The sequence below is a fragment of the Paracoccus sp. (in: a-proteobacteria) genome (assembly GCF_030538655.1).
In the GTDB taxonomy this organism is placed as follows: domain Bacteria; phylum Pseudomonadota; class Alphaproteobacteria; order Rhodobacterales; family Rhodobacteraceae; genus Paracoccus.
On record NZ_JAUNTO010000005.1, the window covers coordinates 53,012 to 109,781 of the forward strand.

52 protein-coding genes (2 of these 52 cut by a window edge) are annotated in these 56,770 nt (G+C 65.2%); 26 read left to right on the forward strand and 26 right to left on the reverse strand.

What is annotated here, in order from left to right:
• Positions 1-1,774, reverse strand: the 5' portion of a protein-coding gene (gene mutL, locus Q4G22_RS04985) for a DNA mismatch repair endonuclease MutL (RefSeq protein WP_303384799.1). 38 nt of this gene lie to the left of the window's left edge; 1,774 of the gene's 1,812 nt are visible here — the first part of the coding sequence; it begins with the start codon at positions 1,772-1,774; its stop codon lies beyond the left edge, outside the window.
• A 148-nt stretch (positions 1,775-1,922) separates the two neighbouring features.
• On the opposite strand from mutL, the gene Q4G22_RS04990 reads away from it, so the two are divergent.
• Positions 1,923-2,108, forward strand: a complete 186-nt coding sequence (locus Q4G22_RS04990) for a hypothetical protein (RefSeq protein ID WP_303384800.1) — start codon at positions 1,923-1,925, stop codon at positions 2,106-2,108.
• Between the two features lie 75 nt (positions 2,109-2,183).
• On the opposite strand, the gene Q4G22_RS04995 is transcribed toward Q4G22_RS04990, so the two are convergent.
• The 8 genes from Q4G22_RS04995 to Q4G22_RS05030 form a co-directional block, all read right to left on the reverse strand.
• A complete protein-coding gene (locus Q4G22_RS04995) occupies positions 2,184-3,524 on the reverse strand; it encodes a pitrilysin family protein (RefSeq protein WP_303384801.1) in 1,341 nt (446 codons plus the stop codon).
• A complete protein-coding gene (locus tag Q4G22_RS05000; protein ID WP_303384802.1) occupies positions 3,521-4,867 on the reverse strand; it encodes a pitrilysin family protein in 1,347 nt (448 codons plus the stop codon). Before Q4G22_RS05000 ends, Q4G22_RS04995 begins: the two co-directional genes overlap by 4 nt.
• Positions 4,868-5,018: 151 nt before the next feature.
• Positions 5,019-5,783, reverse strand: coding sequence for an NAD(P)-binding domain-containing protein (locus Q4G22_RS05005; protein WP_303384803.1), 765 nt, complete (start codon positions 5,781-5,783; stop codon positions 5,019-5,021).
• Between the two features lie 23 nt (positions 5,784-5,806).
• Positions 5,807-7,018 carry a cytochrome P450 gene (locus Q4G22_RS05010; RefSeq protein WP_303384804.1) on the reverse strand — a complete coding sequence of 404 codons (1,212 nt, stop codon included), beginning with the start codon at positions 7,016-7,018 and terminating at the stop codon, positions 5,807-5,809.
• Complete coding sequence (locus tag Q4G22_RS05015; protein WP_303384805.1) at positions 7,015-7,530, reverse strand: DUF3035 domain-containing protein; 516 nt, start codon at positions 7,528-7,530, stop codon at positions 7,015-7,017. Before Q4G22_RS05015 ends, Q4G22_RS05010 begins: the two co-directional genes overlap by 4 nt.
• A gap of 29 nt (positions 7,531-7,559) precedes the next feature.
• Complete coding sequence (gene lspA / locus Q4G22_RS05020) at positions 7,560-8,201, reverse strand: signal peptidase II (RefSeq protein WP_368661458.1); 642 nt, start codon at positions 8,199-8,201, stop codon at positions 7,560-7,562.
• 2 nt (positions 8,202-8,203) lie between these two features.
• Complete coding sequence (purH, locus tag Q4G22_RS05025) at positions 8,204-9,793, reverse strand: bifunctional phosphoribosylaminoimidazolecarboxamide formyltransferase/IMP cyclohydrolase (protein ID WP_303384806.1); 1,590 nt, start codon at positions 9,791-9,793, stop codon at positions 8,204-8,206.
• 139 nt (positions 9,794-9,932) lie between these two features.
• Positions 9,933-11,174 (reverse strand): RsmB/NOP family class I SAM-dependent RNA methyltransferase, encoded by a 1,242-nt coding sequence (locus Q4G22_RS05030; RefSeq protein ID WP_303384807.1) that lies wholly within the window; start codon positions 11,172-11,174, stop codon positions 9,933-9,935.
• A gap of 58 nt (positions 11,175-11,232) precedes the next feature.
• Here Q4G22_RS05030 and Q4G22_RS05035 point away from each other — a divergent pair, with 58 nt between their 5' ends.
• The 8 genes from Q4G22_RS05035 to Q4G22_RS05070 all read left to right on the forward strand — a co-directional run bounded on the left by Q4G22_RS05035 (position 11,233) and on the right by Q4G22_RS05070 (position 21,019).
• On the forward strand, positions 11,233-11,409 hold the full coding sequence (locus tag Q4G22_RS05035; protein ID WP_303384808.1) for a DUF1674 domain-containing protein: 177 nt from the start codon (positions 11,233-11,235) through the stop codon (positions 11,407-11,409).
• On the forward strand, positions 11,409-12,734 hold the full coding sequence (locus Q4G22_RS05040) for an amidase (protein WP_303384809.1): 1,326 nt from the start codon (positions 11,409-11,411) through the stop codon (positions 12,732-12,734). Before Q4G22_RS05035 ends, Q4G22_RS05040 begins: the two co-directional genes overlap by 1 nt.
• Positions 12,735-12,915: 181 nt before the next feature.
• Positions 12,916-14,100 carry an aminotransferase class I/II-fold pyridoxal phosphate-dependent enzyme gene (locus Q4G22_RS05045; protein ID WP_303384810.1) on the forward strand — a complete coding sequence of 395 codons (1,185 nt, stop codon included), beginning with the start codon at positions 12,916-12,918 and terminating at the stop codon, positions 14,098-14,100.
• 2 nt (positions 14,101-14,102) lie between these two features.
• Complete coding sequence (locus tag Q4G22_RS05050) at positions 14,103-16,739, forward strand: DNA translocase FtsK (protein ID WP_303384811.1); 2,637 nt, start codon at positions 14,103-14,105, stop codon at positions 16,737-16,739.
• A gap of 65 nt (positions 16,740-16,804) precedes the next feature.
• A complete protein-coding gene (locus tag Q4G22_RS05055; protein WP_303384812.1) occupies positions 16,805-18,430 on the forward strand; it encodes a DUF262 domain-containing protein in 1,626 nt (541 codons plus the stop codon).
• A 41-nt stretch (positions 18,431-18,471) separates the two neighbouring features.
• Complete coding sequence (locus tag Q4G22_RS05060) at positions 18,472-19,149, forward strand: DUF2268 domain-containing putative Zn-dependent protease (RefSeq protein ID WP_303384813.1); 678 nt, start codon at positions 18,472-18,474, stop codon at positions 19,147-19,149.
• 55 nt (positions 19,150-19,204) lie between these two features.
• On the forward strand, positions 19,205-20,173 hold the full coding sequence (locus Q4G22_RS05065; protein ID WP_303384814.1) for a glycosyltransferase family 2 protein: 969 nt from the start codon (positions 19,205-19,207) through the stop codon (positions 20,171-20,173).
• A gap of 225 nt (positions 20,174-20,398) precedes the next feature.
• Positions 20,399-21,019, forward strand: coding sequence for a hypothetical protein (locus tag Q4G22_RS05070; protein ID WP_303384815.1), 621 nt, complete (start codon positions 20,399-20,401; stop codon positions 21,017-21,019).
• Here Q4G22_RS05070 and Q4G22_RS05075 read toward each other — a convergent pair.
• Positions 21,016-21,645 (reverse strand): rhomboid family intramembrane serine protease, encoded by a 630-nt coding sequence (locus Q4G22_RS05075; protein ID WP_303384816.1) that lies wholly within the window; start codon positions 21,643-21,645, stop codon positions 21,016-21,018. The two genes, Q4G22_RS05070 and Q4G22_RS05075, sit on opposite strands and share 4 nt — an antisense overlap.
• A gap of 419 nt (positions 21,646-22,064) precedes the next feature.
• Here Q4G22_RS05075 and Q4G22_RS05080 point away from each other — a divergent pair, with 419 nt between their 5' ends.
• A complete protein-coding gene (locus Q4G22_RS05080) occupies positions 22,065-22,478 on the forward strand; it encodes a VOC family protein (protein ID WP_303384817.1) in 414 nt (137 codons plus the stop codon).
• Between the two features lie 289 nt (positions 22,479-22,767).
• Here Q4G22_RS05080 and Q4G22_RS05085 read toward each other — a convergent pair whose 3' ends face one another.
• The 5 genes from Q4G22_RS05085 to Q4G22_RS05105 all read right to left on the reverse strand — a co-directional run bounded on the left by Q4G22_RS05085 (position 22,768) and on the right by Q4G22_RS05105 (position 26,360).
• The gene (locus Q4G22_RS05085) at positions 22,768-23,346 is read right to left on the reverse strand and encodes a lytic transglycosylase (RefSeq protein WP_303384818.1); all 579 of its coding nucleotides are present in this window, start codon (positions 23,344-23,346) and stop codon (positions 22,768-22,770) included.
• Between the two features lie 73 nt (positions 23,347-23,419).
• Positions 23,420-24,487: a molybdenum ABC transporter ATP-binding protein gene (modC, locus tag Q4G22_RS05090; RefSeq protein ID WP_303384819.1), complete on the reverse strand. Its 1,068-nt coding sequence runs from the start codon at positions 24,485-24,487 to the stop codon at positions 23,420-23,422.
• Complete coding sequence (modB, locus tag Q4G22_RS05095) at positions 24,484-25,173, reverse strand: molybdate ABC transporter permease subunit (RefSeq protein ID WP_303384820.1); 690 nt, start codon at positions 25,171-25,173, stop codon at positions 24,484-24,486. The genes modC and modB overlap by 4 nt, the downstream gene beginning before the upstream one ends.
• Entirely contained in the window at positions 25,170-25,910 is a 741-nt protein-coding gene (gene modA / locus Q4G22_RS05100; RefSeq protein WP_303384821.1) for a molybdate ABC transporter substrate-binding protein, read from the reverse strand. Before modA ends, modB begins: the two co-directional genes overlap by 4 nt.
• Positions 25,911-25,970: 60 nt before the next feature.
• On the reverse strand, positions 25,971-26,360 hold the full coding sequence (locus tag Q4G22_RS05105) for a winged helix-turn-helix domain-containing protein (RefSeq protein ID WP_303384822.1): 390 nt from the start codon (positions 26,358-26,360) through the stop codon (positions 25,971-25,973).
• 101 nt (positions 26,361-26,461) lie between these two features.
• On the opposite strand from Q4G22_RS05105, the gene Q4G22_RS05110 reads away from it, so the two are divergent.
• Together Q4G22_RS05110 and Q4G22_RS05115 are read left to right on the forward strand one after the other, a co-directional pair.
• A complete protein-coding gene (locus tag Q4G22_RS05110; RefSeq protein WP_303384823.1) occupies positions 26,462-27,637 on the forward strand; it encodes an acetyl-CoA C-acyltransferase family protein in 1,176 nt (391 codons plus the stop codon).
• Positions 27,637-27,873 carry a hypothetical protein gene (locus Q4G22_RS05115; protein WP_303384824.1) on the forward strand — a complete coding sequence of 79 codons (237 nt, stop codon included), beginning with the start codon at positions 27,637-27,639 and terminating at the stop codon, positions 27,871-27,873. The genes Q4G22_RS05110 and Q4G22_RS05115 overlap by 1 nt, the downstream gene beginning before the upstream one ends.
• 755 nt (positions 27,874-28,628) lie before the next feature.
• Here the strand turns inward: Q4G22_RS05115 and Q4G22_RS05120 are convergent.
• From Q4G22_RS05120 to choX, 3 genes are all read right to left on the reverse strand, one after another.
• Positions 28,629-28,805 carry a hypothetical protein gene (locus Q4G22_RS05120; RefSeq protein ID WP_303384825.1) on the reverse strand — a complete coding sequence of 59 codons (177 nt, stop codon included), beginning with the start codon at positions 28,803-28,805 and terminating at the stop codon, positions 28,629-28,631.
• 139 nt (positions 28,806-28,944) lie between these two features.
• Positions 28,945-30,438: a choline-sulfatase gene (betC, locus tag Q4G22_RS05125; protein ID WP_303384905.1), complete on the reverse strand. Its 1,494-nt coding sequence runs from the start codon at positions 30,436-30,438 to the stop codon at positions 28,945-28,947.
• Positions 30,432-31,361: a choline ABC transporter substrate-binding protein gene (choX, locus tag Q4G22_RS05130; protein ID WP_303384826.1), complete on the reverse strand. Its 930-nt coding sequence runs from the start codon at positions 31,359-31,361 to the stop codon at positions 30,432-30,434. Before choX ends, betC begins: the two co-directional genes overlap by 7 nt.
• A gap of 226 nt (positions 31,362-31,587) precedes the next feature.
• Between choX and Q4G22_RS05135 the strand changes: the two genes are divergently transcribed.
• From Q4G22_RS05135 to Q4G22_RS05170, 8 genes are all read left to right on the forward strand, one after another.
• Positions 31,588-32,592 carry a TAXI family TRAP transporter solute-binding subunit gene (locus Q4G22_RS05135; protein WP_303384827.1) on the forward strand — a complete coding sequence of 335 codons (1,005 nt, stop codon included), beginning with the start codon at positions 31,588-31,590 and terminating at the stop codon, positions 32,590-32,592.
• A 70-nt stretch (positions 32,593-32,662) separates the two neighbouring features.
• The gene (locus Q4G22_RS05140) at positions 32,663-34,768 is read left to right on the forward strand and encodes a TRAP transporter permease (protein ID WP_303384828.1); all 2,106 of its coding nucleotides are present in this window, start codon (positions 32,663-32,665) and stop codon (positions 34,766-34,768) included.
• 350 nt (positions 34,769-35,118) lie between these two features.
• The gene (locus Q4G22_RS05145; RefSeq protein ID WP_303384829.1) at positions 35,119-36,525 is read left to right on the forward strand and encodes a bifunctional enoyl-CoA hydratase/phosphate acetyltransferase; all 1,407 of its coding nucleotides are present in this window, start codon (positions 35,119-35,121) and stop codon (positions 36,523-36,525) included.
• Positions 36,522-37,715, forward strand: a complete 1,194-nt coding sequence (locus Q4G22_RS05150) for an acetate/propionate family kinase (RefSeq protein ID WP_303384830.1) — start codon at positions 36,522-36,524, stop codon at positions 37,713-37,715. Before Q4G22_RS05145 ends, Q4G22_RS05150 begins: the two co-directional genes overlap by 4 nt.
• A gap of 124 nt (positions 37,716-37,839) precedes the next feature.
• Positions 37,840-38,019, forward strand: coding sequence for a hypothetical protein (locus Q4G22_RS05155; RefSeq protein WP_303384831.1), 180 nt, complete (start codon positions 37,840-37,842; stop codon positions 38,017-38,019).
• A 111-nt stretch (positions 38,020-38,130) separates the two neighbouring features.
• Complete coding sequence (locus Q4G22_RS05160; protein ID WP_303384832.1) at positions 38,131-39,000, forward strand: alpha/beta fold hydrolase; 870 nt, start codon at positions 38,131-38,133, stop codon at positions 38,998-39,000.
• A 142-nt stretch (positions 39,001-39,142) separates the two neighbouring features.
• Entirely contained in the window at positions 39,143-40,159 is a 1,017-nt protein-coding gene (locus Q4G22_RS05165) for a sulfotransferase (protein ID WP_303384833.1), read from the forward strand.
• 148 nt (positions 40,160-40,307) lie between these two features.
• Positions 40,308-40,697 carry a DoxX family protein gene (locus tag Q4G22_RS05170; protein ID WP_303384834.1) on the forward strand — a complete coding sequence of 130 codons (390 nt, stop codon included), beginning with the start codon at positions 40,308-40,310 and terminating at the stop codon, positions 40,695-40,697.
• A gap of 35 nt (positions 40,698-40,732) precedes the next feature.
• Here Q4G22_RS05170 and phnE (Q4G22_RS05175) read toward each other — a convergent pair whose 3' ends face one another.
• From phnE (Q4G22_RS05175) to ptsP, 7 genes are all read right to left on the reverse strand, one after another.
• Complete coding sequence (gene phnE, locus Q4G22_RS05175; RefSeq protein ID WP_303384835.1) at positions 40,733-41,527, reverse strand: phosphonate ABC transporter, permease protein PhnE; 795 nt, start codon at positions 41,525-41,527, stop codon at positions 40,733-40,735.
• On the reverse strand, positions 41,527-42,324 hold the full coding sequence (phnE, locus tag Q4G22_RS05180; RefSeq protein WP_303384836.1) for a phosphonate ABC transporter, permease protein PhnE: 798 nt from the start codon (positions 42,322-42,324) through the stop codon (positions 41,527-41,529). Before phnE (Q4G22_RS05180) ends, phnE (Q4G22_RS05175) begins: the two co-directional genes overlap by 1 nt.
• Positions 42,321-43,148 carry a phosphonate ABC transporter ATP-binding protein gene (gene phnC / locus Q4G22_RS05185; RefSeq protein ID WP_303384837.1) on the reverse strand — a complete coding sequence of 276 codons (828 nt, stop codon included), beginning with the start codon at positions 43,146-43,148 and terminating at the stop codon, positions 42,321-42,323. The genes phnE (Q4G22_RS05180) and phnC overlap by 4 nt, the downstream gene beginning before the upstream one ends.
• A gap of 64 nt (positions 43,149-43,212) precedes the next feature.
• Entirely contained in the window at positions 43,213-44,166 is a 954-nt protein-coding gene (gene phnD, locus Q4G22_RS05190; RefSeq protein WP_303384838.1) for a phosphate/phosphite/phosphonate ABC transporter substrate-binding protein, read from the reverse strand.
• A 347-nt stretch (positions 44,167-44,513) separates the two neighbouring features.
• The gene (locus Q4G22_RS05195) at positions 44,514-46,262 is read right to left on the reverse strand and encodes a PTS fructose transporter subunit IIC (RefSeq protein ID WP_303384839.1); all 1,749 of its coding nucleotides are present in this window, start codon (positions 46,260-46,262) and stop codon (positions 44,514-44,516) included.
• Between the two features lie 25 nt (positions 46,263-46,287).
• Entirely contained in the window at positions 46,288-47,238 is a 951-nt protein-coding gene (locus Q4G22_RS05200) for a 1-phosphofructokinase family hexose kinase (RefSeq protein ID WP_303384840.1), read from the reverse strand.
• Entirely contained in the window at positions 47,235-49,748 is a 2,514-nt protein-coding gene (ptsP, locus tag Q4G22_RS05205) for a phosphoenolpyruvate--protein phosphotransferase (protein ID WP_303384841.1), read from the reverse strand. Before ptsP ends, Q4G22_RS05200 begins: the two co-directional genes overlap by 4 nt.
• Positions 49,749-49,864: 116 nt before the next feature.
• On the opposite strand from ptsP, the gene Q4G22_RS05210 reads away from it, so the two are divergent.
• From Q4G22_RS05210 to Q4G22_RS05235, 6 genes are all read left to right on the forward strand, one after another.
• Positions 49,865-50,812: a LysR family transcriptional regulator gene (locus Q4G22_RS05210; RefSeq protein ID WP_303384842.1), complete on the forward strand. Its 948-nt coding sequence runs from the start codon at positions 49,865-49,867 to the stop codon at positions 50,810-50,812.
• A 105-nt stretch (positions 50,813-50,917) separates the two neighbouring features.
• On the forward strand, positions 50,918-51,913 hold the full coding sequence (locus Q4G22_RS05215) for a tripartite tricarboxylate transporter substrate binding protein (RefSeq protein ID WP_303384843.1): 996 nt from the start codon (positions 50,918-50,920) through the stop codon (positions 51,911-51,913).
• 61 nt (positions 51,914-51,974) lie between these two features.
• Positions 51,975-52,478: a tripartite tricarboxylate transporter TctB family protein gene (locus tag Q4G22_RS05220; protein ID WP_303384844.1), complete on the forward strand. Its 504-nt coding sequence runs from the start codon at positions 51,975-51,977 to the stop codon at positions 52,476-52,478.
• Complete coding sequence (locus Q4G22_RS05225) at positions 52,478-54,010, forward strand: tripartite tricarboxylate transporter permease (RefSeq protein ID WP_303384845.1); 1,533 nt, start codon at positions 52,478-52,480, stop codon at positions 54,008-54,010. The genes Q4G22_RS05220 and Q4G22_RS05225 overlap by 1 nt, the downstream gene beginning before the upstream one ends.
• Before the next feature lie 3 nt (positions 54,011-54,013).
• Positions 54,014-55,900 (forward strand): bifunctional sugar phosphate isomerase/epimerase/4-hydroxyphenylpyruvate dioxygenase family protein, encoded by a 1,887-nt coding sequence (locus tag Q4G22_RS05230; RefSeq protein ID WP_303384846.1) that lies wholly within the window; start codon positions 54,014-54,016, stop codon positions 55,898-55,900.
• Positions 55,901-55,907: 7 nt separating this feature from the next.
• Complete coding sequence (locus Q4G22_RS05235) at positions 55,908-56,738, forward strand: shikimate dehydrogenase (RefSeq protein ID WP_303384847.1); 831 nt, start codon at positions 55,908-55,910, stop codon at positions 56,736-56,738.
• Here Q4G22_RS05235 and pcaQ read toward each other — a convergent pair.
• Positions 56,735-56,770: the end of a pca operon transcription factor PcaQ gene (gene pcaQ / locus Q4G22_RS05240; protein ID WP_303384848.1), read on the reverse strand. The gene runs 879 nt beyond the window's last position; the window shows 36 of its 915 coding nt (coding positions 880-915); its start codon lies off the right edge, out of view; its stop codon occupies positions 56,735-56,737. The two genes, Q4G22_RS05235 and pcaQ, sit on opposite strands and share 4 nt — an antisense overlap.

Sequence of the window (56,770 nt, forward strand, 5' to 3'; positions counted from 1 at the left end):
CCAGCCGCACCCATGTGGGTCGCCCATGGTTGCACTGGCCGGAATTGGGCGTGCGCTCCATTTCGCGCAGCAGGGCGTTCATTTCGTCGCCGCTCATCCGCCGCCCCGACCGGACCGATCCGTGGCAGGCCATCGAGGACAGCACCGCGTCGATCCGCCCGCGCAGCCGGTCGGACGCGCCAAGGTCGGACAGGTCGTCCAGAATATCGCGGATCAGTGCGGCGGCGTTCAGGCGTGGCAGGATTGCAGGCACCTCGCGCACGGCGATGGCGCCGCCGCCAAAGGCTTCGATCACCAGCCCCAGCTCGGCCAGTTCCGGGGCGTGCTCCAGTATCCGCGCCGCATCCGTGGGGGACAGATCCACGATATCCGGCACCAGCAAGGCCTGCGTGGGGATGGCGCGGGCGGCGGCCTGTGATTTCAGGCGCTCATAGACCAGCCGTTCATGGGCGGCGTGCTGATCGACGATCACCAGCCCGTCGGCTGTCTGGGCGATGATCCAGTTTTCATGGATCTGCGCCCGCGCGGCGCCCAGCGGCGCATCGGCAGGGGCAGGCTGTTCGGGCGGCGGCTCGACGCGGGCGGCGGGTGCCTCGGCAAAGCCGGGGTGCAAGGGGGCCTGTGCGGCATATCCGCTGGCCAGCGCGGCAAGGCCGGGGCGCGGCGGCGCGGTCGATGGCCGCAGCGGGGCCGCAGGTTCGGGGCGGAAGGCGGCCATGGTCGCATCGGCCAGTGTGGTGGCCGCGCGCGGGGCCGCCATGGCCAGCGCATGGCGCAGCGCCGATACCACCAGCCCGCGCGCCAGCGAGGGGTCGCGAAACCGCACCTCGGCCTTGGCGGGGTGGACGTTCACATCGACCAGATGCGGATCGCAGGCCACAAACAGCGCCGCCGCCGGGTGCCGCCCGGCCGCCAGCACATCCATGTAACCGGCGCGCAAGGCCCCGGTCAGCAGCTTGTCGCGCACCGGACGGCCATTGACGAACAGATATTGCGCCACTGCCGCGCCGCGCGAATAGGTCGGCAGGGCGGCGAATCCGGTCAGGGTGATACCATCGCGGGTGGCATCAATGGGCAGGGCGTTGTCGATGAAATCACGCCCCATGATCCGCGCCAGCCGCAATTGCAGCGCGCCGAACAGATCGCCCTGTTCGGCGTCGAGGCGCAGCAGCCCGCGCCCCTGATCGGTCAGGGTAAAGGCGACATGCGGTTCGGCCATGGCCAGACGGCGCACCACATCGGCGATGGCCTGCGTCTCGGCGCGTTCGCTGCGCAGGAACTTCAGCCGCGCGGGGGTGGCAAAGAACAGATCGCGCAGTTCCACGACCGTGCCACGATTGCCCGCCGTCGGGCGTACCGGGCCGATGGGTCCGCCCGCGACGGTGATCTGCGCGGCATCATGGCCCGCCGCGCGCGAGGTGATCTGTAGCCGCGCCACCGCGCCAAGGCTGGGCAGCGCCTCGCCACGAAAGCCAAAGCTGCGAATGTCCAGCAGATCGGTGCCGTCGATCTTGGATGTGGCATGGCGGGCCAGGGCCAGTGGCAGATCATCCGCCGTCATGCCACAGCCGTCATCGCTGACCCGGATCAGATCGCGCCCGCCGCCCGCGATGTCGATGCTGATGCGCGTCGCCCCGGCGTCCAGCGCGTTTTCCACCAGTTCCTTGACGGCGGATGCCGGACGTTCCACCACTTCGCCCGCCGCGATGCGGTTGGCGGCGGCTTCGTCAAGCTGGCGGATCACCGGGCGGATGTTGGGGTCGAGGCTGTTCATGCCCCCAGATCTAGCAGGTCGCGCGACCAAGGCCAATGATTCCCCCAAGCCTGCGGCCGGTCAGACCGCAAAATTATCATTGGTTAACGGAACTGCAATCGCAGGCTGACGGTTTCCGCTCCATAGCCTTTGCAAAAGGAGAGATCCGATGACCAAAGTAATCACCGCTGCCCTGCTGGGCGGATTCGCCCTGACCCTTGCCGCATGCGGCCCCGATACCGCCACCCGCGCCACCACCGGGGCCGCGACGGGTGCCGTCATTGCCGGGCCTGTGGGCGCAGTTGCCGGGGCCGGTCTGGGTGCGACCGGCGCGGTGCGCGTCAACACGCCCTGACCGGGCCGGACCAGCCGCAGATCAGGGCCGTGCCGTCGGGCGCGGCCCTTGTTTTTGTGTGGTCGGCGGCGCGGCTCAGTTTGCCGCCTGATCCTGTGCGGGCTGAACGCTGCCATCCTCGCCGATGCCCTCGGGCTTGCCGACCAGGACAAAGCGCAGCCCGTCCGCATCCAGAAGCCGCTGCGCCACACGCTGCACATCGGCGACGGTCACGGCCTCGACCTTGGCGTTGCGGGTGTTGGGGTAATCAATCGGAAAGCCGACCATCTGCATTCCGGTCAGGATACCGGCGATCTTGCCATTGCCGTCAAAGCGCAGCGGATATTCGCCGGTCAGATAGGTTTTCGCATCGGCCAGTTCCTGATCCGTCACGCCCTCGGCCAGCCGGTCCCACTCGGCCCGGATCAGACCGACCGCCTGACCGACATTGGCATTGGCGATTGCTGATCCGCCGCCCCATGTCTGGCCATAGATCCCGGTCGAAAGGCTGGTGCCGATGCCATAGGTCAACCCGCGCTTTTCGCGGATTTCATCCATCAGTCGGCTGGAAAACCCGCCGCCGCCCAGAATGTGATTGGCGACGAAGGCGGCGAAATAATCGGGGTCGTCGATGGGCAGACCCGGCCCGGCAAAGGACACCACCGTCTGCGGGCTGTCCCAGTCAATTACCGTCACCCCGCCGGTCAGGTCCAGCGTGGCCGGGTCGGGCAGCGGCGCGGTGCCCTGTTCGGGCAGACCGCCCAGAATGCTGTCCAGCATCTTGCCCAGTTCATCGGGCGTGATGTCGCCCGCCGCGCCGATCACCATCCGGTCGCGGGCCAGAACACGGTTCTTGGCCTCGATCAGATCGGCCTGCCGCAGTGCGGCCAGCGAATCCGCCGTGCCATTGACCGAGGTGGCATAGGGGTGATCGCCCCAAGCCTGTCGGGCCATTTCCTTGGCGGCCAGTGCGTTCGGGTTGGTATCCTCGGACCGGATCACCGCCTGCACCTGCGCCCGAACCCGGTCCACCGCATCGGCGTCAAAACGAGGCTGCGTCAACGCCTGCGCCAGCAGGGCGGCGGTTTCATCGCGGTTTTCGGTCAGCGCCCGCAGATCGACCGACAGGGCATCGTCGCCCGCCGCAAAGCTGAACTGCGCCCCCAGCGATTCCACCGCCTGCGCAAAGGCGGTTGCGTCCAGTTCGCCCGCGCCTTCCTCAAGCGTGGCGGCCATCAGGTTCACCGCGCCGCGCTTGTCGGGGGCATCAAGGCTGGCCCCGCCCATAAAGGCCAGCGAGACGGCGACAAAGGGGATCGAGTGATCCTCGACCAGCCACGCCTGAATACCGCCGGGCGAGATGACGGGCTGAATCTCGATCGCATAGGCGGGGCTGACGATCAGGGCGGCGCAAAGCGCGAATGTGGCGCGGATCATGGCTGCACCTCCTCGGGTTGGGTGGCGGGCAGCAGCCAGCCGGTCACGGTTGCATCCGATGACAGCAGATCGCGCGCGGCGGTCATGACGTCATTAGCGGTGACGGCGGCCAGAATATCGGGCCAGTCGTTTACGTCCTGAATGGTCAGCCCGGTGGACAGGCCCTGACCGTAATCATAGGCGCGGCCATGGGCGCTGTCCTGTGCATAGATGCGGGCGGCGCGGATCTGGGTTTTCACCCGCTCCAGCGCCTCGGCGTCCGGCCCGGTTTCGACAAAGCGGGCCAGCACGCGGTTCAGTTCCGCCTCGGCCTCATCACGGTCCATGCCGTCGGCGGGCACCATGGAAATAGCAAAAGTCGTCGGATCGACCGACAGCCCGTCATAGCCGGTGCCGACCCACAGCGCCTTGCCGGTCATCGCCAGTTCGCGTCCCAGAACCGACGTCTGCATGTTCCCGCCCAAGAGTTCCGACAGCACCGTCAGCGCGGCTGCGCGAGTCTGATCGCCAGCGTTGCGTTCGGGGGCGATGATGGTGCGGGTCATCACCGGCTGCGGCACGCGGGGATCGGTCATTTCCATCCGGCGCGGGGACCGCTGTTGCGGTTCCTGCGGGCGGATACGTGGCGCGGCCTCGCCCTTGGGGGGGATCGGGCCGTAATATTGCTCGGCCAGTTCGCGCGCCTGTTCGGGGGTGACATCCCCCGCCAGAATCAGGATCGCTTCGTTCGGGGAATAATGGTCGTCATACCATGCGATGGCGTCGTCGCGGGTCAGCCCCTCCATTTCCTGACGCCAGCCGATGACCGGGCGGCCATAGGGGTGGTTATAGAACTGCACCGCACTGGATTCCTCGGCGAACAGGGCGCGGGGGTTGCTGTCGGTGCGCTGCGCCCGTTCTTCCAGCACGACCTGCCGTTCGGCCTGCCAGTCATCCTCGCCGATGCGCAGATTGGCCATACGGTCGGATTCCATTTCCATCACCAGGGGCAGGCGGTCGGCGGCGATGCGCTGAAAATAAGCCGTGTAGTCATAGCTGGTAAAGGCGTTGTCCATGCCGCCATTGCGCGTCACCGTGCGGCTGAATTCGCCGGGCGCCAGCGTGTCGGTGCCCTTGAACATCAGATGTTCAAGATAATGCGCGATGCCGGATTTGCCGGGCGGTTCATCGGCGGACCCGATTTTATACCAGAGCATCTGCACCACCACCGGCGCGCGGTGATCCTGAATGACCACGGTTTCAAGGCCGTTGGGCAGGGTGAAATGGCTGATCCCTTCGGGCATTTCGGCCAGCGCGGGGCTGGTCAGGGCAAGGGTGGTCAGAACGGCAAGCGGGGCGCGCATGGGCATCCTTTCGATTGGTGCGGCGAAGGTGCCGGTTGCGGGCGCGGGGTTCAAGCACCCTCGCGGCATTGTGTGGGCCGGGGGCCAAGGTTATGCGCGTTGATCTCCGTGTTCCCGGATGCGTATTTGGGTAAATAAAAAGCCGGGGCCTTTACGCTTTGGGCGGCAGGTTCAGCCCGCTGCGCAGGCTGTCCAGCCCGTCGCACAGTGTTTGCGGCGCGCCGCAATCGGCCAGTTTGCGGGCAAGGGTCTGGTTCAGCCCGCCCTCGGTGTTCAGCCCGGCGCGCAGGCGCGGCAGGTCGGGCGCCTGGTCCAGCATCCGGCAATAGCCGCCGATCAGCCCGGCCAGGTATTGCGTGGCCCCATTGCGATCGCCGGTGAACCCGGCCAGCCATCCGGCGGCGCTGTCGATCTGGTCCAGCAGCGGCAGCAGGATGCCGGTGGCGGCGAAATGTGCCGCCAGATCGGTTTCCGAGGCGCAGGCATGGATCGCGGCATGTCCCCCAAGGATCTGTCTTGGGACGGCATTGTCGGGATAAATCGCCAGCGGGGTTCCGCCAAGGCGGATCGGCGGCAGCGGGATGGCGGCGCAGATGTCGGTTGTGGGGGCGCAAAGCCTGTGCAGCTCGGCGATGCTGACGCGGGCCATCACCGAAATCACCGTCAGATCAGGGCGAAAGCGCAGGTCGGGCAGCACCTGCCGTGCGGTGTCGGCCAGCAGACAGATGAACACGATGTCGCTGTTGTCCAGCACCTGTTGATTTTCGGCCCGGCTGACCCTGGCAAAGCGGTTCACCAGTTCCTGCGAGACCGTTTCAGAGCGGTGCGACAGGGTGATCTGATGGCCATCGCCCGCCAGCGTTTCCACCAACGCCGCCGCGATTTCGCCTGTGCCCAGAAAACCGATACGCGCCATGGTGAACCTTTGCTGTGCGGGGCCTATGCCAATGTGATCGGCAGGCTGGTCGGGCCATGCGCCTGAAGGCCGGATTTCCAGATCACCGGCCCATCCAGCGTGATCCGGCTGGTCTGCGCCAGCAAGGCGGTAAAGATCGCCTCCATATTCATGCGTGACAGGTTGTTGCCCAGGCAGACATGCGGGCCGCCGCCAAAGGCGATGTGGCGGTTCGGGCTGCGTGCCACGTCGAAGCGGTCAGGTTCGGGGAAGGCCGCCGGATCGCGGTTGGCGCTGGCATAGAGCAGCGCGAATTTCGTGCCCTGCGGCCAGTCGCGCCCCGCCACGGTCAGATCGACCGAGGCATAGCGGTGAAAGAACGGCAGCGGCGCGGCCCAGCGGAACATTTCCTGCACGGCCAGCGGCATCAGTGCCGGATCGTCGCGCAGGCGCTGCATCTGGTCGGGATGGGTCAGCAGCGCATGCAGGCCCGATCCCAGCACGTCGATGGTCGAGCCGTGGCCCGCGTGCAGGATCTGCATGACGGCGGCGATCAATTCGTCACCGCGCAGATCGCCACGCGATTCGGCCCCGATCAGCGCGGTCATCAGATCGTCGCGGGGGCGGGTGATACGCTCGTCTCGCAGGCACACCAGATAATCGTGAAACAGCACGGTCGCCTGTTCGGCGCGGGCCTTTTTCTCGGCGGTGCGGTCGATGTCGAAATAGCTGACGACATCCTCGCTCCACCCGGTCATCTGACGGCTGTCCTCGTCGGGGACGCCGATCAGGCGGCCGATGATCCGCCCCGGCAGGTCCGAGGCCAGATCGGCGATAAAGTCGATCCGGCCCCGCGGCAGCAGATCGCGGATCAGCGCATCGGCGGTGGCGGCGATGGCCGGGCGCAGGCTTTCCAGCCGGGTGCGGGTGAAAAACGGAAATACGGCGCGGCGCAGGCGGTCATGGTCGGGACCGTCGATTTCCAGCATCGAGGTCTGCACAAAGCGTTCGTGGAACGGCATGTCGTGGAAATTCGCCTGCCGCTGCATCTGGCGGACTTGATCGGGCGGCAGGAACACGGCGGCGCTGCGCACCATGCGCCGGTCGGTGGCGATGGCCTGCACATCGGCAAAGCGCGCGGCCAGCCAGCCGCCAAAGGGGTCATGCCAATACAGCCCCGGCTGATCGCGCAGAGCGGCATAGGCGGGCCACGGATTTTCCCCGAAATCCGGCGCTGCCGGGTCGAACAGGGTCATGGGCCGGGCGGGGCTGTGGGCACACGGGCACCGGCGCGGCGCCAGCGATCCTGTTCGGCGTTCGAATCCAGCATCATCGGGCGATAGGCACGCATATAGACATTGGTGCGGGCGATGGTTTCCAGCAGCCGACGCGAGTTGGCCGAACGCCATGCCACGTCCTCTTGCGCCAGTTGCTGGCGGATACCGGGGCTGGTGCCGGTGCGGTTGGCATAGGCCACCAATGCGGCATCGCCCGCGCCGATGCCCTGTGCGGCCAGTTGCGCCGGGTTGCCGCCCAGTGCCGCCACCGCATCGCCCATCGGGGCCGGGTCGGTGATATTGCTGCCGCCCGGTGTCGGCGGGGGCAGCACGTTCAGGTCAGTGGGCAAGGTCAGCTGCCGGGTGGGCAGGATGGCGAATTCATCCGGCCCGTCCTGACCGGCGCTGATGTTCATCAGATGCGGGTCGCGGCTGCATCCCGACAGGCCCGCCATGGCCACAATTCCCAAAGTCAGCAAGAAGGCCCGCATGATCCGTCCCTTTGTCCGTTCGGCCCGTTCTAACGCGCTTTGCCGCGCGCGTCACGGGTGTTGTCGTTATCGCCCGCAGGCAGCAGCACCAGACCGATGGCCCCGGCAAAGATCGCAATGTCGGCGATGTTAAAGCTGTAGGGGTTTTGCCAGCCCGGCAGCGACATGTTCAGGAAATCGGCCACCGCGCCATAGATCAGCCGGTCGATCACATTGCCGATCGCCCCGCCGATCAGCAGCCCGCCCGAGATCTGCGCCAGCAGCCCGGCGCGCGACCGCGCCAGCCAGATCCAGACCCATGCGCAGACCGCCAAGGCCACCGCGATCAGCAGCCAGCGGGTCAGATTGGCGTCGCTGGCCAGCAGGCCAAAATTCATCCCCTGATTCCACGCCATGCGCAGGTTCAGCCATGGGGGAATCACGTCGATCATCCGCACCCGGTCCAGATCCAGCAGATGCACCACGATATATTTCAGGGCCTGATCCAGCACCAGCGTGCCTGCCGCGACCTTGGCCGTCAGCGCCATACCCGCGCCTGCGGGGACGGGACGTGCGGGAACCTTGGGTGCGCGGGGCTTGCGCGGGGCTTTGGGCTTTGGCCCCGGCGCAACAGGTCCGGTGCGTTCCGCCGGGGCCGATGCCTTGCGCGGGGCTTTGGGTTCGCTGGTCATGGTCAGTGGCGGAAATGGCGTTGGCCGGTGAAGACCATGGCAAGGCCAAGGCGGTCGGCGGCCTCGATCACCTCGGCGTCGCGCATCGAGCCGCCGGGCTGGATCACGGCGCGCGCGCCCGCCTCGGCCAGCGCCTCGATCCCGTCGGCAAAGGGGAAGAAGGCGTCGGATGCCACCGCCGCGCCTTCGGTCAGCGGCGCGGACAAGCCCAGAGCCTGGGCCATATCCTCGGATTTGCGGCGACCGATGCGGGTGCTGTCGACGCGGCTCATCTGGCCGGCGCCGATGCCGACGGTGGCCAGATCGCGCGCATAGACGATGGCGTTCGATTTGACGTGTTTGGCGACCGTCCAGGCGAACAGCAAATCATCCAGTTCCGCATCCGTCGGGGTGCGTTTGGTGACGACCTTGAGATTGCCGCGCGTGATCAAGCCGCTGTCGCGGTCCTGCACCAGAAACCCGCCCGCGACCTGACGGAAGGTCAGCCCGCCCGCCACCGGATCGGGCAAGCCGTCTGTGGTCAGCAGGCGCAGGTTTTTCTTGGCGGCAAAGATCGCCTTGGCCTCGTCGCTGGCATCGGGGGCGATGACGACTTCGGTGAAAATTTCCGTAATGGCGCGGGCCGTGTCGGCGTCCAGCGGCTGGTTCAGCGCGATGATGCCGCCGAATGCGCTGGTGCGGTCGCAGTCAAAGGCGCGGCGATAGGCCTCGGCTGGGGTGTCAGCGCGGGCGACACCGCAGGGGTTGGCGTGTTTGATGATGGCGCAGGCGGGGCCTTGGCTGGGATCAAACTCGGCCACCAGTTCAAAGGCGGCGTCGGTGTCGTTGATGTTGTTATAGGACAGTTCCTTGCCCTGCCATTGCCGCGCGGTGGCGACGCCGGGGCGCGGCTCGCCGGTGGTGTAGAAAGCCGCCGACTGGTGCGGGTTTTCGCCATAGCGCAGCCCCTGTGCCAGCGTCCCGGCAAAGGCGCGGCGGCGCGGGGTTTCCTGGCCAATGGCACGGGCCATCCATGTGGACACCGCCGCGTCATAGGCGGCGGTCCGCGCATAAGCCGTCTGCGCCAGCCGCTGACGAAAGCCCATGCTGATCCGGTCGTCATTGGCGTTCATTTCTTCCAGCAGGGCATCGTAATCCTGCACATCGACGATCACGCCAACATGGGCATGGTTCTTTGCCGCAGCCCGGATCATCGCCGGGCCGCCGATGTCGATGTTTTCCACGCAGGCCGCGTAATCGCCGCCCTTTGCCACGGTTTCCTCGAACGGGTAGAGGTTGACGATCAGCAGGTCGATGGGCGCAATGCCATGCGCCTCCATCGCGGCAAGGTGTACGTCATTGTCGCGCAGCGCCAGCAGGCCGCCATGCACCGCCGGATGCAGCGTTTTCACCCGCCCGTCCATCATCTCGGGGAAACCCGTCACATCGGCCACATCCACCACCGTCAGCCCGGCCTCGCGCAGCGATTTCGCGGTGCCGCCGGTGGACAGGATTTCGATCCCGCGCGCGGCCAGCTTGCGGGCGAATTCGATCAGGCCGGTTTTGTCGGAAACCGAGATAAGCGCGCGTTGGATGTGGATCAGGTCGGACATGGCAGCCTCGGGCGGTTAAGGGTTGCCGGTCAGTTAGCCGAGCGGGGGGCCAAGGTCCAGCACTGCCCGCTGGTCAGTCGCAGCGACGTTGCCCCCAAAGCTGCGTATTTGGGCAAACAGCGGGACGGCCTGAATACGCTCAGGCAGGTTTTCGCAGTCTTGCGATAAAGAACCCGTCCATACCGCCCTGATCCGGCCAGTAATCGGGGCGCAGGCGCAGGCCGGTTTTGGTCAGCCATGTCGGATCGGTGCCGGAGATCGCGGGCGTGTCGGCGGTCAGGCCGGGGTAGCGGGCCAGGGCGGCGGTGATCTGATCCTCGCCCTCGGCGGGCAGTAGCGAGCAGACGGCGTAGGTCAGACGACCGCCGGGCGGCAGCAGGCTCAGCGCGTGGTCGATCAGGCGGGCTTGCAGCGCGGTCAGATCGGCGATGCCGCTGCCGTCGCGCAGGAAGGGCAGGTCGGGGTGGCGGCGGATGGTGCCGGTGGCGGAACAGGGCGCGTCCAGCAGGATGGCGTCGGGCGGGCTGTCGGGGCGGTAGTCCAGCGCGTCGGCTGTCACCAGCCGGGCCGTCAGACCGCAGCGGGTCAGGTTTTCCTGCACGCGCGCCATGCGGGGGGCCGAGATGTCCACCGCCGTCACCTCCGCCCCCGCAGCGGCCAGTTGCAGCGTCTTGCCGCCCGGCGCGGCGCAGAGGTCGAGGATCTTTTCGCTGGGGCGCGGGTCCAGCGCGCGCACGGCCAAGGCGGCGGCAGCGTCCTGCACCCACCAGGTGCCGTCCGCGTATCCGGGCAGGGCTGACACCTGCGACCCGGCGGGCAGGCGATATGATCCGGTCGGCAGAGCCTCGCCCGGCGCATCCGCCGTTTTCGGGGTCAGGTCCAGCGGCGCCCCGGCCTGATGGGCGGCCTCGATGGCGCGCGCGGTCTCATCGCCCCAAGCCGCCACCACCGGCGCGCGCAGCCAATCGGGCATTCGCTGCGGGGGCAGGGCGTCCCACCCCTCTGCCTGCGCCGCCTTTCGCAGCACCGCATTGGCCATGCCCGCCGCCGCCCGCCCGCGCGGGCCAAGGCCGCGCACCAGCGCCACGGCGGCATTGACGACACCGTGCGGGGCTTCGCCCAACTCCAGCATTTCCACGACCGCCATGCGCAGGATTTCCCCGACATCGGGCCGGGGCCGCCGGTCCATCAGCGCGGCCAGCACCGCATCAGCCCGCCCCGCATGGCGCAGGGTTTCCGCCGCCAGCCGTCCGGCCCGCGCGCGGCCCGGCCCGTCCAGCCCGGCCAGCCGCCCGGCCTGATCGGACAGCGACACCCCCTCGCGCACACCACGCAGCAGCGACAGCGCGGCGTGCCGGACCGGATCGTGAACCTTTGCCAAAACTGTTTCCTTCGCTTAACCTGACGCCATTCGTTAGGCCAAAATAGGGCGCAATGCCATGACCGACCGCACAGACCTGCCCCCCGCCGCGCAGCGCGCGCTGGCCGAGGCCGAAGAACGCCGCAAGGCCGCCGCCGCGAAACAGCCCTTGCCCAAGGAATACGGCGGGCGTGACGGGCCGGAACCCGTGCGCTTTGGCGATTACGAAAAGAACGGCATCGCGGTGGATTTCTGATGGATTGGCAGCGCGCATCGGCCACGGCGCAGGGCCGGGCAATCATGGCGGGCCTGCTGGACCCGGTTGACCTGACCGAAGCCTATCTGGATGCCGCGCGCCGTCATCCCTATGGTCGCCGCATCTATGCCAGGCTGACCCCGGAACGCGCCCGGTCCGAGGCGATTTCCGCCCATGATCGCGCCAAGGATGGCCTGCGCCGCAGCCTGCTGGATGGCGTGACCCTGTCGTGGAAGGATAACATCGACAGCGCCCGCACCCCGACCGAGGCCGGATCGCGCCTGCTGGAAGGGCGCACCCCCGATGCGGATGCGGCGGTGCTGGCGAATGCGACGGCGGCCGGGGCGATTTGCCTGGGCAAGACGCATATGACCGAACTGGCCTTTTCCGGGCTGGGGCTGAACCCGCGCACAGCGACGCCGCCGAACGCGCTGGACCCGGCCCTTGCGCCGGGGGGGTCGTCATCGGGCGCGGCGGTGTCGGTGGCGCTTGGGCTGGCGGCGGCGGCGATTGGCTCGGATACAGGTGGTTCCATCCGGGTGCCCGCGGCGTGGAACGGGCTGTGCGGGTTCAAGCCGACGCATGGTGCGGTGCCGGATGTCGGCGTCGTGCCGCTGTGCCGCCGCTTTGACGTGACCGGACCCATCGCCCGCAATGTCGAGGATTGCGCCGAGTTGTTCGCTCTCATCACCGCCAGCCGCGCGCCCGATCTGCGCGGCGCGGTGCCATCGGGGCTGAATCTGCTGGTGCTGGAAGGGGCGCCCTTCGATCAGATCGAACAAGGCCCCGCCACCGCCTTTGAAGCCGCCGTGGACCGGCTGGCGCAGTCCGGCGCGCGTATCAGCCGCGCCGCACCTGACATCATCCCTCGCATGCTGGACCTGTCGCCAACGCTGTTCGCCCCCGAAGCCTATGCCCTCTGGCGCGACCAGATCGAGGCGGCGCCGGAACTGATGCACAAGCCGATCCTGGAACGGTTCCGGGGCGGCAAGGCGGTCTCGGCCCCCGATTATATCGCCGGATGGGAAACGCTGCACCGTTGCCGCACGGAATGGGCGGTCACGGTGGCTGGCTTTGATGCGGTGATCCTGCCCACCGTGCCGATCCTGCCGCCCGACGCCGAACGCTTGACCCGTGACGAAGATTATTTCGTCCACGCCAACCTGCTGACCCTGCGCAACACCCGCATCGGCAACCTGCTGGGCCTGCCTGCCATCACCCTGCCCACGGCCAGCCCCGGTTGCGGCATCATGGCCATGGGCGGGGCGGGTGGCGATCTGGCGCTGCTGCGCACAGCCGCCGCGATGGAACAGGCACTGGCCTGACAGGCATCTTTGGTCTGCAAATATCCCACGGGATCGCCGGGCCGCCGCCACTGGTTCAAGGCGGCACGGCGATGGGGGTGTGAAACCCCCGGCCTTTGGGCGCGAGATTCCCTTTACCCGACAGTCACTTTGCCGTAATCTGACAGGAAAACGGGGCAAAAGACCCCAAAAGCGAGGCAGTATGGCATTCCCCGAGCGGTTTTCGAACCTGCCGGAATACGCGTTTCCGCGTCTGCGGACGCTGTTGTCCGGTATCAGTCCCGGCGGCGATCCGGTGGTTCTGACCATCGGCGAACCGCGCCATCCCATGCCCGATTTCGTCGGGCAGGTCATGGCCGACAGCCTGAATGGATTAGCCAAATACCCGCCCAACGAAGGCTCGCCCGATCTGCTGGCGGCGATTTCCGGCTGGCTGGACCGGCGCTATGGGCTTGCGGTGGAGCCGTCGCGGATCATGGCGCTGAACGGCACGCGCGAGGGGCTGTTCAATGCCGCCATCGCGCTGTGCCCCGAACAGAAAAACGGGCAGACTCCGGCGATCCTGATCCCGAACCCGTTCTATCAGGTCTATGCCGTGGCTGCTGCCACCGTTGGGGCTGAGCCGGTTTTTGTGCCCGCTACCGCTGCCACCGGCCACCTGCCCGATTATGCTGCGTTGCCCGTTGATCTGCTGGATCGCGTCGCGTTGGCTTATCTGTGCTCGCCCGCCAATCCGCAGGGCGCGGTCGCGGATGAAGCTTATCTGGAAACTCTGATCGAACTGGCCGAGAAACACGATTTCACCATCCTCGCCGATGAATGCTATTCCGAAATCTGGCGCGACACGCCGCCGCCCGGCGCGCTGGCGGTGGCGACGCGGATGGGGCTGGCGGACCGGGTGGTGATGTTCAACTCGCTGTCGAAACGCTCGAACCTGCCGGGGTTGCGGTCGGGCTTTGCCGCCGGAGGCAAAGCGCAGATCGCCCGGATGCGCCAGCTTCGCGCTTATGCCGGTGCGCCGCTGTCGCTGCCCGCGCAAGCCGTCAGCGCCGCTGCATGGAGTGACGAGGCGCATGTCAATACCAGCCGCGCGATGTATCAGGCAAAATACGCCATCGCCGACAGGATTTTCGGTAACATCCCTGGCTATCTGCCGCCTGAGGGCGGGTTTTTCCTGTGGCTGCCGGTTGATGATGGGGAAACCGCCGCGAAAACCCTGTGGGAACAGGCCGGTATTCAGGTGCTGCCCGGCGCCTATCTGTCGCGCGATGTGGGTGGCGACAATCCGGGCAAGGGATTTATCCGCGTGGCGCTGGTCGCTGATGCGGAACAGACAGACGCTGCGCTGACTCGTCTTCGCGCGGTGCTTTACGACGGAAGGGGTTAACCATGGCAAGCTGGCAGGCCAAGGGCCGCGATCCGCTGTTCGATCAGACCACGCAGGCGGCACTGGAACGCCGGGGCAAGGAATTGCTGGGCGCGGGGCTGATCGTGCTGGGCGTGATGATTGCGCTGATGTTGGCAAGCTGGTCGGCGGATGATCCCAGCTTTTTGTCGGCCACCGATGCGGCGGCGCAGAACTGGCTGGGCACCATCGGGGCCTATATCGCCTCGCCGCTGATGATGATCGCGGGCTATGGCGCGTGGCTGCTGGTTGTGGGGGCCGTGGTCTGGGGGCTGCGGCTGATCCTGCATCGGGGCGAAGAACGGATCATGCGCGGCATTTTCCTGCCCATCGCGGTGGCGCTGTGGTCGGTTTATGCCACCTCGCTGGTGCCGCCGGCGGACTGGGTGCAGAACTATGGCCTTGGCGGGCATTTTGGCGATATGGTGATGGCCGCCCTGCTGAACCTGCTGCCGTTTTCGCCCTATGCCGGAATCAAGATCGCCGCCCTGCTGGTGGCGGTCGGGGCGACGGGCTTTACCGCCTTTGTGCTGGGCTTTGATGCGGTAGAGCTGCGGGCGCTGTGGCGACGCTTTGTCATCGGTCTGCTGACCGCCTATGATGGTGCGATGCGGCTGGCCGGACGCGGGGCCGTGGCCTCGGTCGCGATGGCGGAACGGTTGCGCGAACGCCGCGCGGCGCGGGCTGCTGCCGTTGCCGATCACGCACCTGCGGCAGTGGCGGCGCCGGGGATTTTCGCCCGCCGCAAGCCGCAGCCGCTGGACGAGACGGACGACCTGACCGCCGACGATCTGCCCGAACCCGAACTGATCGACCGTCAGGCCGACTGGGACGGCGATGCCCCCTCGCAGGATGAGGTCAGTCATCGCATTTCCGATGCAATCCGCAGCCGGTCCGGTGCCGGGTCGGTGCTGGCCGCCGTGGCCGCGCGCCTGTCGCGCGATGGCGGTACCCGATCCGCGCAGCCTGATGATGCGCCCGTTGAACCGGCCGAACCCGCGCCCTTTGGTGCCGGAACCGCGCGCACCGTGGTGCCGCCTGCGCGCAAGGCTACCCCTTCGAAACAGGCGCAGGCCGAGGCGCAGCCGCAACTGCGCTTTGCCGAGGAAAACAGCAGCTACGAACGCCCGCCGCTGGCCCTGCTTACCGATGCCCGTCCCGGCGACCGTCATCAGATGTCGCAAGAGGCGCTGATGGAAAACGCCCGGATGCTGGAAGCGGTGCTGGACGATTACGGCGTCAAGGGCCAAATCACCGAGGTGCGCCCCGGCCCCGTGGTGACGCTGTATGAACTGGAACCCGCGCCGGGGCTGAAGGCCAGCCGCGTCATCGGCCTGTCGGATGATATCGCGCGGTCCATGTCGGCGCTGTCGGCGCGGGTCAGCACCGTGCCGGGCCGCACCGTCATCGGCATCGAACTGCCGAACGCCCGCCGCGAAAAGGTGGTTTTGCGCGAAATCCTGTCGGCGCGCAGCTTTGGCGATGGCACACACCCGCTGCCGCTTGCGCTTGGCAAAGACATTGGCGGCGATCCGGTGGTGGCGAACCTTGCGAAAATGCCGCACCTGCTGATCGCCGGGACCACGGGTTCGGGGAAATCGGTGGCGATCAATACCATGATTTTGTCGCTGCTGTATAAGCTGACGCCGGATGAGTGCCGCATGATCATGATCGACCCCAAGATGCTGGAACTGTCGGTCTATGACGGCATCCCGCATCTGCTGTCCCCGGTCGTGACCGATCCGAAAAAGGCCGTCGTGGCGCTGAAATGGGTCGTGTCGGAAATGGAGGAACGTTACCGCAAGATGTCCAAGATGGGCGTGCGCAACATCGAGGGCTATAACGGCCGCGTCCGCGAGGCGCTGGCCAAGGACGAGATGTTCCGCCGCACCGTTCAGACCGGCTTTGACGAGGACACGGGCGAGCCGGTGTTCGAAACCGAGGAATTCCTGCCCGAGACCTTCCCCTATATCGTCGTCATCGTCGATGAAATGGCCGACCTGATGATGGTCGCGGGCAAGGAAATCGAAGCCTGCATTCAGCGGTTGGCGCAGATGGCGCGGGCATCCGGCATCCACCTGATTATGGCCACCCAGCGTCCGTCCGTTGACGTTATCACCGGCACGATCAAGGCGAACTTCCCCACCCGGATCAGCTTTCAGGTGACGTCGAAAATCGACTCGCGCACGATTTTGGGCGAACAGGGGGCCGAACAACTGCTGGGGCAGGGCGACATGCTGTATATGGGCAATGGCGCCCGCATCGCCCGTATTCACGGTCCCTTCGTCAGCGACGAAGAGGTGGAAGAAGTCGTCAACCACCTGAAATCCTTTGGCCCGCCCAGCTATCAGTCGGGTGTTCTGGAAGGCCCCGAGGATGACCGCGCCGATCAGATCGACGCTGTTCTGGGCTTGGGCACCGACAATTCCGACGAGGCGCTTTACGATCAGGCGGTGATGATCGTTGCCCGCGACCGCAAATGCTCGACCAGCTATCTGCAACGCAAACTGTCCATCGGCTATCAAAAGGCGGCGCGTCTGGTTGACCAGCTGGAAGAGCAGGGCGTCGTGTCCGCCAGCAACCACGTCGGCAAGCGCGAGGTTCTGGTGCCCGAGGTATGACGGTTTTCACGATTTGTTAACCCCACGCTGCTATGGAGAAATTCATGGCAGCGGGGGAAAGACAGATGAGACCGCAGACGATTCCGCATCAGTTGAACGCGGCGAACCTGATTTCGAATATTGAACAGGGGCTGTATTGCCTGCCGCATTTTCAGCGTGATTACGTCTGGCAGGTGCCAGCTGCCGCGGCCTTGGTGGACAGTATCCTGCGCGGCTATCCCATCGGATCGCTGATCCTGTGGCACACCAGGGAAGAATTGCGTGACATTCGTAATCTGGGCAATATCGACCTGCCGCGCCCTGCGCCGGGAACCGACCGGAATTATGTTCTGGACGGACAGCAGCGGCTGACCAGCCTGTTTGCCGCGCTGAAAGGGCTGACCGTCACCTTGGCTGATGGCAGAACACACGACTTTTCGGACATCTGGGTCGATCTGGCCCATGATGACGACGGCGACATCTGCGCTGTTGACATCAGTAACCGCGATGCAGAGCGGTGCATCCGGTTAAAGGATTTGTATGCCGGTGATGTGATCGAGGTGGCTGAAAGGCTGCCACGGGATGTTCGTAAAACCTTCGGTCAATACCGCGAGGCATTAGCTTCTTATCTGGTGCCCTATGTTCAGTTGCTGAATGCGCCGGTGTCGGCTGCGACCGATGTGTTCACCCGTGTGAACGTTGGTGGAAAACCGTTGACCGTGTTTGAAGTCATGGTGGCCAAGACCTATGATCCTGAACGTGATTTCGATCTGGGTGAGAAATGGTCGGACCTGATCGGCCGATTTTCTCAGGTTGATTTTGATACCGTCGATCCGGTCAGCGTGCTGCATCTGGCCGCAGCGATTTTGGTGCAGGATGTCCGCAAGACGCGCATCCTGAATCTGTCGAAACGCGATTTCATCGACATCTGGTCTGCGGTTGAGGCATCGCTGAAATCAGCGGTTGATTTTGTCCGGCAGCAGGGCGGAATGCGGTTGTCGCGGCTGATGCCTTACACCTCGCTTCTGGTGCCGCTGGCGTATTTCTTTCATCTGAAAAACAACAAACCAGCATCTGCGGACGAAGCAGAGCAATTGATCGCATATCTTTACGGCGCGGGCTGGGCAGGGCGGTTTACCGGCCCGCTGGAAACTGTTCTGAATCAGGATTGCACTGCGATGAAGCGGCTGGTCGAATCCGGGCGTCTGAAGGTGGATTTCGAGGTTCGGATCAACGCAGATGATCTGATTGATGCGGAGTTTCGGGCAGGCAGTGCCTTTTCCAAGACGATTATGGCGGTTCTGGCGCGGCAAAATCCGCGTGCGTTCGACAACCACAACCATCAGGTTGATCTGGATAACAGCACGATGCAAGCTGCCAACAGCAAGAACTTCCATCACTTCTTCCCCAAGGCATTCCTGAAAAACAATGGTGTGCCGCCGGGGATCAGCGAAAACAGCGTGGTCAATATCACCTTGGTCGATGCCTGGCTGAACAAGGCAAAGATCAAGGCGCGGGCGCCGTCTGATTATATGGCGGAATTTCGTTCGGCATCGCGGTTCCTGCAATCGGCCGCGACGCATTTCATCGACGCGGGGCCGGATTCTCCGATCTGGCGCGATGACTATGCCGCGTTTCTGGCGGATCGTGCGGCCCGGATCGCACAAGAGCTTGAGCGGTTGACCGCCCCTCTGACCGCTGTGCGGGACTGAGGGCCTTTCCATGCGGCGCGGGATCGGGCATCACCGCCCCCATGACGACCTTTTATCTGCACCCTCTGAACGCGCGCCATGCGCTGACGCCGGTTCTGTCCGAGATCAGGGCGGGGGCGCGTCATGCGGTGGCGATGGCGTCGGAACTGACCGAAGTGCCAGATTTTGATCTGGTGGTGCGGGCAGAACCGGGGGGCGGGATCACCGATTGGGGTGTGTCGGGTTATGCCCCTGCGCCGGGATTGGTCGAAATCGTGCTGGACCCGGCGCGATATGATGCACAGGCGCTGATCCGCACCCTGCTGCACGAGATGCACCACATCATCCGCTGGGCCGGGCCGGGCTATGGCCGGTCTTTGGGTGAAACACTGGTCAGCGAGGGGTTGGCGGGGCATTTCGTCGTGCAGGTGCTGGGCGGCCAGCCTGATCCCTGGGATCGCACTGCGCCCTCGTCCGGGCTGGCGCGGCGGGCGCAGAACGAATGGTCGCGGCTGGATTTCAGCTATGCCGAGTGGTTTCAGGGCAAGGGCGGGCTGCGCAAATGGGCCGGCTATGGGCTGGGGCACCGGCTGATCGCCGAATATCTGACGCAGGCCCCTGACCAGACCGCTGCTTTGCTGGCGCAGACCGGGGCCGAGACGTTCCGCGCTGCCATGCGTCGGCTGGTCACAGCCGAGGGCGCGGCCCCTGACGACGCCCCCGATCACGCCCAAGGTTGAGCGGCGCGCGCCGATGCAGTAAAAGCGCGGCGTTGTGTCCAAGGGTTCATGTGTCATGTCGGGCGACCGTATCGCAATCATCATCGTCAATTACCGCACGCCGCAACTGGTTTGCGATTGTCTGGATTCGCTGGTCGATCCCGCCGCGCGTCTGGATCTGCGGGTCTTCATCGGCGATGCCGAATCCGGCGATGGCTCGGTTCAGGCAATCAATGCGCATATCGCGCAGCAGGGCTATGATTGGGCCGAATGTGCGCCCATCGGCAAGAACGGTGGCTTTGCTTATGGCAATAACGCGATCTATCGCCGTGCGGTTCAGCCGGACCCTTCGTTCGGCTATGTGCATTTCCTGAACCCCGATACGGTCATCCGCCCCGGCGCGGTGGACCGGCTGTGGGAATTTCTGCGCGATCACCCGCAAGCGGGCATCGCGGGCAGCCAGTTGCTGAACCCTGATGGTAGCCTTGCCACCTCGGGGTTCCGCTTTCCGGTGCCATGGCGCGAATTCTTTCGCGGGCTGTGCTTTGGCCCGGTCGATCGGCTGGTGCCCTCGGGCATGATCCCGATGCTGACCCTGCGCGAGACGCAGCAGGTCGATTGGGTGTCGGGGGCCAGTTTCATGGCGCGACGCAGCCTGCTGGATGAGGTCGGTCTGATGGATGACGGCTTTTTCCTGTATTTCGAGGAAACCGACCTGATGGCGCGCGCGCATCGCGCCGGGCAACAGGTCTGGTTCGTCGCCGAAAGCCTTGTCGTGCATTACGAAGGCCAATCTACCGGCCTGCGCCCCGGCGAGCCGCCGCCAGAGGCCAGGCCGCTGTCGCCGATCTGGCTGCAATCGCGCAGCCGCTATTTGCGGCGCAATCACGGCGCGGCGGGGCTGTGGGCAGGTAATGCACTGTTTTTGCTGGGTAACACGCTGCATCGTCTTCAGGCCCGCCTGCGCGGCAAGCGCCAGCCGCAGCCGCCACATCTATGGCGCGATTATCTGTCGCGGGAAAATAACGCGGGCGAACGGCGCTAGGGGCGCGTGCACGGGCAGGGCAATATCTTGAAACCACGGCTGCGGGGTCGCAGTCGTATTGAAGCGTGCTATATGAGGATTATGTCGCGACAATCTGGCAAAAGCAGGCGTACGTATCTTGGGCGGCGTGGGCGTGGAATTTGTATCTACGGAAATACTTCAAGGCCCAAGCCTGCAAAAACCCTATGGCAGAAGTGCTTTCGTTATGTCGAAGGCGGTCAAGGGTTGGCGATTCTGGTGGCTCTGGCTGCGGTTGTGTATCAGCTTGTTGGCGTTGTGGGGAGTGGTTCATACTTCAATATTTTCGCATCTGCTGCGCCATTGTCGTATATCCTGCGGGGCATCCTGTGGCTTGTAATCGCTTTTTTGGCTTTAATGCTGCTGTTCGGGGTGATGCATTATGTGACGCAGGTTGTCGGGATTCGGGATGGTGCCCGGAAAAGGATTCCTGAATTTCTTTTAAAGTCTCGGGCAGCTGTTGGATGGGGGCTGTTGCTGTTGATTCTTATGCTTGTCGCAGAGGTTTGCGACATCTTGCTTGGCACAGCCGGTGGGTATGGTTTTTTGGTCTGGCTGCTTGTGCTGTGCATGTTTTCAGGAACGGCTTTGGTATTTATTGCACTTTTGTCTGATATTTACAAAAATGGCGTTGTCAGATTCTTTGTAACCTTGTCCATTGTTTTTGCAATGGGTGCGTCTTATTTGGATTATTACATGTCATCCAGAAAGACGGGTGCCATTCTGGACTTTCAGTATGAATGCGTTGCCGCACTGAAGGGTGCATCCGCTGATAACGCTATGAAAAGCTCTTGCGCTGAACTGTTTGGCTTTGGCGCGGCCCGCTAAGCCCGCGACCCGCTTTGACGTGTCGGCATCGCCCCATAAACCGCGCCCATGATCAGCCCGGCCAGCGCGCCGCCTAGATGCGCCTGCCATGCCACGCTGGGCATCAGCAGCGTCAGGATCAGGTTCAGCCCGATCAGGATCGCGGCGGACCGCATTAGTCCGCCCATCGGTAACCCCCGCGCCCGGTATCGCATCACGGCAAAGCCGAACAGCGCCCCGGCCAGCCCGAACACCGCCCCCGAGGCGCCGACCATCGGCCCGCCAATCGGGTGCATCTGCCAGAACAGCAGCGCCCCGGCCACCTGCGCCACGGCATAGATCGCCAGCAGCCGCGCCGTGGACAGTGCCGGGGCCATTTCGCGCACCAGAACCGCCAGCGACAGCATGTTCATCGCCAGATGCGCCAGCCCGGCGTGCAGAAAGCCATAACTGATGAACATCGCCAGATCCTGAAACGGATAGACGCCGCGCCCGGTGCCGACGATGGCGGGCCAGAAACCGCCCAGTGCAAACACCAGTTGCCGCACGCCCACCGGCGCGCCCAGCAGCGGCGCAAGGCTCAGCGCCGCCTCGATCAGACAGCACAGGGCGATGATGGCGATAAAGGGACGGGGAATGGTTTTCATGGGCACCGTGCGCTTGCTGCCCCGAGATAAGCGCAGGCCGGGCCGATTGCAACGCGACAGGCGGGATGCCGCGCGGCCAAGGGGCACAGATTGTCCGGCATTTATCGGGTCACGCCTGACAACGATCAGGGGCTGGCGACACTCCACACGCGAAAGGTTATATCATCCATACGGGTCGCAGGCGGGGAAAGGTCTGATGTCAGCTTGGGGGGCTAAATGGGGGCGCTGACCGTCGCCAACTGATTTATGCCTTGCTTTTCAATAAGGTCTGGTGCTGGTGACGGACACTGGACGCTTGTTTCGCGCTGTTGCACAGTGTTCCAGCCCCAAGCGGCCAAGGCGGGAGCTGTCGTCTGCGGTTTTGCCGCGACCCCATTGGGCGGGGTCCTGATCGGGGGGTAACTGGAGGACTGAGTCACATGGAAAGCCGCTTTCACCTTGCCTATCACGTTACCGATCTGGATGCGGCGCGGGCCTTTTACGGCGGCGTTCTGGGTTGTGCCGAGGGGCGCAGCACCGAAACATGGGTCGATTTTGATATGGCGGGCCATCAGATCAGCCTGCATCTGGGCCAGCCCTTTGCCAGCACCGACACGGGCCGGGTGGGCGATCATCTGGTGCCGATGCCGCATCTGGGGCTGGTGCTGCGGATGGCCGATTGGCAGACCATGGCCGACCGGCTGACGGCCGCCGGAGTGGATTTCGTGATCGCGCCCACCATCCGCTTTGCCGGACAGCCCGGCGAGCAGGGCACGATGTTCTTTCGCGACCCATCCGGCAATCCCATCGAGATCAAGGGCTTTGCCGATTGGTCGGGGGTATTCGCGCGATAGGTGGGCCGGGGTAAGCGCGCCGCCGACGCCCTGTCAGCAGATCAGAGCCGGTAACGGTGGGGCAGCCGTGCCTTTGCCGCCATGCGGGTGGGTGCGTTTGCCAAAGCCGATGGCCGTGGCCCGTTTTTGCCCGCGCGGCAGGGGGCGGCAGGTTGCCCGCGTGCGGATGATGCCAAGGCCGGGCGGCGTTTCCGGCTTGCGTCCGCCGTCAGTCAGATGAAACCCGGCGCTGTGCCTTGTGTCGCAAGGGCCACCCTGAGCGGTACCAGCGGACGGTCGAACGACCACCTTACCGACAGCTGGCCAGTTGCGCCTGATACATCGCCGACCGCTGGCTGACATTGCCCGCCACGCGCAGCAGCCATGGCTTGTTCATATGCGATCCACGGGCAAAGCCGCTGCGCCCTTCGTGATAGGCCAGATACTGCCCGCCCGCGTCCCATTTGGAAATGCCCAGACGGGTGGTGGTGCCGTGCATATACCAGCCCATGAAGTCGGTCGCGTCGCGGATACTGTCGCGCCGGGCGCGGCGGTTGCCGGTTTCCTTGACATATTCATCCCATGTGCCGTCCAGCGCCTGACTGTAGCCAAAGGCGCTGCTTTGCCGCCCGATGGGGATGACGCCAAGCGCATATTGGTGCGGGGTGCGCGCGTCGCCGATGAATTTCGATTCCTGATGGATCGTCGCCATCTGCACATGAACCGGCACGCCCCAGCGGCGTTCGGTTGCCCGCATCGCATTTATATAGGCCGGGCGTTCACGCACCAGCAGGCACGCATTGTCCAGATTGCGCGGAGCGGAAAAGTTGCCGCCGCCGCCGCATGACGCGACCAGCCCGACAATGGCCAGTTTCAAAAGCCTGTTCATCACTGCCTCGTGTTCTTTTTCCCGCGATCATAGGGGAAATCGCGGCGTTGTGGAATCACGAATGAAACAGCGGTCACGATTGGCGGATCAGCGCCACCGTTTTGATGACGGCGAAACAATCGCTGCCGGGGTGCAGGTTCAGGGTCGTGACGGATCGGACGGTGATTTCGGCCAGCATCCGTGCCTCGCCCATGGCCAGTTGCACCAGAACCCGGCTGCCCGATTCAGACAGCGCGGTGACGCGGGCAGGCAGCACGTTCAGCGCCGACAGTCCGGTGGGGGCCTGGCGCGCCAGCATCACCTCATGCGCCAGAATGCGCAGGTGCAGCGCTGTGCCGGGCGCACCGGGCGGATCGGCCAGCAGGATCGGACCGGCGGGGGTGTCCAGCCGGGTCAGCCCGTCCGGCCCCGGCCCGGCGACGGTGGCGGGCAGGATCGCGCCGCCCTCGGCCCCGCCGATGGTGCGGGCGGCAGCGGGGTCGGACAGCGCCGCCGCCAGCGGTCCGACATAGGCCACCCGACCGCGCGTCATGACGATCAGCGTATCGGCCAGCCGGGCGATTTCAGCCATGGAATGGCTGACATACAGGATCGGCGGCCCTTTTGCTTGCCGCAGCCGCATCAGAAACGGCAGGATCTCGGCTTTGCGCGCGGGATCAAGCGAGGCCAGCGGCTCGTCCAGAATCAGCAGATCGGGCGATGACAGCAGCGCGCGGCCAATGGCGACCCGCTGGCGTTCACCGCCCGACAGCCCGGCAGGGCGGCGGTGCAGCAATGCGCCGATGTCCAGCATGTCGATGACGCGGGCGCGGGCGGCGGCATCCGGCGGGGCGGGGGCAAAGCGGGCCGGGTAATCCAGATTGCCCGCCACGCTGAGATGCGGAAACAGCCGCGCATCCTGAAAGACATAGCCAATGCGGCGCTGATGTGGCGGCAGGCCGTGGTCGTCGGCCCACAGATTGCGCCCGTTCAGGGTGATGCGCCCGGCATCGGGCGTCATCAGCCCGGCGATGGCGTTGATCGTGGTGGTCTTGCCGCAGCCGGATGGCCCATAGATCGCCGTCACCCCGGCCGGTGCGTCAAAGGCCACGTCCAGCGACAGGCCGGGAAAGGCCTTGCGAAAGGCAACCGACAGGCTCATGCGGCCAGCCTTGCCTGCGCGCGCCGGGCCAGCACCTCGGATGCCAGCACGGCCAGAATGGCGATGGCAATAGATATGCCGACCAGCCGCATCGCCGCCGCCTCGCCGCCGGGCACTTGCAGCAGGGCATAGATGGCCGATGGCAGGGTCTGGGTCTGGCCGGGGATGTTGGCGACAAAGGTAATGGTCGCGCCGAATTCGCCCATGGCCTTGGCAAAACCCAGCACGGTTCCGGCAATGATCGCGGGCAGGATCAGCGGTAGGGTGACAGTGACGAACACCGCCGCGCGGCTGGCGCCAAGGGTGGATGCGGCTGCCTCAAGCCTTGGGTCCACCGCCTCGAACCCCAGCCGGATGGCGCGCACCATCAACGGAAAGCCCATGACGCCTGCGGCAATCGCCGCGCCGGTCCAATGAAAGGCGGGCGACATGTTGATGCTGGCCAGAAAGCTGCCCACAGGCGCGTTACGGCGAAAGAGCAGCAGCAGCAGATAGCCGGTGACGACCGGCGGCATCACCAGCGGCAGATGCAGCGCGGCGGACAGCAGCCCGTGGCCGGGAAACCGCCGCCGCGCCAGCACCCAGCCCAGGCCGATGGCCAGGGGCAGCGCGGCCAGCGTCGCCACCGTCGCTACCCGCAGCGACAGCAGCACCGCCGCCCATTCCTGCGGGCCGAGCCAGCTCATTCCGGCAGCGGTTTAAAGCCGTTTTCCGCAAAGACCGCGCGCGCCGCATCACCCGACAGCGCGTTCAGAAATTCAGCCGCTGCCGTGTTATCGGTCAGCCGCGCGGCGGGATAGGTGATCGGGTCGTGGCTGTCGTCCGGGAAGGTATAGACCACCGAAACGGCGGGTTCCGCCGCCGCATCGCTGGCATAAACGATGCCGTAAGGGGCCGCCCCCGAGGCCACCAGCGCCAAGGCCGCGCGCACGTCATCAGCCTGCGCGACATGGGGTTCCAAAGCCGCCCATTGCCCCAGCGATTCCAGCGCCTGCTTGCCGTAAACCCCGGCGGGCACGGAATCGACCAGCGCCATGGCCAGCTTGTCATTGCCAAGCGTCGCGGCGAATCCATCCAGCGATTCCAGCGCCGCGCCCTGACCATGCGCGATCAGCACCAGATCGTTGCCCAGCAGGTCACGGCGGCTGTCATCCACGATCAGCCCGGCGGTTTCCACCTCGTCCATCCATGGCACCGAGGCCGAGATGAAAATGTCGGCGGGCGCACCCGACACGATCTGACGCGCCAGCGCCGATGATCCGCTATAGGAAATGACCACCGTGCCCGGAACGTCGGCGACGATCCGGTCCAGCGCGGTTTTCAGGCTGGCGGCGGCGAAGATGGTGATGTCTTCGGCCTGCGTTACGACGGGCAGCAGGGCGATGGTCGCGGCCAGAACGGCACGGCGGGTCAGGGACGGCATCTTGGCACCTCTGGTTATGTTTGTATGACCATAACCGCGCCGTGCCCTGACAGGCAAGCGTCATTTCTGCCGGGACATATCGTCCAGCATCCCCGTAATCGCGGCAATATCGCCTGCCCCCGCCCCCGCCAGCAGCGTTTCCAGCGCCCGGAAATGCGCCAGCACCTGCGCGCCGGTTTCGGTCAGCACCGCGCCGCCCCCGCCCGGCCCGCCACGCGCGCTGTCCACCAGCGGGCGGGCAAAGGCGCTGTTCATTTCCTCGACCAGCGACCAGGCGCGCTTATAGCTCATGCCCATGCGGCGGCCTGCGGCGGAAATCGAGCCAAGCTCGGCGATGCCGGTCAGCAGATCGGCCTTGCCGGGGCCAAGGGTCAACGCCGGGCCGTAATCCAGCCGCAGCTTGATACGGGGCAAAGCGGGCTTTTGCGGGTTGTCAGCCGGTTCGGTCATCGCCACATTGTCGGGCGACTGGCCTGCGTGACGCAAGGGCTTTTCGACGCCCGGTTCTCGCACTAAGGTCGCAGGAGCATTTTACATAGAGGGGGAACTTCATGTCGGATATCGTTATCCTGTCGGGCGCGCGCACGGCCATTGGCGGCTTTGGCGGCAGCCTGGCCTCGGTCCCGCCGATTCAATTGGCCACGCATGTCGCCAAGGCCGCGATGGAACGCGGCGGCGTGTCGCCGGACCAGATCGGCACTGTCGTGTTCGGCCATGTCATCAACACCGAACCACGCGACATGTATCTGTCGCGCGCCGCCATGCTGGAGGCCGGGATTCCCGACACCACCCCGGCGATGAACGTGAACCGGCTGTGCGGTTCGGGCGCGCAGGCGGTGGTTTCGGCGGCGCAGGCGCTGATGCTGGGCGATGCCGATTTCGCCCTTGCCGGCGGCGCCGAAAACATGAGTCGCGCGCCCTATGCCTCGCCCACCATGCGGCACGGGCAGCGGATGGGCGATGCCACCATGTATGACATGATGGTTGGCGCGCTGACCTGCCCGATGGGCACCGGCCACATGGGCATCACCGCCGAAAACGTCGCCGCCGAAAACGGCGTGACGCGCGAAGAGCAGGATGCCTTTGCGCTGGAATCGCAGAACCGCGCCGCCAAGGCGATCGAGGAAGGCCGCTTCAAGGATCAGATCGCGGGCTTTGAGATCAAGTCGCGCAAGGGTGTGACGGTGTTCGACACCGACGAACACCCCAAGGCCACCACGCTGGAAAAACTGGGTGCCTTGCGCGCCGCCTTCCAGAAGGATGGCACCGTGACCGCCGGTAACGCCTCGGGCATCAACGATGGCGCCGCCGCCGTGGTGCTGGCCCGTGCCGAGGCCGCCGAAAAGGCCGGTCTGACGCCCAAGGCCAAGCTGCTGGGCTATGCCGTGGCGGGTGTTCCGGCGCGGATCATGGGCATCGGCCCGGTGCCCGCGGTTCGGCAACTGCTGGAAAAAACCGGGCTTTCGCTGGGTGATTTCGATGTGATCGAATCGAACGAAGCCTTTGCCGCACAGGCGCTGGCGGTGAACAAGCAGCTGGGTCTGGACCCGGCCAAGGTGAACCCGAACGGCGGTGCGATTGCACTGGGCCACCCGGTCGGCGCCACTGGCGCGATCCTGACCGTCAAGGCCCTGTACGAGCTGGAGCGGATCGGCGGCAAGCGTGCCATCGTCACCATGTGCATCGGTGGCGGTCAGGGCATCGCACTGGCGCTGGAACGGCTCTGATGCCGTTCGCGCCCGACGAACGACAGGTTCTGCTGGGCGCGAAATTCGTCGGGCCGATGGTGGTTCAGCGACTGGAGGAGGCAGGGTTTCACGACCTTGCCTCGCTCGCTGCGGCGGATGCCGGGGCGATTTGCCGTGGCACGGCTGCGGCGTTGGGCGCAAGCTGTTGGGCCAACAGCCCGCAGGCACGCCGGGCGGTGGAAAACGCCATCGCGGCGGCCCGCGCGGCGGGCTGATCTTTCCAAGATTGGCGGCGCGTTCCGAAAGGGGCGCGCCGTTTTCGTTTGCGGGCGCGCAACAGGGGCGCGCGTTGCCTGTGCAACGGGCTGGGCGGTCTGCCACAAAAACACCTGCATTTGCTGGGTTTTTGGCTGCACAGCCCGTGCACAGAGGATGCACAGGCTGTGCACAACCTGTACACAGGCAGCGCACGCTTGACAGGGATCGGGGGCGCGGAGCCACCCGAAAATGCGTATTTGGCCAAACAGGACGCGGGGGTGCCGGTTGTTTGGCCGATCTTGCGTCGTGGGGTGATCCGGTTGCGGGGGATACAGAGGTGCGGGGGATCGCCTAAGGTGCCCCGTGGTGAAAGCCGGAGGTTGTGGGGCGGTGCTGTCATCTGTGGCACGGGACACGTCGGCTGCATATTGACGCGTGCCGTGACCTGAACCAGCAGACCCGCAGCAGCGGTGCTTTTGCCGCAGATGGGGTGGGGCGGAGGATGTGTATGACGGCATTGGCGAGACGCAGGGTCGCGTTTGCAGGCGGATGTCTCGGTTTTCCAAGATGTTCCGCGTGGTCTGCGCTGGCCGGTTGTCCAATCGCGACGATATGCGGCCCGATATGCTGGACCGCGCGCCGGGACACCGGATCACAGCACGGCACGCATCGGGGGGCGCATCGGCGGGATGTTGATGCGCGCCGTGGTTGACCTGTCAGCCTCGCAGCCACAGCGCCTTTGCCGCAGATGCGGTGATACGGGGGATGTGTTTCATTCGTGGGCGAAATGCGCAGCTTTGCCGGGCAGGTGAGCGGGCTTTGCCAGACTGGGGTGTTTCGTGCGGCCTGCGCTGGCCGGTTGTTCAATGGCGACGACATGCTGCCGGGGATGGTGCTTTGGCGTGCCGGAACGCGGGATGTCCGTGTCGGGCGGATCCCGATGGCGCATATGGGGCAGCTGCAAGCAGCCGTGGTTGATGCTGCCGGAAGTGACCTGTTGGCCGGGGCACAGCTTGCCGGTGCGGGTGGTCGGGGTGCGGGCTGCAAAGGCGCGGCCAGGCCCGCGCAAGGGTATGGGGCGCGTGACCCTATTCCCCGCGCGGGAAACGTTGCGATTCCTCCAGCACGTTCAGGTCCATGTGGTTGCGCATGTAACGCTCGGACGCCTGTTGCAGCGGCTGGTAGTCCCACGGGAAATAGGCACCGCGCCGCAGGGCCGGATAGACGATCCAGCGGCGCGCCTGGCTTTCGCGGACCTCGGCATCATAGGCGGGCAGGTTCCAGCGCGCCGCCGCCATGTCGCGCAGGCGGGTCAGGGTGGCGGCGTGGGCGGGGTCGGGGGCGAGGTTGTGCCGCTCGTCCGGGTCGGCGCTCAGGTCGAACAGTTGTTCGGGATCGGCGGGGCAGGCGATGTATTTCCAGCGCCCGTCGCGCAGGGCGATCATCGGCGCGATGGACCCTTCGGCGGCGTATTCCATCGGCACGGGCGGGCGGTCGGTTGGGGTCAGCAGCGAATGGCCGTCGGTCCAAGGCGCGATCTCGTCCATTGGCAGGCCCGCCAGATCGCAGATCGTGGGCAGCACATCCAGCGTGGACACCGGGTGATCGATGCGCCCCGGTTCCATCCCCGGTGCGGCGATCATCAGCGGGACGCGGGCGGACCCCTCAAAGAAGTTCATCTTGAACCACAGCCCGCGATTGCCCAGCATCTCGCCATGGTCGGACAGCACAAGGATGATGGCGTCTTGCCGGGTGCGGTCCAGCACGTCCAGAATTTCGCCGATTTTATCGTCTATGTAGCTGATATTGGCGAAATATCCCTGCCGGGCGCGGCGGATATGGTCTGGCGTGATCGCTGATGCGCGCCAATCGCAGGCGTCCATCAGCCGCTGGGAATGGGGGTCCATGTCAGCGTAGGGGATCGCCGGGGGCGGTTCCAGTTCGGGGGCATTTTCGTAAAGATCCCAGTATTTGCGCCGGGCCACGAACGGGTCGTGCGGGTGGGTAAAGCTGACCGTCAGGCACCACGGGCGGTCGTCTGCCCCGCGCGACAGATCGTAAAGCTTGCGGCAGGCGTGATAGGCCACTTCGTCGTCATATTCATATTGGTTGGTGATTTCCGCCACGCCCGCGCCGGTGACGGAGCCAAGGTTGTGATACCACCAGTCGATCCGCTGACCCGGTTTACGCCAGTCGGGGGTCCAGCCGAAATCGGCGGGGTAGATGTCGGTCGTCAGCCGCTGTTCAAAGCCGTGAAGCTGGTCGGGGCCGACAAAGTGCATCTTGCCCGACAGGCAGCTGTGCCAGCCCGCGCGGCGCAGGTGATGGGCGTAGGTCGGGATGCTGGAGGCGAATTCGGCTGCGTTATCATAGACCTGCGTGCGGCGCGGCAGTTGCCCCGACATAAAGGACGCGCGGGCGGGTGCGCACAGCGGGCTGGCGGTATAGGTATTGGCAAAGCGGGTGCTGCGCGCCGCCAGACGCCGCAGGTTGGGCGTGTGCAGAAAATCGGCGGGGCCGTCGGGGAACAAGACCCCCGACAGCTGATCCGCCATCAGAATCAGGAAGTTGGGCTTCACAATGCGCCTTGCACCGCGTCCAGTCCGGGCTGTCCGTCCAGCGTGGTCACGCCCTCCAGCCATGGGATCAGGCGGTCGGGGTTGGCGGCCAGCCATTTCCGCGCCGCCTGTTCGCCGCTGTCGCCGTCATCAAGGATATGCGCCATCAGGGCGTTTTCCATATCCACGTCGAACACCAGTTGCGACAGCAGGCGGGCGGCGTTCGGGCAGGCATCGGCCCATTCGCTGCGGGCCAGCGTATGCACGGTCGCGCCGCCGTAATCGGGACCGAATTGCGCGTCACCGCCCGACAGATAGGTCAGGTCGTGCGCGATGTTCATCGGATGCGGCGCCCATGCGAGGAACACCGAGGGCGTGCCTGCGACGCTGTTGCGGGTGACCTGCGCCAGCATCCCCTGTTCGCTGGATTCGACCAGTTCCCAATCGCCAAGGCCAAACTCGTCGGCCTCGATCATCGCCTGAATCGACTGGTTGGCGGGCGCGCCCGGCTCGATGCCATAGATCTTGCCGTCAAAGGCGTCGCGATGGGCGTCGAGATCGGCGAAATCGGCGACGCCCAGCGCCGCACCGGGGGCGGTGACGGCAAGGGTGAATTTCGCGCCGGTCAGGTTCTGCGCCAGTTCGGTGACGGTGCCAGAGGCGTCCAGATCGTCGCGGAACGCCTGCTGCGCGGGCATCCAGTTGCCCAGAAACGCGTCGGTATTGCCGGTTTTCAGCGCCTCATAGCCGATGGGCACGGACAGGATCTGCACCTCGGGCTGATAGCCAAGGGCGGACAGCACCACGGTGGCGATGCCATTGGTGGCGGTGATGTCGGTCCAGCCCGGATCAGATAGGCGCACGGCGGCGCAGGATGCCGGGTCGGCGGCCATGGCAAGGGCGGGCAGGGTGGTCAGCGCGGTGGCCAGAAGGGTTGTGCGGATCATATCGGTTTCCCCGTTGTCTGTCGCGTTGGTCTGCAAAATTGCCCCAAGCGTTGCAGATCGGCCCGGCGAAGAAAAGGGGGGCCGCCCGCAACCATCGGCGATATTGTATGGCGTTTCAGGCAATCCTGCCATTTCGATCAGTTGCGCCATCGGGATGTGTCGCCTAGAATCGCGGCGGGTTCCCGTCTGTTGTGCGGGGTTCAGACCAACAGGAAAGGATAACGAGATGTTTGCAAAGCGGATCATGGCGGCTGCCGCGGCCCTGACGCTGGGGCTGACCGGGGTGGCCAGTGCGCAGGAGATGAACTTTTTCCGTGTCGCGACGGGCGGCACGTCGGGCACCTATTACCCGATTGGCGGGCTGCTGGCGAACGCCATTTCCAACCCGCCCGGTTCGCGCCCCTGCGACGAAGGCGGGTCGTGCGGTGTGCCGGGCCTGATCGCCTCGGCCGTGGCATCGAACGGGTCGGTTGCAAATGTGAATGCCATTCAGGGCGGCACGATGGAATCGGGCTTTGCGCAGGGTGACGTGGCCACCTGGGCCTTTAACGGCACCGGCATCTGGGAAGGTCAGCCCGCCGCCGACAAGCTGCGCGTCATCGCCAACCTGTATCCTGAATCCATCCACCTGATCGCCTCGGCCGGATCGGGCATCAGCTCGGTCGCCGATCTGGCGGGCAAGCGGGTATCGCTGGACGAACCCGGTTCGGGCACGCTGGTGGACGCGCAGATCATCCTGAACGCCGCCGGTCTGTCCGAAGCCGACATCCGCCCAGAATATCTGAAACCCGATCAGGCCGCTGACCGGATGCGCGATGGCGCGATGGACGCGTTCTTCTTTGTCGGCGGTTATCCGGCGGGGGCCATCGCGGAACTGGCCAGCCAGCATGACGTGGTGGTGGTGCCGATTGACGGCGAGTTGCGCGACAAGATTCTGGCCGACAGCAGCTTTTTCGCCGCTGATACCTTTCCCGGCGGCACCTATGACGGGCAGGATGGCGACGTGGGCACCATCGCCGTGGGCGCGCAATGGGTGACATCGGCCGATCAGTCCGATGATCTGGTCTATGGCATCACCGCCGCGCTGTGGAATGACAACACCCGCAAACTGTTGGATGCGGGCCATTCCAAGGGCAAGATGATTACCAGAGAACATGCGCTGGACGGCGTGGGCATTCCGCTGCATCCGGGCGCGGAACGGTTCTACCGCGAAGCGGGCCTGCTGGAATAAGATGACAGGTCAGGGGGCATCGGCCCCCTGACCTTTTTGCCGCCAAGGCCAATAAAAAGGGAACCGGGGGATGACCGATTCAAAGCGCGACAACAATCCGGCGCAGCACAACGACCCAAATCACGACCATGACGCCATCGGCCATCTGAGCGCCGATGAATTGCAGGCGATCGAGGAAAAATACGATCCCGAACTGCGCTTTCGCGATCTTTTGCCCTGGGCCACCGGCCTGGTGGGCTTCGTTTTGTTTCTGCTGTCCTGCTATCATTACTATACCGCCGGTTTCGGGATTCCACAGGCGGTGATCCATCGCGGGCTGCATCTGTCCGTCACGCTGGCGATTGTGTTTTTTGCCTTTTCCGCCTTTGGCAACGGTTCGGCGCGGCGTGGGCCGCTGGACATCGGCGGGATGCCGGTCTGGGACTGGGCCTTTGCCCTGCTGGGCGCCGTGGCGGCGCTGTATGTGCCCTGGATCTATTCCGATCTGGCCTTCCGCGTCGGCAATCCGTCCACGCTGGACCTGACCATGGGCACGATCCTGATCGTCGTTCTGCTGGAGGCCGTGCGCCGGTCGATGGGCTGGCCCTTGCCGGTGATTGCGATCCTGTTCATGGCCTATGCCTATTTCGGGCAGCATATGCCGGGGATTCTGGTGCATCCGGGCGCCAGCTGGACGGGGATCGTCAACCATCTGTATCTGACCTCGCAGGGGATTTACGGCACTGCGCTGGGCGTGATCGCGACATATGTGTTCCACTTTGTGCTGTTCGGGGTGATGGCCACGCGCATCGGGCTGGGGCAGCTGTTCATTGATGTGGCGGCGGCGCTGGCCGGGCGTTATTCGGGCGGGCCGGCCAAGGTGTCGGTGCTGTCCTCGGCGCTGCTGGGGTCGATTTCGGGATCGTCCATCGCCAATACGGTGACAACCGGCGCGCTGACCATTCCGGCGATGATCCGCATCGGCTATCCCCGCCATTTCGCCGCCGCAGTCGAGGCGGCGTCATCGACCGGGGGGCAGATCACGCCGCCGGTGATGGGGGCGGTGGCCTTTCTGATGATCGAATATCTGGGCGTGCCGCTGACCACGATTCTGGTGGCGGCGCTGGTTCCGGCCTTTATGCATTTCTTTGGCGTGCTGTTGCAGGTGCATCTTGAGGCGCGGCGTCTGGGCCTGCGCGGTCTGCACCCCGAGGAAATTCCCAACGCGCTGCGGGTGATCCGTCAGGGCTGGCTGTCGGTCTTGCCGCTGATTATCCTGATCGGTGTGCTGATGTCGGGGCGCACGCCCTTTGCCGCCGCCTTTTGGGCGATCACAAGCTGCATCGCGGTGCTGTTGTTGCAGGAACTGATGGCCAAGGGCGTTGTCGAGGGAATCCGGGGCACGATCCACGGCATCATCGAGGGCTTTGTTCTGGGTGCGAAACAATCGCTGTCCGTCACCGCCGCCGCCGCGCTGGTGGGGGTGGTGATCGGTGTGGTGACGCTGACTGGCGTGGGCTTCAAGATCGCCTATATGGTCACGGGCACCGCGCAGGGCTGGGCCGCGGGAATGCACGCATGGCTGGGTTTCCTGCCGTTCGAGGTAATGAGCATTTCCACCATGACGCTGCTGTTCACGCTGTTCATGACGGCCATTGTCTGCATTCTGATGGGCTGCGGTATTCCGACGACGGCGAATTATATCATCATGGTTGCCGTTGCCGCGCCGATCCTTGGCCTGCTGGGGGTCGAACCGCTGGTGGCGCATTTCTTTGTGTTCTACTTTGGCGTGCTGGCGGATGTGACACCGCCCGTTGCGCTGGCCGCCTATGCGGCGGCCAGTATCGCCGGGGCCAACGGCTTCAAGGCGGGGAACACGGCGTTCCGGCTGTCGATGGGCAAGGCGCTGGTGCCGTTCGTCTTTGTGTTCCAGCCCGCGCTGCTGCTGGTGACGGATGGCTTTACCTGGGGGGCCTTTGCGCTGGCGTTCTTTGGGGCGGTCAGCGGCATCTGGGCCTTGTCCGCCGCGATCACCGGCTGGCTGTTCGCGCCGCTTTACTGGGCCGAACGGCTGATGCTGGCGCTGGCGGCGCTGTTGCTGATTGCGCCGCATCCGGTGCCGACCATGATCGGGGTGGCGCTGTTCCTGCCGATCATCGCGCGGCAGTTGCTGGCACGCCGCACCGTGGTGACATGACGTCTGTCACCTGATGGCCAGCCGGGCGGTGCGCGCCCCCCGGCTGGCTGTGACCATGATCTGATTGTCGGCGAAATGTCATCGACCTGTCACCTGCCTGGGCCATACCGCTGTTAACCAGCGGCCGAAGCCATGGGTCTGCTGCCCTTGTGTGGGCACAAGGCGCGGATGGCGGGCATTCCCCATCAATCCGTCGCCTGTGGCTGTGCGCGGGCGCTGCTGGACCGGATGTGAACGATGATCCGCTTGCACCTCGGCACCTGACAGCGCAAGACATGGCTGGGGGGAACAGGCCGCGCTTATGCCCGCACTGACCAGTTGCGGGCGCAGAACCCGAAAGGCAGAGACTGATGCACTTGGTTAACCGCACGCTGGATGAATTGCAGATCGGCGATAAGGCCGAATTTCGCCGGCTGATTACGCTGGACGATCTGTTTTCCTTTGCCGTCATCTCGGGCAACTATAACCCGATGCACCTGCCCGACGAAGACGGTGACGGCGATGGCGTGCCCGAAAGCGTGGCGCCGGGGATGTTTCTGGCCTCGTTGTTTTCGGCGGCACTGGGCACCCGTCTGCCCGGCCCCGGCACCCTGTATCGGCGGCAGGTGCTGAATTTCCACGAACGCGCCCATTCCGGCGAAGAAGTCATCTGCCGCGTGCGCGTGACCGGCAAGGAACCCGGCGGCATGGTGACGCTGGACACCGAACTGCGCCGGGTCAGCGATAATGCGCTGTTGCTGGACGGTCAGGCGACGGTGCAGGCGCCCACGTATAAATTCGACCGCGACGGGATCGAGGTGCCCGGCCTGCTGGTCGAACGGCACCGCCATTTCAGCGCGCTGCTGGAAAAGGCGCGGCATCTGGATGCGCTGCCGACCGCCGTGGTTTCCCCCGACGATCCCAATTCACTGGGTGGTGCGCTGAAGGCGGCGCATGAAGGCATCATCGTGCCGATCCTGATCGGCCGGGCGGCGGCGATCCGCGCCACGGCGCAGGAACTGGGCGAAAGCCTGGACGGGATCGAGGTGATCGACATTGCGGGCGATGCCGAAGCCGCCGCCGAAGCCTGCCGTCTGGTTCATGCGGGCCGGGCCGCTGCGGTGATGAAGGGGCATTTGCACACCGATGATCTGCTGCGCCCGATGCTGTCCAAGACCGAGGGCCTGCGCGTCGGTCGCCGCTTTACTCATGTGTTCGTCATGGATGTGCCCAGCCGCCCCGAGCCGGTTCTGGTCACAGATGCCGCGATCAATATCGCGCCCGATCTGGAAACCAAGCGTGACATCGTTCAGAACGCCATCGAACTGGCCGCCGCCATCGGGCTGGTGCCGCGCGCGGGCGTGCTGTCGGCGGTGGAAACGGTGAATCCGGCGATCCAGTCATCCATTGATGCGGCGCTGCTGTCCAAGATGGCCGAGCGGGGCCAGATCACCGGCGGGCAGGTCGATGGCCCGCTGGCGATGGATAACGCCGTCGATATGGGTGCCGCCCGCACCAAGGGTCTGCGCGGCGAGGTGGCGGGCCGGGCGAATATTCTGGTGGTGCCCGACATTGATGCGGGGAACATGCTGGCGAAACAGCTTGCCTTTATCAGCCATGCCGAGGGGGCCGGGCTGGTCCTGGGCGCGCGGGTGCCGGTGATCCTGAATTCGCGCTCCGACAGCGCGGCCTCGCGTCTGGCGTCCTGCGCGGTGGCGGCGCTGCATCATGCGGCGACCAGCGCCGGGCGCAATCCGCAAAAGGTAGCCGCACAATGAGCCGCGATGTCATTCTGGCGCTGAATGCCGGGTCGTCCTCGTTGAAATTCGTGGTCTTTGCGGCGCAGGATGGCGACACCGCCCTGGCCGAAGGTCTGGTCGAGCGGATCGGCGGCGAGGGGGCCAGCATCCGCTTGCGCGATGCTGCGGGCGCTGATCTGCCGGTGGCGGCAGGTCAGCCCGCCGATCACGCCGCCGCGCTGCAACTGGCGCTGGACAGTCTGTCGGCGGCGCTGCCCGATGTGCGGGTGGTGGCCGTGGGGCATCGCGTGGTGCATGGCGGCACCGCCTTTCGCGGCCCGGTGGTCGTCGATGATGCCGCAATGGCGCAGATCGAGGCGCTGCGCCCCTTTGCGCCGCTGCACCAGCCGCATAACATCGCCGGTATCCGCGCCGCGATGGCGGCCTTTCCCGGTGTGCCGCAGATCGCCTGTTTCGACACCGCCTTTCATCGCACCCATCCATGGGTGAACGATACCTTTGCCCTGCCCAGCAGCTTTTACGACGAAGGTGTGCGCCGTTACGGTTTCCACGGGCTGAGCTATGATTACATCACATCCGAACTGCGCCGCATCGCGCCGCTGATTACGGCGGGGCGGGTGGTGATCGCGCATCTGGGCAATGGCGCGTCGATGTGTGCGGTGCAAAATGGGCGCTCGGTCGCCTCGACCATGGGGTTCACGGCGCTGGACGGGCTGCCGATGGGCAGCCGCAGCGGCCAGCTTGACCCCGGTGTGGTGCTGTATCTGATGGATCAGCGCGGCATGACCACCGGCGAGGTGCGCCGCCTGCTGTATGAGAAATCCGGCCTGCTGGGCCTGTCGGGCGGGCTGTCGAACGATATGCGCACGCTGGAAGCCGCAGGCACGCCCGAGGCGCAGAAGGCCATCGACTATTTCGTGTTCCGCATTCAGCGGGAACTGGGCGCGATGGCGGCGGCCATGGGCGGCATCGACGCGCTGGTGTTCTGCGGCGGCATCGGGGAAAACTCGCGTCTGATCCGGGCGCGGGTGTGCGAGCGGACGGAATGGATGGGCCTTGAAATCGACCACGGCCGCAATGACCGCAACGAAACCATCATCTCATCGGATATGTCGCGCGGTCATGTGATGGTCATCCCCACCAACGAAGGGCTGGTGATCGCCCGCGCGGCGCGGGATCTGTTGGCACTGGGGGGCCGCAGGGCGTGACGGGCGCCGCCAGGCGGTGGTGCGGATGATCGGCGGTTTTGCAGGCGCAGGGTCGCCGCATCGGGTGATTGATGCGCGGGTGACGCGGGCTGACCGCTGACCGTCATTAACGATACCGCCCGGTATGCTGGTCGCTGCTGCCGCGCGCGGCACGGGGCAAGCTGCTGGAGGCCGGGGAACGGATCGTGCGTGGCTGGCGATGCGGCGCAAGGGTGATCTGATCGTCGCTGATGTGGTGGCGACCGAAGCGACGGGGCAAGGGCTGATCCTGCGCGAACGCGTGCGGGGGGCGGCGCGGATGTGATCCGGGCGGCGAAGGCGGATCTTGTCATTCCCGGCGATGTGCCCGAAATGCAGTCAGGCTGACCCGGCCCGGCATCCCGCCGGTTATGGTCGGCAACGGGGGGCAAAGCTGGTGACGCAGATGACGTTTCACGCCCGCGACGGCGCGCGGTTGGCCTATCAGGACGAAGGGCGGGGCCTGCCCCTGCTGGCTTTGGCGGGGCTGACCCGTGACGGGCGCGATTTCGATTATCTGGCGCGCAAGCTGGGCGATACCGTGCGGCTGATCCGGCTGGACAGCCGCGGGCGCGGCGGGTCTGACTGGACCGGGCCGGACAGCTATACCGTCGGGCAAGAGGCGCAGGACGCGCTGGCCCTGCTGGATCATCTGGGGCTGGACCGCGCGGCGGTGATCGGATCGTCGCGCGGCGGTCTGCTGGGCATGGCGATGGTGGCCATGGCACCGGGGCGCGTGTCGGGCATTTGTTTCAACGATGTCGGCCCTGTGATCGCACGCGACGGGCTGCTGCGCATCGGCCAGTTCATCGGTCTGCGCCCTGTCGTGCCGACGCTGGATAAGGTCGCCGATCATCTGCCCGCCGCCATGCCCGGTTTCGCCAATGTTCCGGCGGAACGATGGGCCGATGAAGCCCTGCGCCATTATGTGCAGCAGGCCGATGGCGTCGGCCTGACCTATGACCCGGCGCTGCGCATTGCCTTTGACAAGGCGATGGAGGCAGACCCCTTGCCCGACGCATGGCCGCTGTTCGATGCCTGCGCGGGCCTGCCGCTGGCGCTGATCCGGGGGGCGGGGTCGGACGTGCTGACCCGCGACATCGCCGCCGAGATGTGCCGCCGCCGCCCCGATCTGCTGTTCGCCGAAATCCCTGATCGCGGCCACATCCCCTTTCTGGACGAGCCAGAGGCACTGGCGGTGATCCACGACTGGCTGGACCTGATCCGCACCGCCGCGCCGGTTCCTGTCGGTGGGGCAGGCACGTGAATTCCTGAAACGGATTTGTATAAACAATTCAGCGTATTGAAGAATTTTCCCCGCCGCCGTCGCTTGGGGCTTGGCAATGGCTGCGCGTGACGCTACCCATATTTTGAACTGAACTGTTCGTAATAAATATGGGAGAGGGTCGATGCAAGCTGCCCTGCTGCTGGGGTCGGCCCGCTGTGGATCAACGCTGGTTTCACGGATCATCCGCCAGCACCCGGATGTGCTGAGCCTGTCGGAACTGTTCGTGGGGTTTGGCCCCTATGGCTATCGCCCCGATCTGTGCGACGGGCGCGGCTTTTGGCGGCATATGACGCAGGTGACGCCGCTGATGCGCCGTCTGGCCAACCCCGACACGATGCCGGACGAATTTCTGTATCACCACGTCAAGAAGCGCCGCCACGATCCGTTCAACTGCCCGCCGATGCTGAACATCATGTTACCGCATCTGTCCGACCGGCCCGATGATCTGCTGGATGCCCTTGGCGCCGAAGTGGTGACATGGCCGCTGCGGCCGCTGGCCGATCAGTATCGCGCGCTGATCGCGGCGCTGGACCGGCTGGTGCCGGGCGGGCCGCGCAAGGTCTGGGCCGAACGGTCGGGCGGGTCTCTGGTCGCGGTGCGCACGCTGCGGCGGATGTTTCCTCAGGCGCGGCTGGTGCTGTTGCGGCGCAGCGGGGCTGCCACGGCGTTAAGCCTGCGTCAGTTCACCATGGCCCGCCCGCCGGTCTGGCTGTGGAAAACCGGGCTGCCCTGGGTGAACACGCTGGACCCGCGGCACCATTTCGGGCGCGGTGCGATTTGGCCTGTGTTGTGTCAGATGGGGGGCCTGCCGGGGGTGAATCACCTGTTGACGAAACGGCCCTCGGTCGTGGACTGCGGGCGCTTCTGGTCAGAGATGATGCAGACCGCCGTGGCTGAACTGCGCGGGGCCGATGTGACGGTGATCCGCTATGAACAGATGCTGGCGGATCCGGCCCGGCAGATCGTGCGGTTGGGCACGGCGGTTGCGGGTAATGCGCCGCCCGGCTGGGTCGCGGCGACGGCGCATCTGCCTGTGGCGCGGCCTTCGCATCTTGATGCCTTGTCCGCCGCTGACCGCCGTGCCCTGCTGGCCGCCTGCGAACCGGGCGAGGCGGCGCTGGATACGCTTGACCCATAGCAGGCCGGGGCACGTTTGCGTGCCGGGACAACCCGGCGTTCGCAGATTGCGAACGAATTTTGCGTTGTTCGCAGGGATGTTTCGCCTTATCTGCACCGGCCATAGCAGAAGGGCGCAGAGCCGCTGCAACATGACAACAGGAAAAGACATGTTCAAACAACTGACCACCTATGCGCCCACCATGCGCAGCCTATTGCGGATTATGGCCGCACTGATTTTTATGGCCCATGGCACGCAGAAGATCCTTGGCTTTCCGTCAGGGATGAACCCCGCTGCCTTTAGCCTGCCGTGGATCGCGGGCATCATGGAACTGATCGGCGGTGCCCTGCTGGTGATCGGCCTGTTCACCCGCCCGGTGGCGTTCCTGTTGTCGGGGCTGATGGCATCGGCCTATTTCATTGCCCATGCACCGCAAAATTTCTTTCCCACGCTGAATGGCGGTGATGCGGCGATTCTTTACTGTTTCGTGTTCCTGTATCTGGTCTTTGCCGGTCCCGGTCCGATCAGCGTCGATGCCAAGACCGGGCGCGACAGCTAATCCCTGATGGCGCGGGCGGGCGATGCCTGCCCGCGTCAGATCACCATATGCCGCACCTTGGCCGAGACCCATTCGCTGATGATGACGGTGCCAAGGATCACCAGAATAATCAGCGACACCTGTGGCCAGGCCAGCACGTTCAGGCTGGATTGCAACTGCATCCCGATGCCGCCCGCACCCACCAGCCCCAGAATCGCGCTTTCGCGGATATTGATGTCCCAGCGGAACACGCTGATGCCGTAGAATGTCGGCAGCACCTGCGGCACGATGCCATAGGTCAAAATCTGCCCCTGTGATGCGCCGGTGGCGGTGATCGCCTCGATCTGCTTGATGTCGGTTTCCTCGATCGCCTCATACAGCAGCTTGCCGATGAACCCGACCGAGCGGAAGCCGATGGCGATGATCCCCGCCAGAATCCCCGGCCCCAGAATCGACACCAGCAGCAGCGCCCAGATCAGCGAGTTGATCGAGCGCGAGGCGACGATGCAAAACAGCGCAAAGGGGCGCAGCACCAGCCGCGACGGTGTGGTGTTGCGCGCCGCCAGAAAGGCCAGCGGCACCGCGATAATGATGCCCAGCGCCGTGCCCAGCGTGGCGATGTTGATCGTATCCCACAGCGGCGCCCACAGCCGTTCCATATAGGACCAGCGTGGCGGCACCGCCCGGCCCAGCAGATCGCCCGCCGCCTGCGGGGCGTCCCGGACAAAGCCCCAATTCGTGCGCGCCGTCATCAGGTTCCAGCACCAGACGAACAGCGCGACGGTGGCGAACCAGCCCGCCCAGATCAGCAGGCGCGTGCGCGGGGTGCGGTATTGCCAGACCTGATCCATCACTGCACCCATTTGCGCAGATGCCCGGACGCGTATTCCGAGGCCATGACGATGGCGATGATGATCAGCAAAATCGCCCCGGCGCTGGAATATTCATAGCGCGACAGCGAGGTGTTCAGCGTCGCCCCGATCCCGCCCGCGCCGACGATGCCGATGACGGCGGATTCGCGGAAGTTGATGTCCAGGCGATACAGCGACAACCCGATCAGCCGGGGCATCACCTGCGGCTGGATGCCATAGTTGATAAGCTGCATCCAGCTTGCGCCGGTGGCGCGGATCGCCTCGGCCTGTTTTTCGTCGATATCCTCGATGTCTTCAGCCAGCAGTTTGCCGATAAAGCCGATGGTGGAAAAGGCCAGGGTCAGGAACCCGGCAAAGGCCCCAAAGCCGAACAGCGCCACGAAAAAGATCGCCACGATGATTTCCTGCAAGGCGCGACTGACGGCGATGATGCTGCGGCAGATCAGATACAGCCAGCGCGGCGCAAGGTTGCGCGCCGCCCCGATGCCAATGGGGATCGACACCAGAACCCCGACCACGGTCGAGGTCAGCGTCATGGTCAGGCTTTCGATCAGCCCCGCCGAAATGTCGCGCCAGCGGGTGGAGAAATCGGGCGTCAGAAAGCCGGTAACAAAGCGTTGCCCGCGTTCCAGACCGGCGGCCACGCGGGTCCAGTTCACCTCGATACTGCCGATGGCGGCGGCCAGATAGATCAGCGCGCCGACGCTCAGCGCGATGCGCCAGAACCGCGACCGGATCAGTTGCGGCGGGCGGCGCCATGTGGTCGGATAGGTCACAGGGCCTCCAGCAGTTTTTCGCGGGCTTCGCGATCGTCATCCTCGGCCTGTGCGTCCTCGTCGGCGGATTTGCGCATGGCGGCCCAGTCTTCTTCGCCGTAAATCGCGGTCAGGGCGGGGCCGGTCAGCTCGGCGGGCGCGCCGTCAAAGACGATCTGCCCGGCGCGCAACCCGATGATGCGGTCGGTGAATTGCTGCGCCAGCATCACATCGTGGATGTTGATGATCGCCGGCAGGCCGCGTTCGCGGCAGATTTCCACGATCAGCCGCATGATCTGGCGGCTGGTTTTCGGGTCGAGGCTGGCGGTGGGTTCATCGACCAGCAGCAATTCGGGGTCCTGTTCCAGCGCGCGGGCGATGCCGACCCGCTGCCGCTGGCCGCCCGACAGGGCGTCGGCGCGTTTATCGACATGCGGCGACAGGCCCACCCGATCCAGCAACCGGAACGCGTTCTGCACATCGGCGGGCGGAAAGCGCCGCGTCAGGCTGCGCCAGAACCCGACATAGCCCAGCCGCCCCGACAGCACGTTTTCCATCACTGTCAGCCGTTCCACCAGCGCATATTCCTGAAAGATCATGCCGATGCGGCGGCGTGCCCGGCGCAGATCTCCCGCGCGCAGGCGGGTGATGTCGGTGTCATTCAGCCGCACGCTGCCGCTGGTCGGTTCCACCAGCCGGTTGATGCAGCGGATCAGCGTCGATTTTCCAGCCCCCGACGGCCCGATCAGCCCCAGGACCTGCCCGGCGGGGATGGTGAATGACGCATCCGACAGCGCCTTGTCGCCGGTGCGATAGGTTTTGGTCAGGTTTTCGACGGTCAACATCGGCGGCCCTTTCAAATGAAAGACAGGCAGGGTCGCCCCCGCCTGTCCGTCATGATACGAAAAATCAGTTGCAGGTATAGGTCACGCCCATCGCCTCGTCGATCTGGCGGATCACCGACCAATGTTCCTGAAAGCTGATCGGAATGAACTGGGTTTCGCCCTGCGGGGCGAATTCGGTTTCCAGCCCGGTGCCGGTCCAGTCAAAGCTGAAAAACGCCTCTTTGATCTTGTCCTGCAATTCGGGCGTCAGGTTATAGACGACGCCATAGCCGGTGGTCGGGAAGGTGTCGGATTTATACACCGTGACCAGATCGTCCTTGTTCACCACACCGCGCGCGGCCATGCGGGTCAGGACCGAATTGGCGATGGCGGCGGCGTCGTAATCCTTGTTCGCGACACCCAGGATCGAGTTGTCATGCCCGCCCGAAAACGCCGGAGTATAGTCGCGCTCGACCTGCAAATCGAATTCCGATTCCAGCAGAGCCTGCGGCGCCTTGAAGCCTGAATTCGAGGTTTCCGAGGTAAAGGCCAGCTGGCGGCCTTTCAGATCGGACAGTTCGGTGATGCCGCTGTCGGGATAGGTGATGATTTCCATCTCGTATCCATACGACCCGTCGGCATTCGCCATCATCGCAAAGGGGCGAAAGCCCGAACAGGCCACGGCAATCGCGTTGCCGCCGGTGTTCACACCGGCAATGTGCAGACGACCGGCGCGCATGGCTTCGTATTGCGCGGCATTGTTTTGCACCGGAAAAAATTCAACCGACTTGCCGGTGACGTCGCTCAGGTGGTCCAGAAACTCTTTCCACACATCGACGTAAACCGCCGGATCTTCGACCGGGGTATAGGCAAAGATCAGCGTGGCGGGGTCAACCTGCTGCGCCGGGTCCGCTGGAATATCTGCCACAAGGTCGCCATCAGCGTCGGTATAGCGGGGGTCCAGCGCGAATTCGGCGCTGGCGGGGATGGCGATCAGACTGGCCAATGCGGTGGCTGCGGCAAGGCGAAAGATGGTCATCGGATGCTCCGGTTTGACAGGGTTTCGATGGGGTGTAGGGGTGTCGGATGACGCTTTTGCGACCGAAATGCGACGGTTTCGCGACAATCCGTCGCCGCCCCCGTCAGCGAAGCGGGCGGGCGGTGCGCAGGCGCACCCTGCGCAGTCGATGATGAACAGCAGTCAAGGCAATCTGTCGGGCCGTCCTGGGCCGCGCCGCAATGGGTGCCGGGGCGACTCCAGGGCGCTGTTGTCAGACCCGGTGGCGCCGGGCCGACAGGGGGCCGCCGTGGTCGTGATCGCCGGGCGGCGTGGGCGGGGCAGGGGGCGATCATTATCAACATCCCCTGCCCCTCCTGCGCTTGTGGTCAGGTGGTCTGTGTGGCGGGCGTCGCCACCGGCCGCTTGACCGCCATCAGCGCCACGGCCGACACCAGCGTGCCGACCAGCAGTGCGATGATGAACCCGGTCAGGTTGGTGACGGCGTTCGGGATCGGCAGCACGAACACCCCGCCATGCGGCACCCGCAGCGCCACGCCCAGCACCATGCAGATCGCCCCGGCAATGGCCGACCCGGCGATCAGCGAGGGGATGACTCGCAGCGGGTCACGCGCGGCAAAGGGGATCGCGCCCTCGGTCACGAAGGCAAGGCCAAGGACGGCGGCGGCGTTGCCCGCCTCTCGCTCTTCGGGGGTAAAGATCGACGGGCGCAGCCGCGTGGCCAGCGCCAGCGCCAAGGGCGGGGTCATGCCCGCGCACATGACGGCGGCCATCGGCTGATAGATTTCCGCCGCGATCAGCGTGGTGCCGAACACATAGGCCGCCTTGTTGATCGGCCCGCCCATATCGACGGCCATCATGCCGCCAAGGATCAGCCCCAGGATCAGCGCCGACGATCCTTGCATCCCCTTCAGCCATTCCGTCAGCGCGGCCAGTGCCTGCGCCGTCGGGCCGCCTACGACGTAATACATCAGCAGCCCGGTGATCGCCGTGGCCAGCAGCGGCAGGATCAGCACCGGCATCAGCCCTTGCAGCGTCTTGGGCAGGCGGATCACCCGGATCAGCGCCAGCACGGTATAACCGGCGATGAACCCCGCCACGATCCCGCCCAGAAAGCCTGCGCCGATGGTGCCTGCGATGACTCCGCCGGTCATGCCCGGCGCGATGCCGGGCCGGTCGGCAATCGAATAGGCGATATACCCGGCCAGCGCCGGAACCATCAGGGTAAAGGCACCGTTCGCGCCGATCTGGAACAGCGTCCAGCCCAGCGTGCCCTGATACTGATCCTCGTAAACATAGATGCCGCCCAGCGCAAAGGCGATGGCGATCAGCAGACCGCCCGCGACCACAAAGGGCAGCATGAAGGACACGCCGGTCATCAGGTGTTTGTAAGCGCCGGCTTTATGCGCGGGCTGTGCGGTCTCGGCGGTTTGCGCGGCGGTGGCGCCTTGGGTCTGCGCCTCGGTCTGCGCGCGGCGGATCAGGCCCGCGCCATCGTTGATCGCGGGCTTGGTCGGGCCGGTGAACACCCGCTTGCCGGCAAAGCGCGACAGTTCCACCTGCCGGTCGGCGGCGATGATGACCAGATCGGCCTCGGCGATTTCATCCGGTGTCAACGCATCCTGAGATCCGACCGAGCCTTGCGTTTCGACGCGGATCGTATGGCCAAGCTGCCTGGCACCCTCGGTCAGCCCTTCGGCGGCCATAAAGGTATGGGCGATGCCCGTGGGGCAGGATGTGATGGCCACGATCTTCAGCGGGCCGTCTGCGGTGGCCGGGGTGCTGGCGGGCGTGGGTGCCGCTGCCGTGGCACCGCCGGATGCGGCAACCAGTTGCGACATCACCGCGCCTGCGTTGTGCAGCAGCTCTTCCTTGGTCGCCCGCAGCACCGGCAGGGCGGTAAAGCGCCCGTCATCCACCGCGTCATCCACCAGCAGCACCGCCTGCGCCCCGGCAATGGCGGCGGTGTCCAGCGGGTCAACCACCCCGTCGGCGGTGTCCAGTTCGATGGCAATGCGGTGGCCCTGCGCAGCAGCGGCGTTTTTCAGCGCCTCACGCGACAGCACAGCATGAGTGCCCCGGTGGCGTGTTCCGATGACGGCTATGAAATCGGTCATCCCGTTCTCCTTTAATGTCCGGGCGTCAGGCGCCGGTGATCCAATCGGCCAGCGGGATCGGTGTGACCTGTGCCGCCAGATCCCGCACCGCATCGCGCGAGGGCAGGTGCGGGCCGGGGTTTTGCAGTTTCGCGCCGGAAAAGGCGGTGGCCTGCCGCGCCAGATCGGGCAGAGGCAGCCCTTGGGCCAGCGCTGCCGTCAGGCCCGCGACCATGGCATCGCCCGCACCGACCGCGCTGCCGGTGGACAGGGCCACGGGGCGAACCTGCACGGCGTCATTGGCGGTCAGGAACAGTGCGCCGTCCGTGCCCAGCGACACGACCACCAGCGCGATCCCGCGCGCCAGCAGGCCCTGTGCCGCATCGGCCAAGGCGGCGCGGTCTGACAGATCGGTGCCGGTCACTTCCTCCAGCTCGTGGCGGTTGGGTTTGATGGCAAAGGGCAGGGTGGCCGATGCCAGCGCGGCACGCAGCGGTGCGCCCGACACGTCCATGACCACCCGTGCGCCCCGTGCCGCAAGTTCGGCCACCAGCGATGCCGTGGCCTCGGGCGGCAGGGCGGCGGGCTGGCTGCCCGACACCACCGCCAGTTCCCCCGCCTGCGCCACGTCCAGACCGGCGCGCACCCGGTCCAGCGCCGCGTTGTCGGCGTCAAAGCCGGGCAGGTTCACATCGGTGGTGCGCCCGTCCTGTTCCAGAATCTTGATATTGGTGCGCGTCGCGCCGGGCACCCGGACCATGCGGTCGGTGATGCCCTTTTGCGTGAACAGCGCCTGAAACACGGCGGCATTGTCCTGCCCCAGCAGGCCATGCACGGTTGCCGCCATCCCCCAATCGGCCAGCACCGAGGCGACGTTCACCGCCTTGCCGCCGGGATCAAGGCGCGAGTCGCTGGCGCGGATCACCGCACCCGGTTCCAGCCGGTCCAGCATCACCGTCTGGTCGATGGCGGGGTTCAGCCCGATGCAGTGGATCATGCCAGTTCCCCCGCCAAAGCGCGCACCGCCGCCGCATCGGGCGCCGCCAGCGCACGGTCGGCCAGTGCGCGCAGCGTGGTCAGATCGGCATTGCGCAGCCGGTCCTTGACCGCCGGAATGTCGCGGGGCGTCATCGACAATTCATCCACGCCCAGACCCGTCAGCAGCGCCGCGCCAAAGGCATCGCCCGCGATGCCGCCGCAGACGCCAACCCAACGGCCATGCTGATGCGCGCCCTGAACCGTTTGCGCGATCAGCTTCAGCACGGCGGGGTGCAGGCTGTCGGCCTCGGGCGCCAGCACCGGGTTCTGGCGGTCGATGGCCAGCGTGTATTGCGTCAGGTCATTGGTGCCGATGGAAAAGAAATCGGCGTGCCGCGCCAGTTCCTCGGCCAGCAGCGCGGCGGATGGCACCTCGATCATGATGCCCAGCGGGATTTCCGGCGCGTCCAGATCGGCGCGGATCTGGTCGCAGGTTTCACGCAAGGCCCGCAGTTCCGCGCCCGAGGTAATCATCGGGAACATCACATGAATATCCGCCCCGTCCCTGGCCGCGCGATAGAGCGCCCGCAATTGCGGCACCAGCAGTTCCGGGCGACGCAGCAGCAGACGCGCGCCGCGCACGCCAAGGAACGGGTTTTCCTCGCGCGGCAAATCCAGATAGCTGACCTGCTTGTCGCCGCCGATGTCCAGCGCGCGGATCACCAATTGCCGCCCGCCCATGGCCTGCGACATGGCGGTATAGGCGTGATACTGGTCATCCTCGGTCGGGCTGGCGCTGCGTTCCAGATACAGAAACTCGGTCCGCATCAGGCCGACGCCCTCGGCCCCTTGCTCCAGCGCAAAGGGGGCCTGTTCGGCCAGGTTGATATTGGCGCCGATGGCAACCTGATGGCCGTCGCGGGTCGTGGCGGGCAAGGCGCGGGCCTGCGCGGCATGGGCGCGCTTTTCATCCTCGGCGGCGATAAAAGCGCGGGCTGACGCAAGATCGGCATCGGACGGCGACAGGTAAAGCCGCCCGCCGCTGCCGTCGATGATCGCCTGCGCCCCGTCATGCAGCCGCGACAGCGCCGCGCCCGCGCCGACCACGGCGGGCAGGCCCAGCGTGCGCGCCAGAATCGCGGTGTGCGAGGTTGGCCCGCCCTGCGCTGTCACCAGCCCGGCGATGCGGTCCGGGTCCAGCCCGGCGGTGTCGGTGGGGGTCAGGTCATCGGCGATCAGGATCGTGCCGGGCGCCACCTCGGCCGGGGTGGCGCGGGCCAGTTCAGGGTCGATCAGCGCCAGCACGCGCTGGCCCACGTCGCGCAGATCCACGGCCCGGCCCGCCAGCACGGCATTGCCGACGGCGGTCAGTTGCGCCGCGGTTTCCTGCACGGCGGCGCTCCACGACCACGCCAGCCCATGCCCCGCCACCAGTTTCTGCGAGGCCAGCGTCACCAGCCCCGGATCGTTCAGCAATTCCGCCTGCGCGCGGAAAATCCCCGCATCCGATTCGCCCAGACGCCGCGCGGTGTCATCCGCCAGCGAGCGCAACTGTTCCCGCGCCCGCGCCAGCGCGTCATGCAGCCGGTCGGCGGCAGAGGTCAGGTCTGTGGGGGTGTCGGGGATGTCCACCTCGCCCGATTCCATCCGGTGCAAACTGCCGATGGCCAGACCAGGCGAGGCGGATACACCATCCACCACATCACCGCCATCAACCGGCACCCAGCCGCCGCTGGCTGCCGTCGCGGCGCGCTTTTCCTCGGCCCGCGCGGCATCGGCCTTTTCGCGGGCGGACAGGCTGGTGATGACGACGCGCAGCGTGGACAGCGCATCCGCCGCATCCGTGCCCTCGGCGGAAATGGTGACGGCATCGCCGGGCTTTAGCCCCAGTTGCAAAAGGTCGATCATGTTGCGGGCATCCGCTGCCTCGGCCCCGTGGCGCACGCGGATGCGGGCGGCAAAGCGGCGGGCGGTTTCGGCCCATTCGGTTGCCGGGCGCGCGTGCAGCCCGGTGGGATAATCCACTGTCCAGTCAAAGGATTGCGCGAAATCTGTTGCCGGGGCACCGGCGGGCGCGGCGGGTTCCACACCCGACAGCGCGGCGATGATCTGGCCCGCGTCATCCGTGGTCGCCAGCATCGCCACCCGCGCCTCGTCCTGCATCAGCCGGGTCAGACGGCGCAGGATGCCGATATGCGCATCCGACCGCGCGGCGATGGCCACCACCAGTTGCGCCCGTTGGCCCTCGTTCCATTCCACCCCGTCCCGCACCTGCAAGACCGCAATCCCGTCGCGCAGGATCATGTCGCGATCCTCGACCATGCCATGCGGAATCGCGATGCCCTTGCCCAGATAGGTGTTCGAGGCCGCCTCGCGCCGCATCATGCTGTCGCCAAAGCCCGGCTTCAGACTGCCCGCCGCTGTCAGCAGCGCGGTGGCCTGACGGATCGCGTCGGCCTTGTCGGTAACTGTGGCATCAAGCTGAACCAGCTCTTTCGGCAGAATGTCCTGTTCGTTCAACCCCGGCACCGGCTTCCCCCATCTTGTGGTTACAGGATGTGGCATAAACGATTTTCGGGGCCGATTCCACTTGTGTCAGATGTGGCCTGTGGACGCGCCAATGGGCCGCGATACAATGGCCGAAAATGAGGGGGGAGGTGACCATGGCCGGGCTGACGCTGAGACAGATCGAGGTGATCCGCGCCGTCATGCTGGCGGGCACGATTGCCGGGGCGGCGCGGATGCTGGGCGTTTCGGCGCCGGGCATCAGCCGCCTTGTGCGCCACACCGAGGATTCGCTGGGCCTGCGCCTGTTCGAGCGGCGCGGCGGTCTGTTCGTGCCCGCGATCGAGGCGAACGCCATCTTTGACCAGCTTGGCCGCGTGTTCGGCGGGATCGAGAACCTGAACCGCGCCGTCGATCAGTTGCAGCGCGGGGCGACGGTCGATCTGGCCTTTGCCTCGGCTCCGTCGATTGCGCAATTTATCGCGGCGCGGGCGCTGCGGCATGTGCGGGCGCGCTATCCCGACCTGTTCGTGGATCTGAACATTTTGAAAATCGAGGAAACCATCGACTATCTGATGTTGGAGCGGGGCGAATTCGTGATGATGTCCTTTCCGGTCGAGAACGCCGCCGTGCGCAATGATCTGGCCGCCGAAGGCCGTCTCGTCGCCATCGTTCCCGAAGGCCACGCCCTGGCAGGGCAGGGGCGGGTGTCGATCCACGATCTGATCCGCTTTCCCATGGTCGGCGTCGATCCGCGCGATCCTTATGGCGAGATTCTGGCCCGTCCGCTGCGCGATGCCGGCCTGCCGGTTGATTATGCCATGCGCGGCCGATTCGCGCAGACGGTGGTTTCGCTGGTCCGGCACGGGTTGGGCGTCGCCATCATCGACGAATTTTCGGTGGCCGAACTGTATATGCCCGGTGTGGTGCGCCTGTCGCTGGCCGAAGCGGCACCGCTTTCGGTCTATGTGGTGACAAAGCGCGGGCGACTGTTGTCGGGTTTTGCTGAATATACGATTCAGCAATTTCGCAAGGAATTACAACGCGCCACCGAATCCCGCCCTTGGGAAATGCCGGTCAGGTCGTAACATCATGTTAATGATAGCGCGATATTTGTATTTGCAGTTCCGTGACATCATGTCACATGGTTTAGCCACAGGGCGCGGGAGGGTGCGCCTATATGGGAGAAATAGATGAAACATCTGCTGATCGGCGGCCTTGTGGCCGCAGCTTTTGCCATGCCCGCAGTGGCGCAGGATTACCCGTCCAAGGAAATTCAGGGCATCATCCAATGGGGCGCGGGCGGTTCGACCGATGTGGTCATGCGCACCGTCACCCCGCACGCCGAACGCGCGATGGGCGGCAAGGTGGTGATGCGTAACATGACCGGCGGTGTCGGTGCGATTGCCACCCGCTTTGCCTATGCTCAGCCCGCCGATGGCTATACCTTGCTGATGGGTGCGGAAAATCCGTTGCTGTATAAGGTGATGGACATGGGCGACATCGACTATTCCGAATTTACGCCGGTCAATATTCTGGCGCGCGGTGTGCCGATGCTGGTGGCGCGTAACGATGCGCCTTTCAACACCTTCCCGGAAATGATCGCCTATATTCAGGAAAACCCCGGTGCGGTGAAATTCGGCTCGACCGGGCCGGGCGGTGTGGCCTCGGTGGTGGTGACGATGCTGGCCTCCAAGACCGAAGGGATGCAAGTGACCGAGGTGCCCTATGACGGCGATGGCCCGGCCCTGACCGCGCTGCAAGGCGGGGCGATTGACGTGATGCCCGCCGTGCTGGGTGCCGCCATCGAATCCGTCCGGGGCGGGCGGATGAAGCCCATCGCCTTTATCAATGCCGACCGCATTGATCTGCTGCCCGATGTCCCGGCAGTTACCGAGACCAACCCCGAATATGCGCAATACCTGCCCTGGGGTCCGTTCTTTGGCGTGTTTGTGAAAAACGGCACCCCCGATGAGGTGGTGGACAAGCTGGTCGCCGCCTATGCCGAGGGTGCGCAAAGCGAAGATTTTGTCAACCTGATGGCCGAGCGTGGCTTTATTCTGGAAAGCCTGTCGGGCGATGCCGCGACCGAATTTCTGAACAACTGGCAGTCGGTCACCTCGTGGCTGATCAATGATGCCGGTCTGGCCAAGAAATCGCCCGAAGACTTCGGGATCGCCCGGCCCTGATGCCGCGCCTTGCGCCCCGGCCTGAATGACAGGGCCGGGGCGGCTTATTGGGGGAACCGTCATGCAACATGATAAACGTAAACGCAGCGCCGGAGAGACGTTTTTCAACGCGCTGCTGTTTCTGGTCAGCCTGTTTCTGCTGTGGTCGGCCTATGACATCGCCGGGTTTTCGTCGCTGTCCTCGCCTGGTGCGCTGCCGATGGCGGTGGCCTTTGCGATGGTTGTCAGCTCGGGCCTGATCCTGCTGGGCAATCTGCGCACGCCGGACCGGGACGACAGCCATTTCCTGAGCGACATCCTGCCGCCCGTCGTTATCGTGATGATGCTGATGATCGCGGGATATGGGGTGCTGCTGGTGCCGCTGGGCTTTCTGCCGACTTCGCTGATCTTCATGGTGCTGTCGGTCATGTTCCTGCGCAAGGGCGGGCTGATCTATGCCATTGGTGTGTCGGTGTTTTCGCTGGCGCTGGTCTATGTCGTGTTTCGTCTTATTTTTACCGTCCTGCTGCCCGCCGGCATCGTGCCCGAGGGTGAAATTCTGGCCGCAATCTCACGGTGGTTCTGATGGATGCGCTGAATTATTTTCTGATTTCGTGGACTGATCCCAAACTGCTGTTTCTGATCGCCGCCGGGACATTCGCCGGCGTCTATGTCGGTGCCATTCCGGGGCTGTCGGTCACGATGGCGGTGTCCATCCTGATCGGGTTCACCTTTACCTGGGACGTCTATCCGGCGCTGTGCCTGATGGTCGGCATCTTTATGGGCGGGGTCTATGGCGGTTCGCGCACGGCGATTTTGCTGAACATCCCCGGATCACCCTCGTCCATCGCCACGGCCATGGACGGCTATCCGCTGGCCCAAAAGGGCGAAGCGGGCGAGGCGATCGGCCTGGCCACGGTGATGTCATTCATCGGCGGCTTTATCGGCATCGCCGTGCTGGCGGTGGCCGCGCCCTCGATCAGCGATTTCGCGCTGTCGTTCCAGCCGCGCGACTTTATGCTGATCGCCATTCTGGGGGTGCTGCTGGTCGGGTCGCTGTCAGGGGAAAGCCTCACCAAAGGTATCTTCGCCGGGGCGCTTGGCCTGTTGATCGGGACGGTTGGCATGGACCCGCTGACCGCGCAGGAACGCTTTACCTTTGGCTATACCAACCTGTGGGGTGGGATCAGCTTTATCGCCGTGATGATCGGCATGTTCGGCGTGTCCGAGGCGCTGGCCCAGCTGCATAACGTCAACGCCACCGGCATCCGCCAAAAGATCACTCGCATCGTGCCGCAATGGTCGGCGATCCGCAAATACCTGCCGCTGTCGATGCAGACCTCGGGCATCGGGGTGGTGGTCGGCGCGCTGCCCGGCACCGGCGGCGATATCGCCGCATTGATGGCCTATGACCACGCCAAGCGGATCACCAAGAACCCCGAAACCCCCTTTGGCAAGGGCGCCAAGGAAGGTCTGGTCGCGCCCGAAACCGCCAATAACGCCGCCGTCGGCGGGGCCTTTATCCCGATGCTGACGCTGGGGATTCCGGGCGATGCCGTCACGGCCATCATGATCGGGGCGCTGTTCATCCACGGGCTGAACCCCGGCCCGATGCTGATGATCGAGCAGCCCTCGATGTTCTGGTTCATCGTCGGTGCGCTGGTGCTGGCCAATTTCTTCATGCTGCTGTTCGGCCTGACCGGGATCAAGATTTTCACCAAAGTGGTCGAGATGCCGCGCACGGTGCTGATCCCGCTGATCCTGATCCTGTCCATTGTCGGGTCTTATGCGGTGAACGGGTCGATTACCGATGTGTATTGGACGCTGGCCTTTGGTGTGCTGGGCTATTTCATGCGGCAATACGGCTATCAGCTGGGGCCGGTGATCCTTGGGGTGATCCTGTCGCGGCTGCTGGATGAAAACTGGCGTCGGGCGATCATTTCTGAACAGGGCAGTCTGTCCAGCCTGTTCAAGGGCATCTTCACCAGTCCGTTGTCACTGGCGCTGCTGGCCGCTGTGGTGCTGATCTTTGTCAGCCAGACCCCGATCTGGAAACGCTGGCGCAGCCGCGCCGGTCTGGCACCGCTGACCGATGAAAACGACCTGAACCAAGGGTAAGCCATGAAAACCGCCATCGCCACCGTATCTATCGCCGGCACCCTGCGCGAAAAATTCGCCGCCATTCAGGCGGCGGGGTTCGACGGGGTGGAAATCTTTGAACAGGATTTCCTGCGCGATGCCGCCTCGCCGGCCGAGGTGGGGGCGATGGCCCGCGACCACGGGCTGGAGATCATGCTGTTCCAGCCCTTCCGCGATTTCGAGGGGCTGCCGGGCGATCTGCGCGCCCGCGCCTTTGACCGCGCCCGGCACAAGTTCGACCTGATGGCGGAATTGGGCGCACCCCTGATGCTGATCTGTTCCTCGGTCCACCCGGCGGCCCTGGGCGGCATCGACCGCGCCGCCGATGATCTGGCCGAGCTGGCCGTGATCGCGGCGGATCGTGGGTTGCGCATCGGATACGAGGCGCTGGCCTGGGGCCGCCATGTCAACGATCACCGCGATGCATGGGAAATCGTGCGCCGCGCCGATCACCCCAATCTGGGCCTGATCCTTGACAGCTTTCACACCCTGTCGCGCAAGATCGCGCCTGACACGATCCGCCGCATCCCCGGCGACAAGATCTTCTTCGTCCAGCTTGCCGACGCCCCGCTGATCGACATGGACCTGCTGTATTGGTCGCGCCATTTCCGCAATATGCCGGGCGAGGGCGATCTGCCCGTGACCGATTTCATGCGCGCGGTGGCGGCGACGGGCTATGCCGGTCCGCTGTCGCTGGAAATCTTTAACGACCAGTTTCGCGGCGGCAGCCCCGAGGGTATTGCCCGCGACGGCCACCGCAGCCTGATCTGGCTGATGGATCAGGTCCGCCGCACCGAACCGGACGTCGCGCGAAACGTGCCGGTTCTGCCGCCGAACATCACGGTTGATGGCATTGCCTTTGTCGAATTCGCCGCCAGTGCCGTCGAACAGGACCGTCTGGCCAGCGCGCTGCGGCAGATGGGGTTTTATCCCGCAGCTCAGCACCGCAACAAGCAGGTGACGGTCTGGCAGCAGGGTGACATCCGCATCGTCATCAACACCGAACAGACCGGATTTGCCCACAGCTTTTATCTGAACCACGGCACGGCGGTTTGCGATATTGGCCTGCATGTCGGCGATGCCCGCGCCACCGTCCAGCGCGCGCAGGCGCTTGGTGCACGGGTCTTTGACCAGCCCGTCGGGCCGGGCGAGGTCGAGATTCCCGCGATCCGGGGCGTCGGCGGATCTGTGCTGCATTTCATTGACGACAGTAGTGCCGCGCAGATCTGGCAGGGTGAATTCGATCCGCTGCCGGGCGATGGTGCGGGCTTTGGCCTGACGCGCGTCGATCATCTGGCCGAGACGATGAATTATGATGAAATGCTGTCATGGACGCTGTTCTACAGTTCCATCTTTGATATGCAGCGCCGCCCGATGCTGGACGTGGCCGACCCTGACGGGCTGGTGCGCAGTCAGGCCATCGCCGCCCCCGACGGGCGCGCGCGGATCACGTTGAACGGCACGCAGTCGCATCGCACGCTGGCAGGCAGCTTTCTGACTGAAAGCATGGGGTCGGTGGTGCAGCATATTGCACTGGAATCGCGTGATATTTTCGTGACAGCGCAGCAGATGGCCGATGCCGGTTTTGCCGCGCTGGAGATTCCCGAAAACTATTATGCTGATCTGCGCGCCCGGTTCGGCATGGAGGATGAAACGCTGGCCCACCTGCAATCACTGAATATCCTTTACGACCGCGACGATGACGGCGGCGAGTTCTTTCAGCTTTACGGCCGCCCGATCACCGGCGGGCTGTTCTTTGAAATTGTCCAGCGGCGCGGCGGGTATGACGGCTATGGCGCCTATAACGCGCCCTTCCGCATCGCCGCGCTGAAACGTCTGATGCGCGGCAAGTCGATGCCGCGTGCATGAGGGTAACATGATCTCTGGCTATACCAAAATCCTGCCGCATATCGGCGTGCCGACCGAAAGCTTTAAGGCGCCGATGATCTATAACCCGTGGTTTCAGGCGCGCGGCATTGACGCCGTGGTGGTGCCGATGGGCTGCGAAGTGGCGGATTTCGCCACCTTTTTGCCGCATGTCGCCCGGCTGCGGAACTTTGCCGGGGCGCTGATTACCATGCCGCACAAGGTCCCGGTCGTCGGCCTTCTGGATGAGGTCAGCGTGACCGTGCAGATCTGCGGTGCCTGCAACGCCGTCCGGCGCAATCCGGACGGGCGGTTGATCGGCGATATGTTCGACGGCGAGGGATTTGTGCGCGGCGTTCTGCGCAAGGGTCGTGTGGTCGCGGGGGCCAGCGCGCTGGTCGTCGGCTCGGGCGGTGTGGGGTCGGCGATTGCGGCATCCTTGGCCAAAGCGGGGGCGGCGCGGATCGGGCTGTTCGATCTGAACGCCGCCGCAGCCGAGGGGCTGGCGGGCCGCATCCGCGCCGCCTATCCGGTGGAGGTCGTCACGGGCAGCAATGACCCGGCGGGCTGGGACATCGTGGTGAACGCGACGCCTTTGGGCATGAACCCCGGCGATCCGATGCCAATGGATATGGCCCGCCTGTCAGGCGATAGTTTCGTGGGCGAGGTGGTGATGAAGCAGGAAGAAACCGCCTTTCTGGCCGCCGCCCGCGCGCTTGGCTGTCAGACCCAGATCGGCACCGACATGCTGTTTGAACAGATCCCCGCCTATCTGGAGTTCTTCGGCTATCCGACCACCACGCCCGAGGAACTGCGGTCGCTGGCGCAGATCAAGTATTAACCAAGCCGCAGCCCCGCCACCGCATCCTGCGC

What these genes read in the sequence shown, in the direction of transcription:
- modA (WP_303384821.1), bottom strand. Translation starts at nt 25,910, where the DNA reads ATGCCGTCCCTGACCCGCCGTGCCGTTCTGGCCGCGACCATCGCCCTG.
- Q4G22_RS05110 (WP_303384823.1), top strand. Translation starts at nt 26,462, where the DNA reads ATGTCGGATATCGTTATCCTGTCGGGCGCGCGCACGGCCATTGGCGGC.
- modC (WP_303384819.1), bottom strand. Translation starts at nt 24,487, where the DNA reads ATGAGCCTGTCGGTTGCCTTTCGCAAGGCCTTTCCCGGCCTGTCGCTG.
- phnE (WP_303384835.1), bottom strand. Translation starts at nt 41,527, where the DNA reads ATGGATCAGGTCTGGCAATACCGCACCCCGCGCACGCGCCTGCTGATC.
- Q4G22_RS05010 (WP_303384804.1), bottom strand. Translation starts at nt 7,018, where the DNA reads ATGACCCTGTTCGACCCGGCAGCGCCGGATTTCGGGGAAAATCCGTGG.
- Q4G22_RS05055 (WP_303384812.1), top strand. Translation starts at nt 16,805, where the DNA reads ATGAGACCGCAGACGATTCCGCATCAGTTGAACGCGGCGAACCTGATT.
- Q4G22_RS05050 (WP_303384811.1), top strand. Translation starts at nt 14,103, where the DNA reads ATGGCAAGCTGGCAGGCCAAGGGCCGCGATCCGCTGTTCGATCAGACC.
- Q4G22_RS05200 (WP_303384840.1), bottom strand. Translation starts at nt 47,238, where the DNA reads ATGATCCACTGCATCGGGCTGAACCCCGCCATCGACCAGACGGTGATG.
- Q4G22_RS05150 (WP_303384830.1), top strand. Translation starts at nt 36,522, where the DNA reads ATGAGCCGCGATGTCATTCTGGCGCTGAATGCCGGGTCGTCCTCGTTG.
- Q4G22_RS05195 (WP_303384839.1), bottom strand. Translation starts at nt 46,262, where the DNA reads ATGACCGATTTCATAGCCGTCATCGGAACACGCCACCGGGGCACTCAT.
- purH (WP_303384806.1), bottom strand. Translation starts at nt 9,793, where the DNA reads ATGTCCGACCTGATCCACATCCAACGCGCGCTTATCTCGGTTTCCGAC.
- Q4G22_RS05220 (WP_303384844.1), top strand. Translation starts at nt 51,975, where the DNA reads ATGCAACATGATAAACGTAAACGCAGCGCCGGAGAGACGTTTTTCAAC.
- Q4G22_RS05065 (WP_303384814.1), top strand. Translation starts at nt 19,205, where the DNA reads ATGTCGGGCGACCGTATCGCAATCATCATCGTCAATTACCGCACGCCG.
- Q4G22_RS05005 (WP_303384803.1), bottom strand. Translation starts at nt 5,783, where the DNA reads ATGGCGCGTATCGGTTTTCTGGGCACAGGCGAAATCGCGGCGGCGTTG.
- Q4G22_RS05015 (WP_303384805.1), bottom strand. Translation starts at nt 7,530, where the DNA reads ATGCGGGCCTTCTTGCTGACTTTGGGAATTGTGGCCATGGCGGGCCTG.
- Q4G22_RS05075 (WP_303384816.1), bottom strand. Translation starts at nt 21,645, where the DNA reads ATGAAAACCATTCCCCGTCCCTTTATCGCCATCATCGCCCTGTGCTGT.
- Q4G22_RS04990 (WP_303384800.1), top strand. Translation starts at nt 1,923, where the DNA reads ATGACCAAAGTAATCACCGCTGCCCTGCTGGGCGGATTCGCCCTGACC.
- Q4G22_RS05140 (WP_303384828.1), top strand. Translation starts at nt 32,663, where the DNA reads ATGACCGATTCAAAGCGCGACAACAATCCGGCGCAGCACAACGACCCA.
- Q4G22_RS05060 (WP_303384813.1), top strand. Translation starts at nt 18,472, where the DNA reads ATGACGACCTTTTATCTGCACCCTCTGAACGCGCGCCATGCGCTGACG.
- Q4G22_RS05215 (WP_303384843.1), top strand. Translation starts at nt 50,918, where the DNA reads ATGAAACATCTGCTGATCGGCGGCCTTGTGGCCGCAGCTTTTGCCATG.
- Q4G22_RS05165 (WP_303384833.1), top strand. Translation starts at nt 39,143, where the DNA reads ATGCAAGCTGCCCTGCTGCTGGGGTCGGCCCGCTGTGGATCAACGCTG.
- Q4G22_RS05155 (WP_303384831.1), top strand. Translation starts at nt 37,840, where the DNA reads ATGCTGGTCGCTGCTGCCGCGCGCGGCACGGGGCAAGCTGCTGGAGGC.
- modB (WP_303384820.1), bottom strand. Translation starts at nt 25,173, where the DNA reads ATGAGCTGGCTCGGCCCGCAGGAATGGGCGGCGGTGCTGCTGTCGCTG.
- Q4G22_RS05080 (WP_303384817.1), top strand. Translation starts at nt 22,065, where the DNA reads ATGGAAAGCCGCTTTCACCTTGCCTATCACGTTACCGATCTGGATGCG.
- Q4G22_RS04995 (WP_303384801.1), bottom strand. Translation starts at nt 3,524, where the DNA reads ATGATCCGCGCCACATTCGCGCTTTGCGCCGCCCTGATCGTCAGCCCC.
- Q4G22_RS05115 (WP_303384824.1), top strand. Translation starts at nt 27,637, where the DNA reads ATGCCGTTCGCGCCCGACGAACGACAGGTTCTGCTGGGCGCGAAATTC.
- choX (WP_303384826.1), bottom strand. Translation starts at nt 31,361, where the DNA reads ATGATCCGCACAACCCTTCTGGCCACCGCGCTGACCACCCTGCCCGCC.
- Q4G22_RS05235 (WP_303384847.1), top strand. Translation starts at nt 55,908, where the DNA reads ATGATCTCTGGCTATACCAAAATCCTGCCGCATATCGGCGTGCCGACC.
- Q4G22_RS05085 (WP_303384818.1), bottom strand. Translation starts at nt 23,346, where the DNA reads ATGAACAGGCTTTTGAAACTGGCCATTGTCGGGCTGGTCGCGTCATGC.
- Q4G22_RS05120 (WP_303384825.1), bottom strand. Translation starts at nt 28,805, where the DNA reads ATGCGCCATCGGGATCCGCCCGACACGGACATCCCGCGTTCCGGCACG.
- Q4G22_RS05045 (WP_303384810.1), top strand. Translation starts at nt 12,916, where the DNA reads ATGGCATTCCCCGAGCGGTTTTCGAACCTGCCGGAATACGCGTTTCCG.
- Q4G22_RS05170 (WP_303384834.1), top strand. Translation starts at nt 40,308, where the DNA reads ATGTTCAAACAACTGACCACCTATGCGCCCACCATGCGCAGCCTATTG.
- Q4G22_RS05135 (WP_303384827.1), top strand. Translation starts at nt 31,588, where the DNA reads ATGTTTGCAAAGCGGATCATGGCGGCTGCCGCGGCCCTGACGCTGGGG.
- Q4G22_RS05035 (WP_303384808.1), top strand. Translation starts at nt 11,233, where the DNA reads ATGACCGACCGCACAGACCTGCCCCCCGCCGCGCAGCGCGCGCTGGCC.
- Q4G22_RS05040 (WP_303384809.1), top strand. Translation starts at nt 11,409, where the DNA reads ATGGATTGGCAGCGCGCATCGGCCACGGCGCAGGGCCGGGCAATCATG.
- Q4G22_RS05225 (WP_303384845.1), top strand. Translation starts at nt 52,478, where the DNA reads ATGGATGCGCTGAATTATTTTCTGATTTCGTGGACTGATCCCAAACTG.
- phnD (WP_303384838.1), bottom strand. Translation starts at nt 44,166, where the DNA reads ATGACCATCTTTCGCCTTGCCGCAGCCACCGCATTGGCCAGTCTGATC.
- Q4G22_RS05210 (WP_303384842.1), top strand. Translation starts at nt 49,865, where the DNA reads ATGAGGGGGGAGGTGACCATGGCCGGGCTGACGCTGAGACAGATCGAG.
- lspA (WP_368661458.1), bottom strand. Translation starts at nt 8,201, where the DNA reads ATGACCAGCGAACCCAAAGCCCCGCGCAAGGCATCGGCCCCGGCGGAA.
- Q4G22_RS05105 (WP_303384822.1), bottom strand. Translation starts at nt 26,360, where the DNA reads ATGACCGAACCGGCTGACAACCCGCAAAAGCCCGCTTTGCCCCGTATC.
- Q4G22_RS05230 (WP_303384846.1), top strand. Translation starts at nt 54,014, where the DNA reads ATGAAAACCGCCATCGCCACCGTATCTATCGCCGGCACCCTGCGCGAA.
- phnC (WP_303384837.1), bottom strand. Translation starts at nt 43,148, where the DNA reads ATGTTGACCGTCGAAAACCTGACCAAAACCTATCGCACCGGCGACAAG.
- Q4G22_RS05000 (WP_303384802.1), bottom strand. Translation starts at nt 4,867, where the DNA reads ATGCGCGCCCCGCTTGCCGTTCTGACCACCCTTGCCCTGACCAGCCCC.
- Q4G22_RS05145 (WP_303384829.1), top strand. Translation starts at nt 35,119, where the DNA reads ATGCACTTGGTTAACCGCACGCTGGATGAATTGCAGATCGGCGATAAG.